The organism is Vreelandella sedimenti (assembly GCF_013416325.1).
GTDB lineage: Bacteria > Pseudomonadota > Gammaproteobacteria > Pseudomonadales > Halomonadaceae > Vreelandella > Vreelandella sedimenti.
In genome coordinates, this window is the sequence record NZ_JACCGK010000003.1 from 1 (window position 1) to 57091 (window position 57091).

The 57091-nt window shown below is 53.5% G+C and carries 54 protein-coding genes and 3 pseudogenes (1 of these 57 cut by a window edge); 21 read left to right on the top strand and 36 right to left on the bottom strand.

The features are described 5' to 3' along the window. The 9 genes from HZU72_RS03535 to HZU72_RS03575 all read right to left on the bottom strand — a co-directional run. A partial coding sequence (locus HZU72_RS03535) for an HAD hydrolase-like protein (protein WP_180090568.1) occupies positions 1-325 on the bottom strand: 325 nt, incomplete at its 3' end. A gap of 66 nt (positions 326-391) precedes the next feature. Continuing rightward, a complete protein-coding gene (locus tag HZU72_RS03540) occupies positions 392-1699 on the bottom strand; it encodes a TRAP transporter large permease (protein WP_180090569.1) in 1308 nt (435 codons plus the stop codon). Further along, the gene (locus tag HZU72_RS03545) at positions 1699-2316 is read right to left on the bottom strand and encodes a TRAP transporter small permease (RefSeq protein WP_180090570.1); all 618 of its coding nucleotides are present in this window, start codon (positions 2314-2316) and stop codon (positions 1699-1701) included. The genes HZU72_RS03540 and HZU72_RS03545 overlap by 1 nt, the downstream gene beginning before the upstream one ends. Positions 2317-2366: 50 nt before the next feature. Next, positions 2367-3374, bottom strand: a complete 1008-nt coding sequence (locus HZU72_RS03550) for a TRAP transporter substrate-binding protein (protein WP_180090571.1) — start codon at positions 3372-3374, stop codon at positions 2367-2369. A 62-nt stretch (positions 3375-3436) separates the two neighbouring features. Then, complete coding sequence (locus tag HZU72_RS03555; protein WP_180090572.1) at positions 3437-4528, bottom strand: LacI family DNA-binding transcriptional regulator; 1092 nt, start codon at positions 4526-4528, stop codon at positions 3437-3439. A 90-nt stretch (positions 4529-4618) separates the two neighbouring features. Further along, on the bottom strand, positions 4619-5608 hold the full coding sequence (locus HZU72_RS03560; RefSeq protein WP_180090573.1) for a 2-hydroxyacid dehydrogenase: 990 nt from the start codon (positions 5606-5608) through the stop codon (positions 4619-4621). A gap of 10 nt (positions 5609-5618) precedes the next feature. Continuing rightward, positions 5619-6593, bottom strand: a complete 975-nt coding sequence (locus HZU72_RS03565) for a sugar kinase (protein ID WP_180090574.1) — start codon at positions 6591-6593, stop codon at positions 5619-5621. Between the two features lie 28 nt (positions 6594-6621). Then, entirely contained in the window at positions 6622-7434 is an 813-nt protein-coding gene (locus tag HZU72_RS03570; protein ID WP_235975976.1) for a sugar phosphate isomerase/epimerase family protein, read from the bottom strand. A 21-nt stretch (positions 7435-7455) separates the two neighbouring features. After that, complete coding sequence (locus tag HZU72_RS03575; RefSeq protein ID WP_180090575.1) at positions 7456-8478, bottom strand: LacI family DNA-binding transcriptional regulator; 1023 nt, start codon at positions 8476-8478, stop codon at positions 7456-7458. A 273-nt stretch (positions 8479-8751) separates the two neighbouring features. On the opposite strand from HZU72_RS03575, the pseudogene HZU72_RS03580 reads away from it, so the two are divergent. After that, positions 8752-8922: pseudogene (locus HZU72_RS03580) on the top strand (transposase); the annotation flags it as partial. Between the two features lie 155 nt (positions 8923-9077). Here HZU72_RS03580 and HZU72_RS03585 read toward each other — a convergent pair. Beyond that, positions 9078-9524, bottom strand: a pseudogene (locus tag HZU72_RS03585) (transposase); the annotation flags it as partial. Between the two features lie 532 nt (positions 9525-10056). Here HZU72_RS03585 and HZU72_RS03590 point away from each other — a divergent pair. Beyond that, the gene (locus tag HZU72_RS03590) at positions 10057-10212 is read left to right on the top strand and encodes a hypothetical protein (RefSeq protein WP_180090577.1); all 156 of its coding nucleotides are present in this window, start codon (positions 10057-10059) and stop codon (positions 10210-10212) included. Positions 10213-10273: 61 nt separating this feature from the next. Beyond that, positions 10274-10633, top strand: a complete 360-nt coding sequence (locus HZU72_RS03595; RefSeq protein WP_180090578.1) for a hypothetical protein — start codon at positions 10274-10276, stop codon at positions 10631-10633. A gap of 346 nt (positions 10634-10979) precedes the next feature. On the opposite strand, the pseudogene HZU72_RS03600 reads toward HZU72_RS03595, so the two are convergent. The 5 genes and pseudogenes from HZU72_RS03600 to HZU72_RS03620 all read right to left on the bottom strand — a co-directional run. Next, positions 10980-11406 (bottom strand): annotated as a pseudogene (locus HZU72_RS03600) (transposase); the annotation flags it as partial. A 374-nt stretch (positions 11407-11780) separates the two neighbouring features. Next, complete coding sequence (locus tag HZU72_RS24190) at positions 11781-11912, bottom strand: helix-turn-helix domain-containing protein (RefSeq protein ID WP_371829532.1); 132 nt, start codon at positions 11910-11912, stop codon at positions 11781-11783. 422 nt (positions 11913-12334) lie between these two features. After that, positions 12335-13858 carry a DEAD/DEAH box helicase gene (locus HZU72_RS03610; protein WP_180090580.1) on the bottom strand — a complete coding sequence of 508 codons (1524 nt, stop codon included), beginning with the start codon at positions 13856-13858 and terminating at the stop codon, positions 12335-12337. Beyond that, entirely contained in the window at positions 13855-14409 is a 555-nt protein-coding gene (locus tag HZU72_RS03615; protein WP_180090581.1) for a hypothetical protein, read from the bottom strand. The genes HZU72_RS03610 and HZU72_RS03615 overlap by 4 nt, the downstream gene beginning before the upstream one ends. After that, a complete protein-coding gene (locus HZU72_RS03620) occupies positions 14409-14609 on the bottom strand; it encodes a hypothetical protein (protein WP_125749522.1) in 201 nt (66 codons plus the stop codon). Before HZU72_RS03620 ends, HZU72_RS03615 begins: the two co-directional genes overlap by 1 nt. A 1239-nt stretch (positions 14610-15848) precedes the next feature. Between HZU72_RS03620 and HZU72_RS03625 the strand changes: the two genes are divergently transcribed. The 12 genes from HZU72_RS03625 (at position 15849) to HZU72_RS03680 (ending at position 33427) form a co-directional block, all read left to right on the top strand. Continuing rightward, positions 15849-17363 (top strand): SrfA family protein, encoded by a 1515-nt coding sequence (locus tag HZU72_RS03625; RefSeq protein WP_180090582.1) that lies wholly within the window; start codon positions 15849-15851, stop codon positions 17361-17363. Between the two features lie 28 nt (positions 17364-17391). Next, positions 17392-20472 carry a virulence factor SrfB gene (locus HZU72_RS03630; protein ID WP_180090583.1) on the top strand — a complete coding sequence of 1027 codons (3081 nt, stop codon included), beginning with the start codon at positions 17392-17394 and terminating at the stop codon, positions 20470-20472. After that, positions 20469-23207 (top strand): putative virulence factor, encoded by a 2739-nt coding sequence (locus HZU72_RS03635; protein ID WP_180090584.1) that lies wholly within the window; start codon positions 20469-20471, stop codon positions 23205-23207. Before HZU72_RS03630 ends, HZU72_RS03635 begins: the two co-directional genes overlap by 4 nt. Further along, positions 23197-24324, top strand: a complete 1128-nt coding sequence (locus tag HZU72_RS03640; RefSeq protein ID WP_180090585.1) for a hypothetical protein — start codon at positions 23197-23199, stop codon at positions 24322-24324. The genes HZU72_RS03635 and HZU72_RS03640 overlap by 11 nt, the downstream gene beginning before the upstream one ends. Next, positions 24321-26321 (top strand): vWA domain-containing protein, encoded by a 2001-nt coding sequence (locus HZU72_RS03645; RefSeq protein ID WP_180090586.1) that lies wholly within the window; start codon positions 24321-24323, stop codon positions 26319-26321. The genes HZU72_RS03640 and HZU72_RS03645 overlap by 4 nt, the downstream gene beginning before the upstream one ends. Positions 26322-26355: 34 nt before the next feature. Then, positions 26356-27054: an ABC transporter ATP-binding protein gene (locus tag HZU72_RS03650; RefSeq protein ID WP_180090587.1), complete on the top strand. Its 699-nt coding sequence runs from the start codon at positions 26356-26358 to the stop codon at positions 27052-27054. Continuing rightward, positions 27038-28267, top strand: coding sequence for an ABC transporter permease (locus HZU72_RS03655; RefSeq protein WP_180090588.1), 1230 nt, complete (start codon positions 27038-27040; stop codon positions 28265-28267). Before HZU72_RS03650 ends, HZU72_RS03655 begins: the two co-directional genes overlap by 17 nt. Continuing rightward, entirely contained in the window at positions 28257-29828 is a 1572-nt protein-coding gene (locus HZU72_RS03660; RefSeq protein WP_328736002.1) for a formylglycine-generating enzyme family protein, read from the top strand. The genes HZU72_RS03655 and HZU72_RS03660 overlap by 11 nt, the downstream gene beginning before the upstream one ends. Before the next feature lie 21 nt (positions 29829-29849). After that, on the top strand, positions 29850-30614 hold the full coding sequence (locus HZU72_RS03665) for a coiled-coil domain-containing protein (RefSeq protein ID WP_208457948.1): 765 nt from the start codon (positions 29850-29852) through the stop codon (positions 30612-30614). A gap of 16 nt (positions 30615-30630) precedes the next feature. Beyond that, positions 30631-31125 carry a hypothetical protein gene (locus tag HZU72_RS03670; protein ID WP_180090589.1) on the top strand — a complete coding sequence of 165 codons (495 nt, stop codon included), beginning with the start codon at positions 30631-30633 and terminating at the stop codon, positions 31123-31125. Positions 31126-31140: 15 nt separating this feature from the next. After that, on the top strand, positions 31141-32430 hold the full coding sequence (locus tag HZU72_RS03675; RefSeq protein ID WP_180090590.1) for a vWA domain-containing protein: 1290 nt from the start codon (positions 31141-31143) through the stop codon (positions 32428-32430). 508 nt (positions 32431-32938) lie between these two features. Further along, the gene (locus HZU72_RS03680; RefSeq protein ID WP_180090591.1) at positions 32939-33427 is read left to right on the top strand and encodes a CreA family protein; all 489 of its coding nucleotides are present in this window, start codon (positions 32939-32941) and stop codon (positions 33425-33427) included. 15 nt (positions 33428-33442) lie between these two features. On the opposite strand, the gene HZU72_RS03685 is transcribed toward HZU72_RS03680, so the two are convergent. After that, positions 33443-34015 carry a CAP domain-containing protein gene (locus HZU72_RS03685; RefSeq protein ID WP_180090592.1) on the bottom strand — a complete coding sequence of 191 codons (573 nt, stop codon included), beginning with the start codon at positions 34013-34015 and terminating at the stop codon, positions 33443-33445. Continuing rightward, positions 33996-34484 (bottom strand): pyridoxamine 5'-phosphate oxidase family protein, encoded by a 489-nt coding sequence (locus HZU72_RS03690; RefSeq protein WP_180090593.1) that lies wholly within the window; start codon positions 34482-34484, stop codon positions 33996-33998. The genes HZU72_RS03685 and HZU72_RS03690 overlap by 20 nt, the downstream gene beginning before the upstream one ends. Before the next feature lie 235 nt (positions 34485-34719). Between HZU72_RS03690 and HZU72_RS03695 the strand changes: the two genes are divergently transcribed. Further along, entirely contained in the window at positions 34720-34974 is a 255-nt protein-coding gene (locus HZU72_RS03695) for a DUF333 domain-containing protein (RefSeq protein WP_180090594.1), read from the top strand. A 48-nt stretch (positions 34975-35022) separates the two neighbouring features. Here HZU72_RS03695 and HZU72_RS03700 read toward each other — a convergent pair whose 3' ends face one another. The 7 genes from HZU72_RS03700 to HZU72_RS24105 form a co-directional block, all read right to left on the bottom strand. After that, the gene (locus HZU72_RS03700; RefSeq protein WP_180090595.1) at positions 35023-35340 is read right to left on the bottom strand and encodes a hypothetical protein; all 318 of its coding nucleotides are present in this window, start codon (positions 35338-35340) and stop codon (positions 35023-35025) included. Positions 35341-35458: 118 nt separating this feature from the next. Next, a complete protein-coding gene (locus HZU72_RS03705; RefSeq protein WP_180090596.1) occupies positions 35459-35740 on the bottom strand; it encodes an amphi-Trp domain-containing protein in 282 nt (93 codons plus the stop codon). Further along, positions 35741-37072: a metallophosphoesterase gene (locus HZU72_RS03710; protein WP_235975977.1), complete on the bottom strand. Its 1332-nt coding sequence runs from the start codon at positions 37070-37072 to the stop codon at positions 35741-35743. It abuts the gene before it with no gap. A 27-nt stretch (positions 37073-37099) separates the two neighbouring features. Then, the gene (locus HZU72_RS03715; RefSeq protein WP_180090598.1) at positions 37100-37828 is read right to left on the bottom strand and encodes a histidine phosphatase family protein; all 729 of its coding nucleotides are present in this window, start codon (positions 37826-37828) and stop codon (positions 37100-37102) included. After that, entirely contained in the window at positions 37828-38937 is a 1110-nt protein-coding gene (locus HZU72_RS03720) for an HprK-related kinase B (RefSeq protein WP_180090599.1), read from the bottom strand. Before HZU72_RS03720 ends, HZU72_RS03715 begins: the two co-directional genes overlap by 1 nt. Beyond that, a complete protein-coding gene (locus HZU72_RS03725) occupies positions 38934-39860 on the bottom strand; it encodes a GAK system ATP-grasp enzyme (protein WP_180090600.1) in 927 nt (308 codons plus the stop codon). Before HZU72_RS03725 ends, HZU72_RS03720 begins: the two co-directional genes overlap by 4 nt. Continuing rightward, positions 39853-41379, bottom strand: a complete 1527-nt coding sequence (locus HZU72_RS24105; protein WP_180090601.1) for an aminoglycoside phosphotransferase family protein — start codon at positions 41377-41379, stop codon at positions 39853-39855. Before HZU72_RS24105 ends, HZU72_RS03725 begins: the two co-directional genes overlap by 8 nt. 192 nt (positions 41380-41571) lie before the next feature. On the opposite strand from HZU72_RS24105, the gene HZU72_RS03735 reads away from it, so the two are divergent. The 3 genes from HZU72_RS03735 (at position 41572) to HZU72_RS03745 (ending at position 44887) form a co-directional block, all read left to right on the top strand. Beyond that, complete coding sequence (locus HZU72_RS03735) at positions 41572-42783, top strand: GAK system CofD-like protein (RefSeq protein ID WP_235975978.1); 1212 nt, start codon at positions 41572-41574, stop codon at positions 42781-42783. A gap of 34 nt (positions 42784-42817) precedes the next feature. After that, on the top strand, positions 42818-43807 hold the full coding sequence (locus HZU72_RS03740; protein ID WP_180090602.1) for a GlxA family transcriptional regulator: 990 nt from the start codon (positions 42818-42820) through the stop codon (positions 43805-43807). A gap of 96 nt (positions 43808-43903) precedes the next feature. Further along, positions 43904-44887, top strand: coding sequence for an ABC transporter substrate-binding protein (locus HZU72_RS03745; RefSeq protein WP_208457949.1), 984 nt, complete (start codon positions 43904-43906; stop codon positions 44885-44887). A gap of 64 nt (positions 44888-44951) precedes the next feature. Here the strand turns inward: HZU72_RS03745 and HZU72_RS03750 are convergent, their stop codons facing one another. The 4 genes from HZU72_RS03750 to HZU72_RS03765 are packed head-to-tail and all read right to left on the bottom strand — an operon-like array spanning position 44952 to position 48110. Next, on the bottom strand, positions 44952-45770 hold the full coding sequence (locus tag HZU72_RS03750) for an alpha/beta hydrolase (protein WP_180090603.1): 819 nt from the start codon (positions 45768-45770) through the stop codon (positions 44952-44954). 14 nt (positions 45771-45784) lie between these two features. Continuing rightward, on the bottom strand, positions 45785-46240 hold the full coding sequence (locus HZU72_RS03755; RefSeq protein WP_180090604.1) for a thioesterase family protein: 456 nt from the start codon (positions 46238-46240) through the stop codon (positions 45785-45787). Beyond that, a complete protein-coding gene (locus tag HZU72_RS03760) occupies positions 46240-47193 on the bottom strand; it encodes an L-carnitine dehydrogenase (RefSeq protein WP_180090605.1) in 954 nt (317 codons plus the stop codon). The genes HZU72_RS03755 and HZU72_RS03760 overlap by 1 nt, the downstream gene beginning before the upstream one ends. Continuing rightward, positions 47190-48110: a beta-keto acid cleavage family enzyme gene (locus tag HZU72_RS03765; protein ID WP_180090606.1), complete on the bottom strand. Its 921-nt coding sequence runs from the start codon at positions 48108-48110 to the stop codon at positions 47190-47192. The genes HZU72_RS03760 and HZU72_RS03765 overlap by 4 nt, the downstream gene beginning before the upstream one ends. A 284-nt stretch (positions 48111-48394) precedes the next feature. Between HZU72_RS03765 and HZU72_RS03770 the strand changes: the two genes are divergently transcribed. After that, positions 48395-49672 (top strand): PQQ-dependent sugar dehydrogenase, encoded by a 1278-nt coding sequence (locus HZU72_RS03770; protein WP_180090607.1) that lies wholly within the window; start codon positions 48395-48397, stop codon positions 49670-49672. A 99-nt stretch (positions 49673-49771) separates the two neighbouring features. Next, positions 49772-50089 carry a c-type cytochrome gene (locus HZU72_RS03775; protein WP_180090608.1) on the top strand — a complete coding sequence of 106 codons (318 nt, stop codon included), beginning with the start codon at positions 49772-49774 and terminating at the stop codon, positions 50087-50089. A gap of 76 nt (positions 50090-50165) precedes the next feature. Here HZU72_RS03775 and hutC read toward each other — a convergent pair whose 3' ends face one another. The 8 genes from hutC to HZU72_RS03815 form a co-directional block, all read right to left on the bottom strand. After that, on the bottom strand, positions 50166-50921 hold the full coding sequence (hutC, locus tag HZU72_RS03780; protein WP_180090609.1) for a histidine utilization transcriptional repressor HutC: 756 nt from the start codon (positions 50919-50921) through the stop codon (positions 50166-50168). A gap of 35 nt (positions 50922-50956) precedes the next feature. Beyond that, positions 50957-51766 (bottom strand): phytanoyl-CoA dioxygenase family protein, encoded by an 810-nt coding sequence (locus tag HZU72_RS03785; protein ID WP_180090610.1) that lies wholly within the window; start codon positions 51764-51766, stop codon positions 50957-50959. A 38-nt stretch (positions 51767-51804) separates the two neighbouring features. Next, positions 51805-52959: a histidinol-phosphate transaminase gene (hisC, locus tag HZU72_RS03790; protein ID WP_180090611.1), complete on the bottom strand. Its 1155-nt coding sequence runs from the start codon at positions 52957-52959 to the stop codon at positions 51805-51807. Further along, positions 52959-53843, bottom strand: a complete 885-nt coding sequence (locus HZU72_RS03795) for an amino acid ABC transporter ATP-binding protein (RefSeq protein WP_208457950.1) — start codon at positions 53841-53843, stop codon at positions 52959-52961. The genes hisC and HZU72_RS03795 overlap by 1 nt, the downstream gene beginning before the upstream one ends. A 13-nt stretch (positions 53844-53856) precedes the next feature. After that, entirely contained in the window at positions 53857-54519 is a 663-nt protein-coding gene (locus HZU72_RS03800; RefSeq protein WP_180090612.1) for an amino acid ABC transporter permease, read from the bottom strand. Next, positions 54516-55175 carry an amino acid ABC transporter permease gene (locus HZU72_RS03805; protein ID WP_180090613.1) on the bottom strand — a complete coding sequence of 220 codons (660 nt, stop codon included), beginning with the start codon at positions 55173-55175 and terminating at the stop codon, positions 54516-54518. The genes HZU72_RS03800 and HZU72_RS03805 overlap by 4 nt, the downstream gene beginning before the upstream one ends. 78 nt (positions 55176-55253) lie before the next feature. Beyond that, complete coding sequence (locus HZU72_RS03810; RefSeq protein ID WP_180090614.1) at positions 55254-56087, bottom strand: transporter substrate-binding domain-containing protein; 834 nt, start codon at positions 56085-56087, stop codon at positions 55254-55256. Positions 56088-56338: 251 nt separating this feature from the next. Beyond that, a protein-coding gene (locus tag HZU72_RS03815; protein WP_180090615.1) for an FAD-binding oxidoreductase crosses the window boundary here: on the bottom strand, positions 56339-57091 show its 3' portion. Its footprint extends 636 nt past the window's final position; the window shows 753 of its 1389 coding nt (coding positions 637-1389); its start codon lies beyond the right edge, outside the window — the gene reads right to left on this strand; the stop codon is at positions 56339-56341.

A 57091-nucleotide genomic window follows, 5' to 3' on the forward strand; every position in this document is an offset into this window, starting at 1 on the left:
TGGCTGAGGTACTATGAGAAATCCAGGCTAGAGCCTCGGGTATTCCGTCGATGGGCAGCAGTTCGGCGCGCATACGTTGCTCCATCAGGCGGCGCATCTCACTCTCCATTGCCAGGAAGTGTTCTTCGTCTAGAGCGCCGTTGCGCTCGCCAAGGTTGTCAACGATAGTACGAAAGCGCACGCCTCTGAATTCTTCCATGTATTGACGGGCGGAGAAGGGCAGGCCGAAGGTCGGCAGAATATTGCCCATCACCTCGGCGAGAAGTATCTCGCTATCGACCAGAGTACCGTCGGAATCGAAGAGCAGGCAGAGAGGTAAGGACATAGAGGTCTCACGATGTTGAGCAATGAAGCGCCGGCTCACTTTAATAGCAACCGGCGTCGGGGTAGATCAGACGAAGTCCGGCACCAAGGCACGGGGGATCGCCAGAATTAGCTGAGGGTAGAAAATCAGCAACAGGATCACCGCAAGCATCACTGCCAGATAGATCAAGGTGGTACCAAGCGCTTTGAGCAGTGGAATGCCACCAATCTTTGCCGAAATCATCAAGCACAGCCCGTAAGGCGGTGTAATGAGCCCAAGGCCCAGTGCCATTACGCCAATTACCCCAAACTGCACTGGATGGATGCCCGCTTGCATAGCTAACGGCTGGAAGATTGGTGCCATGATCGCCATGGCCGGTAGCGAATCCATGAAGGTGCCGATGAGAAGCATTACGGCAGTCATTACCAGTAGCAGTATTATCGGATCTGAGATGTTGACCCCAGCCATCAGCTTGGGTGGAATCTGGTAGAAGCTGATTAGGTAACCAAAAATCGCCGCCCCCACCAAGCTGAACAGCGATAGCGAGCAGAGCCTAACGGTCGCCGTGGAGGAATCCAAGACATCGCTGAACGTCAGCTCGCGATAGACAAGAAAACCTAGTGCCAGGGCATAGAGCACGGCAATCATCGCCGCCTCGGTGGGGGTGACAATACCCAACGTAATGCCGCCAATGATTACCACTGGAATGCCTGCTGCCATCAGGCCGTCCTTACCCGAGTGCAGCAGCTGGCGGAAGGTGGCACGCGGTCGAATCGGTACGTTATAACGGCGCACGTAGCCTAAGTTTAGCAAGAGTTGAGCTACGCCGATCATGATCCCGGGTAATATGCCGCCGAGGAAGAGGCCAGCGATGGACGTGTTGGTCAGGGCACCCCAAACAATCATGTTGATTGAGGGAGGAATGATGATGCCCATCACTGACGAGGCTGCTGTGACGGCTACGGCGAAGTGCGTCGGATAGCCTTCGCGCTTCATGGCTGGGATTAGCACCGTGCCTATGCCAGCGCTGTCGGCAGTGGAGGAGCCGGAGACGCCCGCGAACAGCATGCTGACCATGACGTTAACGTGGGCCAAGGCGCCCTTAAAGTGACCCACTAATAGCATGCACAGCGTGATCAAACGATCCGTGATACGTGCTGCATTCATTAAGTTACCGGCCAGCAGGAAGAGCGGAACGGCTAGTAGCACGAATGAGTCCATGCCGCTGTACATGCGCTGGAAGAGCACCCAAGTGGTCAGCCGCGGGTCGAGGAAGATTAGGCTGAATGAGGTCAGGATTAGCGCCATGGCGATGGGCACGCCTACCACGATGAGCACGGAGAGCAAGCCGAACAACAGCCAGGGCAATAGGAACATCCAGTCGGCAGGCATCATTAGCGGGGCTCTCCTTGTTCAGTGTGTGTCTTACTTCTGGGGGCCGGCTCAAGGCTTTCCACGCTGTGATCAGACGCGCTGACCTCCAGCGTCTCGATCTCGCTCGGCGTATTGAGTGACGCTTCCATGGCATCCAAACCGTGGAGAAGTGTATGCAGTAGGCGCTGTACACTGAATAGCAGAATGAACACCCCACTGACCAAGAAGGTGGAGTAGACGTAGATCATTGATAGCCCGGAGGCGGTAGCGTTACGGCGCAGCCCGGAAAGGGCAAATTCGTAGCCGTGGAAGACGAAGATAATACCGATGGCCAAACACGCCAGGTCGCGAATCACCCGGGTAGCGAGATCGGCCCGTGAGCCGTGGGGGAAGGCTTCAAGTACAAAGTGGTCGGCGTGAAGCACTCCCACTGCGGCGCCCAGCATTACCATCCACTGGAAGGCGAAGCGGCTGAACTCCTCGGTCCAATAGAGGTTTGGCATGAACGCCAGATTTCGGCTGATCACCTGGTAGATGACCATTAATATGAAGCCGAACACTAGCGACAGCAGAATCCAGTGGAGCACACGCTCCAGAAACCGGTTGAGCTGTGCCAAGCCAGCGAGCAGTCGGAACATGGTGATTACCTATGGCAAGCGAGGCGCCAGCTAGGCCGGCGCCGGGTGGGTTATTCCGCGTTGATGATCATCTGGTGGTACTCGGTCAGTCCCATCTCGGCGATCACGCTCTCTAGCGGTCCTGCGACGGTTTCCATCATGGTCTCGCGATCCATTTCGTGCAGGGTGGCACCCTCTTCAACCAGCAGGTCGAGCGCTTCGGCATCTTGCTCTAGTTGCACGCTGCGAGCGTAGCTAGCGGATTCGGTGGCAGCCTCCATAACTTGCTCTTGCTGCGATTCGTCGAGGCGATCCCAGGTTGCCTGAGAGAGTGTCAGCAGTCGCACCGTAATATCGTGCTCGGAAAGGCCGATGTGTGGCGCAACTTCGTGAAAACGCATGCGGTGAATCCACTCTGCTTCATTGAGCAGTCCATCAATGGCACCCAGTTGCAGCCCGGTGTAGATCTCGCTCCACTGCATGACGGTGGGGTCTGTGCCAAGTGCCTCCCAAGCAGTGGTCAGTGGTTTGGTAGGGTTGGTGCGGATCTTTAAGCCTTCGAGATCATCAAGGCTCTCCAACGGCTCGGTACTAACAATCTGACGCTTGCCGCCACCGTAGAAAGCCAGTACGCGCACGTCGGTCTCCGCAGTGATCTGGTCGGCAATTGCGCGGCCCACTTCGCCGTCGAGCACCTGGCTCCAGTGATCCTCATCACGATACAAAAAAGGAATCGAGAAAACGTTGGCGGTGGGCGAAAATTCGGTGACCAGGCCGGGGTTGATGATCGACACGTCCAGTGCGCCGGCCATCTGCTGTTCAAACATTTCAGTCTCGTGGCCGAGCACTGAATTCCCCATGATCTGGACGCCCATCTCGCCATCGCTGGCCTCGGCAAGCAGCTCCTTGAATCGCTCGGCGCCCAATTGGTAAGCGGTGTCTTCGGTACCGCCGTGGCCGAAGCGAAGATCTAAGGCCTGGGCTGTGCCAGCGAACCCTAGAGCGGCCGTAGCCAGCAGGGTGGAGCCTAACAATCCACTAGTTGAGATGTTTTTTAGATCGATCCATTTTTTGGTCATGATTCTACCTTTTTGTTGTCGCCGCTTTGAGCGGCGTTGAGTTGCTGGCATGGGACAGAACGCTAGGCGTGAGTCCCAGCCGCATGGTTTGCCAAGGTTGCATCTAATGTAGGCCTAGCGGCCCCGCAGGAGTCGCGAATCTGCAGTCGGGGTGCTAATACTACTTGCTCCCGTGCGCCTTCCGGATTGGCGATGCGACGCAGCGCTAAGCGCGCAGCCTCCTCGCCGATTGCATAAGGATGGGTGGCGATGCTGGTCAGCGACGGGTCACTCAGGCTGGCCTCCTCGACATCGTCGGTGCCGATCACTGCGCAGTCGACGCCTGGCACAAGCCCTAGGCGCTTAAGGCCGAGCATGGCACCGAAGGCCACCATGTCGTTGTGGCAAATCACGGCTGTAGGCGTTGGCGATTCAGCCATTAGCTGCATAATCATTTCGACGCCATCGCGGCGAGTCACAGTGGAGCGCAGCAGGCGCTGGTAGGGGAGCTGATGGTGTTCCAGCGACTCCCGGTAGCCTTGCCACCGCTCGCAGGTTGCTGAGTGTTCGCTGTGGCCGCCAAGGAAGGCGATGCGATGATGGCCCAGCCTCACTAGGTGATCCATGGCTTGGCAGACCCCTTGGTAAAAGTTGGCGCCAGCATAGTCGAAGGGCGGTTCGGCCACGTGGCGCAGTACCTGCACGCAGGCCATACCCCAATTGTTGAGAGTGTCGATCAATCCTGGGTCGGTGCCCTCCGCTGGGCATAACAGGATGCCGTCGACACTGTGTTCGCGCATGCGCTCCAAAAAGCGTTGCTGACGCGCTGGCGAGTCCTCGCTGTTGGCCAGGAAGGAGACGTAGCCCTCGCGGTTCAGGGCGGCGTCGATGCCGGCCACCATGGCGCCGAAGAAGGGGTTGGCGATGTCGTAAACCACTACACCCAGGGTCGAGGTGCGGTTGCCGCGCAGGGCCGCCGCGCCGCGGTTATAGACGTAGCTCAATGCCTTGATCGAACGCTGTACCTTTAGCCGAGTTCGCTCGGCGACCAGCGGGCTCTCGCGCAGCACCAGTGATACCGTTGAGCGGGACACCCCGGCGTGGGCGGCGATGTCCTGCAGGGTCACGCTGGCGGTATCTCGCTGATCCTGTCGGGGCGAGGCATTCTGGCGCATGGCGTCTCCGTTATAGTTGTTTTTAGATTGATCTAAAACTAGCCGAGAAAAGGAGCTTCTACCAATCGTCTTTAGTCTAAGAATGTCCAATTAAGCACCGCGACGCGACTCCCAGACTTCTTCGTTGACCAGGCTAATAGGACGGTTGCCGGATAGTGCCAAGATGAGGTTGTCTACCGCCCGTTGAGCCATGGCGTTGCGGGTCTCGTGGGTCGCAGAGCCGATGTGCGGCAGGGCCACCACATTGCTCATGTGAGGTAGCGGTGAATCCTGCGACAGCGGTTCATGATTGTAGACGTCGAGGCCAGCGGCGCGGATGCGTCCTTCCTCCAGAGCTTCAATCAGCGCTGTCTCATCCACTACTGGACCACGGGCAATATTGATCAGAATCGCGGAGGATTTCATGCGCGTGAGCTCATCAGCGCCGATCAGATGGTGGGTGGTGTCGGAGAGTGGGATAGTAACGCAAACGAAATCGGACTCGGCGAGCAACTCGTCAAGTGTACGGCGTTCCGCGCCCAACTCTTCTTCCAGGACTGGCTTGGGCGAGGCCATGGCGTAGCGCACCTGCATACCGAAGCCCAACGCACCGCGCCGGGCCACAGCTGCGCCGATGCGCCCAAAGCCCACGAGGCCGAGAGTCTTACCATGTACGTCGCTGCCGAAGTGCTCAGGGCCAATGCTCTTCTGCCAGTCGCCGCGCCTGACAAAGTCGGCCAGTTCCACAACCCGGCGGGCGGTGGCCATGATCAATGCGAAGCCGGTATCGGCGGTGGTCTCGGTGAGCACGTCCGGGGTGTTGCAGAGCAGGATGCCGTGCTGGGTCAGGGCCTCAACCGGGTAATTATCAAAACCCACCGAGATGCTGGCGATGGCCTCTAGGTGGGGAGCTTCGTCCAGCAGCTCTGCGGGGATTGCCACGCTGGAGCCGATCAGGCCATGAGCTTTGGCCAGGGCGGCGCGAAAAGCGGGGTCGTTTGCCGAGGTAAGGCCGTGAAACTGCTGGATCTCGAATTCGTTGGCAAGCTGTGCCAGCTGGGCTTCGCTCAGACGGCCATAGGCCAGGATGCGCTTCTTCATGATGAACTCCTTATTTTAGTTGGGATGTCAGCTGATCCAGGCGGATCCGATCGGGTAGGCCTTCCATGTCTCCACGTACCTGTACCGCCAGAGCGCCGATCAGGTTGCCACGCTTCAGCGCCTCATGGGGAGAAAGACCGTCAAGCAAGGCGCTGATAACGCCCACGGCAAAGCCATCGCCGGCGCCCACGGTGTCGACAACTTCGGCGACCGGTACGCCTGGCATAGTGAAGTCAACCTGTTCACCGCCCCGGCTACCGCGATAATAGCTACCCTCAGGCCCTAGCTTAATGATGACAGCTTGAGCACCCCGTTCCAGGTAGTAGTCGGCTATCGCCTCAGGGCTGTTGCGTCCGGTCAGCAGGCGGCCCTCAGCCAGGCCGGGCAGCACCCAGTCGGTGCGCACGGCTAGGGCGTTGAGGGTGTCGCGCATCTCGGCCTCGCTGTTCCACAGGCTAGGGCGCAGGTTGGGATCGAAGGAGAGGCTGGCGCCAGCGTCTCGGGCCCGATCAAGCATGGTCTCGGCGAGCTCGCGGGCGCTCGATGAGAGCGCTGGGGGGATACCGGTAGCGTGCAGATGACGCAGTGCTGAGAAGTCAACGCTGTCGGCGTCCGCTGGTGCCAAGTGGCTGGCGGCACTGCCACGGCGATAGTATTCCACGTGGGGATCGGCGCCGCCCAGGGCAAGCTCCTTGAACACAAGGCCTGTGGGGTGTTCGGGGTCGGTGCGCAGATGGCGGCAGTCGAGCCCCTCGACCTCCAGGGCTTGGCGAATGAAAGTGCCAAAGCCATCGTCGCCAACCCGGCTCAACCAGCCCACATGAAAGCCTAGGCGGGCTAGGCCGATGGCCACGTTGGTGTCGGCGCCCGCAATGCGACGCTGAAAGTATTCGACGTCGGCCAGCTTACCGGACGCTTCAGCGACGAACATTGTCATTGCCTCGCCGAAAGCAAGAATTTCGGGAGCGGCAGAAGGGGAAGTCATGGCAGTCTCCTGTTTCATGGTTGGGATGTCAGAGGCGGCGCAGCCGCGCCAGTTGTTCTGTAGTGATGGCCGCTAAATCCTGGCCTTGTAAGGGGTATTCGATAGCGCGCGGGACTTGAGTCGGTAAGTGGGCTAGAAACGTATGCCAAGTGGCGAGTTCGCCATCGTTGGGCAAGCTAGCTCTACGGTGTCCTTGATCGCACACGACTCCCTTACAGTGTAGATAGCGCACGAAATGCCCCAGGCGCTGTGCCGCGGCCAACGGGTCATTGCCAGTCCAGTGCCAGTTGCCAATATCAAAGGTCATGCCTAGCGGGCAGCCCGCTGAAGCGGCGTCTTCCAAGCAGGCGGACAGGGGTTCCAACGTGCCGCCTTCGGGGGTCTGGTCGTTTTCTATTAGTAGCGGCGGGGCGGCCGCGAGGCGTTCTCGCAGCGCTGCCCAATCAACCTGACTCCCAACGGGGTAGTGGCCCATGGGGATTTTGACCGCGACCGCGCCAAGTGCGGTGGCCTCGATCAGTTGCTTATCCAGATACGTAGCGAACTGGTCGACCTCCCAGAGCCTTTCGGGTGCGGAGTAAACGATGGCAAGGCCTAGGTCAGCGCAGGCCTGACCTAGGTCAATGAAGTCCGCGAAGTCAGGCGGCAGCAGCTCACGGCGGATCTCTACGCCGTCGGCGCCAGCCGCGGCGAGCCACGACAGCACTGCGGTATGGCCGTGGGCAGCGATGGCTTCGTGGCCATATGCAGAGGTGGCGACGAGGATGGCGGGTGCATCTGAAGCGCCAGAAAGCAACATTGGGAACGGTACCATTCGAGAGCGAGAAAATTGAAGGGACATGAGGAGTCCTGAATGAGTGGGTTAGCGGCAGGTAGAGCCGCGTGGAATCAGATTGGCCTGAAAATGTACACGGCGCGCTGGCATGGTGTAGTTACCGATGTCGCGGCGACGCATTAGGCACTCGACTGCAGCACGACCGATCGCCTCGGTGGGCTGGGCCAGCGTGGTAATGCCAGGGCCGACGAGCTCGCACCAGTCGAGCTCGTCGATGCCCAGCAACCCCGTCTCGCCAAGTCGGGCGTCTAGAGCATGTAGTGCCCGGGTAGCGGCCAGGGTGGCGTTACCGTTGGCACAGAGCAACGCCTTGGGTAGCGTGCCGGGACGTGCCAAAAAGTTGCCGATAGCACGGTTCAGGGAATCAGTCTCGTCGAGTGGCTGGCAATGAACCTCACCGGCCATGGCGCGTGCAGCGACCCCTTGCTGGAAGCGAGTAAGGCGTGCCTGGCGTGGACTGGCCAGGCCCGGGGGTTCGCTCAGGTAGAGCAGTTCTCCATAACCTCTGCCCTGGAGGTGATCTAAAGCTAAGTCGAGCGCACGAGCATTGTCTAGGCCCACCACTTCAGCCTCTACCTGGCTCAACTCTCGCTCAAGGAGGACTAGCGGGGTGCCCTGTTCGACCAGCGCCTGCAGTTCGCGATCCAGGCTACCGACAGCGTTCATTACCAGACCCTCTACTCGGTAAGAGGTGAGCAGGGCGAGATGTTCGCGCTCCAGTGCCGAGTTATTGTCGGTGTTGCAGACCATTAGTGAGAGGCCGCGCTCGCGGCAGGCTTGTTCCACACCGTGCATCACTGCCACCGAGAACGGGTTCCGAATGTCTGCCACAAGCATGCCTATGATCCGCGAGCGACCACCCTTGAGGCCACTGGCCATCCGGTTGGGGTGGTAGTCTAGGCGCTGGGCCGCGGCGGCGATGCTCGTCTGCAGGTTCGGAGATAGCCGCTCACGCTCTCCACTGAAGAAGCGGGAAACACTGGTCTTGGAAGCCCCTGCCTCGCGTGCAACCTCAAGGATTGTCGAGTGTTGATGAGTAGGTGTTGTCATTTTATCTCTACTTATGGAACCGTTCCCATCGTAGGCCCCAGGTGTTGATAAGGCAAATGCACAGAGTATTTCGTCAAGTAGAAGCTTCGGGTAAGTTTATTATTGTGACCGACAATGTACGCCGCTCTATTTAAGTTAGGCGTTATAAAGCGGACGAGCGGACTCCTCTTGAGCGACTCCGGGGCAGCATCATTGAGCTAAGGAAGCTCTGAAAAAGTCACTGCTATCAGTGATAATACGTCTATCGTCAACTGCATAGGATTCAGTGCTGCCATGCTCCGCGTCCATTGCATGCAGTTGTTTTACAACCTGAGCGATCCGGCCATGGAAGACGCCCTCTACGAGATCGAGTCCATGGGCCAATTCGCCTGTTTGAAACTATACCGATTGCCGGACGAAACCACGATTCTCAAGTTTCGCCATTTTCTGGAACACCACGGCCTTGGCACGGTCCGGCATCCACAACGCTGGTCGGGCAACACCCGAAACTGGGAGGTGCTCGGTTCGGTGTCGCTCAACCCTGGAAAAATGCACGAAATCGAGCGTAATAAACAGGCTGCTTAGAGGCAGCCATTTGGACAACTGGGTTGAAAATCACCGCCTTGTCGCAAGCAGTGAATCAGTTCCTTGCGAAGGTGGCCAGCAGGCAAGGCATAAATGGCCGTGTAGATGGTCCCTCGGCAGACGTAGGCATCGCGCAAATCAGGTGGTTTCATCGTTTTGAACTTGCCGCTAATTTGTTCAGGAGACAAGCGTCGCCGCAACATATGCACGATGAGATCAAACCGCTCGGTGCCTAGCGAAAGCTTACGCGCAGGACGATAGACCACTCGACGCTTTTCTCGCTGACGTTGGGCGTGCCGAGCGCAGTAACCATTCTGGGCCATTTGATTACGGCGTATTTCACGAGAGATGGTTGAAGGAGCTCGCCCCAGGAGCTGGGCAATATGCCGAAGGCTCATCCCTTGGGCTTGACCCACTTGGATGCTGGCACGTTCTTCAATACTGAGTTCGAGGTAAGACGTGGGACAACACCTTAGCGAAATGCTCAGGTGTTGCACTCAGTTTCTGCAGCCAAGCTGCTTGTGCGTGTGATAAGCGACTTGTTCGTATCTTTGCGAAAGATTCGTTTTTCTCTTCGAGCCTTCTGACAGCAAGTTGTGCGCTGACGTTATGTTTTTAGCAGCTAGAGAAGTCCTCCTTGAGAAAATTAACGACTTTTATGGGTTAAAAACGACTTGTGTGATTCTGCGTTAGATTTTTTAATAACTGATTTTAAAGATATTACTCATTAATCAATGTTCACTATTAATATTTTCCAGCAGATGGAACAGTCGTCTCTGAGGATTTTAACGACTTTTTTGGAGGGTAAACGACTCGTGTGTATTTCTGTGAATGAGTCGTTGCAAGCCTTTGTGTAGCTTTGCGAAAGAGTCGTGAAACTAGACTTGGCAGGTATCCTCAGGATGGATGTGCCATTCCCCAATGTACTGAAGACAGCCGGAAGAACTTGAAAAGGCATCATCGATAGCAGCTTGATGATAACGTCCTCGCCGATCAACAAAGCACCGGCGTCTGATGTTGCTTGACGGTGAGGTGAACGATGCACTTGCCAAGGAGTTGCTTGAAGCATTGGAGGAGTGGTTACGTATCCTGCTTAAAGGTGAAACCACTTTCCGCCCTTTTGCTTTTTTTGAGGATGCCCAGGGTGACATAACGTTGCGCAATCGATAACCTAGCAGCCAGTGGGTCAATAGACGGTCATCTGGCCAGCAAGCCTTGCAAAGGAATACGTATGAGCGATTTCAGAAAATTTCAGCCGATAGAGGCCACGCTGATGAAGATTTATATTGCACTGGTTGACTCGCGGCCAGTGAAATTCAGCGTATTGGCGGCATTCTCAGCGATTATATTGTTCTATTTTGACGTGTTTGGTAATAACTACCTAATACCCAATACAACAGATACGTTTTACCGAGTGAACATGATCGGCGTGCACATCGTTATCCTTCACTTCATCACTTTATATGCTGTTCGATTTATCCAAGAGTCCCTCACCAATATCCTCGATACATGTACAGGAAAACTCGCATACGCGAATTATAAGACGATAGTCGAGCGTCATGGGAAGGAAGCACTTAGATACACCCAGTAGATTCACGAAACAAGGCCCTTGAGGGTAGGGCCTTAACACCATCGTGTAGTACTAGTCGAAGTATTCATCTGGATCAGGGCATGTAATAAAGTACGAACGCATAATATTGATGGATGCACTGAAGATGCCCATTGCTAAGGTGAATCCTGCGTATACCCAATAGGGATGGAAATCTTTCAACAAAATAGCGGTTGGAACAAATATAATACAAGCTATAGCAAAAATAGTGAGTAATCGTCCAAACATCCAAAATACCTTTCGTGTGCCATAGTGAGTCGTAAAGCTAATTATAGTTCAAGTGAAGACCATGTGCTACTGATGCATCAGCCCAACATCTGCTAAGTGGTTATGCAAAAGTTATTGAGTAATCAGTACCGTAACCATTGCATACTTTTTTGACCGCTTCACAACGCTTATCGAACGAACTGTAGGCTGTTAACGGTAGCCACCGGTATTTGATTTCGCGCCAAAAGATTTCGACCAGGTTCAGCTCCGGCGAATACGGCGACGAATAGACTAGGTGAATGCGATGTGCCATCCAATCAATAAGTTTGCGCTGGAATGCCTTGGGGCGGTGCATTCTGGCATTATCCAGTATCACGATGGCGAATGCGTCAGGGGCTTTATGTGCCGCAAAATGATAAAAGGCTTCTATAACGGTCTCGGTGGTCATGTGGTGAAAAAAACTCACCTTCCCTGGTCAGAAAGCCCAGTACATTCAGCCGTTTGCTGTGTGAGTAGGCCGTGACTTCCCAGGGCTTGGCTATCGGGCTCCATGCATAAGGAAGTGACGATGATTGCGAGAAACCGGCTTCATCAAAGAAATAGAGATCGCACTCACCACCATCTTCCTACTCCTTCAACACATTGACCATCTCTTGCGTATGGCGGAAAACTGTCTCGTCACGCGTGCCCTAAATAAGCGGCGTAGCCGCTTACCGCTATAACCTTTTTCTAACGCGGGCCGCAACGTGTCCTGGCTGACGACGTTACTTGTCTACTCCTGAAACTTGGCATGGAGGGCAGACAATTGATGGGGATACTCTTCAACCAGTTGTTCTAACACAGCAAGTTCGCTTTCGCTAAGAAGGTGAGGGCGTCCTTCGCGAGGCTTGTTTTGAAGATCTTCAATACCGTCTGCTTCCCTCTAGGATAACCAAGTTGATACCGTATCGCGCCTAACCCCAATAATATCGCGAATCTGGTTAATTGTATGGCCCTTGGGGTTGAGCAGAATGGCGTGAGCCCGACGACTATGATCAAGATATTCGCCCGCCATCTATGACCATGGCTCGCCGCTGGCTGCTTCAACCGCTTGCTGAAGTTTCGAGAGTGCGGTGGGATCCATTAATTCTTGGAGCGCCAGGAAATCAAAATGCTGTGCAATACGTGCGATATGCGGAATAGCTTTATTATTCAACCCATATTTCGAATATTCAAACTCACAATATGGATATCGGCCGCGGCAACGGTCGGTAAAAGTAGTGAAAAAATGACGGTCCAGATCCGTTTAGTCAATGTCATGCAGACTTCCTGCTGGGTATAATGCCCTCTACAGTAACCCATAGAAGGCGTTAATTATTATTAGTAGCCGTTATCGAGACGCATTTGCTTGGTTACAACATACTCACCAATCAGATTTCCACCATTGTCTCTATAAGCAGCCCTTACGCTAAACAGCTCAGCGTGACGGTACCACCGTCAAAGCTTCAATGTCGCCAGGCGCTCAATAAATTGCTGTGAAAAGGCCATGTCGTGCTCCCACTGGGACTGAGCGGTAGCGGCTGCTGCATAGGTAGACATAGCTGGTCCAAACGTAATCCCTGCTGCATCATCGGGCGCCATTGTGGTGTCCTCTTCAGGCAGTATGACGTTATCAAAGGGTGGCACGGGAGTGATGTTACCGTACCCCGCGGCAAGCGGCGCCTGGTCAGGTGGGATCACCGTGACAACAGAGTTTTCATCAGGAAGATCGTCAGCAATACGATGCGCATAGCGACGTAATAGCCTTTCATTGAGCACAAATAGGTAGCAGTCAGCGTCATGCAGCCCCATACGCCGAATAATCCGCCCCAATACTTGCCGAAAATGCTGCTCAGTACGAATATGGCTCAGGTAACAGCACACGCGAAGACGCGGGATATCAACGCCTTCGCTGATCATCCCCACGGACACAATCCATGACTGCATCGAACCACGAAACGCCTGCAACTTGACATGCCCATTGGGTGTTTTACTTGTCACCAAACAGACGTCTTCGCCCATGGCTTCCAGCTGCTCGGCGATGTCTTCGGCGTGAGTTATATCAGAGGCGACCACCAGACCACCCGCCGCTGACTGTGCCTGACGTAATCTCCTCAGCTGGGCGACCCCTTTCTTTAACAGCGCATCCATTGGCGTGTCATGGCGTAATAGGTCGGCATAGCTGACGCGGGGATCGCGAAGTAAGCGCGGAATGCTTGAAAACTGCTTTTGCTCGGGTGGTTTTTTGCCCTTGAGGTGGCTGATCGTCAGCTGAATATGCGGGTTATCAATCAACTTGATAGTGGGCTTGCGACATACTCCATCGCGTACCGCTTCTTGCAGCGTATAGACAAAATCCGGAACCAACCGCTGTTTGAGCAATGTTGCCTGACCTTCTTGGGTATCGCCGCCGTTGTCTGCTGATGGCACATCGAGATAACGCAAGAGCGGCAGACAACTGCCATCGGTACGCCATGGCGTGCCGGATAGTGCCAGCGTGTATGTAATGTTGCGCTCCAGCAGCAGCAGCGCCTGCCCCCACTCATTTGCACCTTGCTGCGCACCGGGCACCCGGCCAGCGTGATGGCTTTCATCCCAGATTAAGAATACCCGGTAGTATTGTCCCAGTTGTTGGAATGCACGCAGGCGCGTGCGCAGCGATTGATAGGTGTAACACCCGCCCCGTGCGCCTAGATTGCCGCTCATAGCAAGCCCCGTGACGTCTGCGAGTGTTTCTTCAGCGCGGTTCACCACTTCGCAGCTCGGCCCCAGATAGATTACGAAATCGACATCACCACACTGGAGTAAATGGTTGGCTAACACTGCTGCCATCAACATTTTCCCCGCACCAGGCGTGGCTTGGCAGAGAAAGTGAGATTGTTCGGGGGATAGCTGAGCAATAGCATGTGAAAGGCAGCGCTGCTGCCAATCACGTAACGGCGGATGCTGAGTAGTATGGGTAGACGTGTCGCGGAGTTTCATGCTTCACCTCCCGCCTGAGCGAGCTTCCGCTGCACGTCGGCGTAAGCCTTTAGCTTTTCACCCAGCGCTTTTGCCTGTGCTTTTTCATGCTCGAAAAGCGGCTCAATTTCATCACGTGCGTCAGGGTACTTTTCTGCGATTTCCTGGAACGCCTGGAGCCGGTAATCACTCGTTTCTATCTGTGCACGCAGCTGCTGGCTATCACGGCTGAGCTTGACCGCTAGCGGTTCGACGTCGCTGGAAGCTTGTAGGGTATCTTGGTAAATGTTGTCAGCATTGAGGTCAGACGTCGCTATTAGCCGGAACACATAACGATTTTTAAATCCTTTTTGAAGCCCTACCCATTCCACAATGCCTTGTTTCACACGCTTATTGATTTGATCACGCACATAGAGACGCAGCGTTTTTTGATCAAAATCCGCTAATGCTTTTAGCTCAGCAAGTTGATCGCGCAATTCACAAACCGTAAACAAGGCATGTTCCTTGGCTTTCTGCTCTAACAACCCTTGTAGGTACGGAGAAGCAATCGGGTGGATGATGCGACGACTCATTAGCGCACCTCCTGCACAGTTGCAAAACGTGCTGATGATGCGGCTTTGGCGTCTAGTGCCTGAGCTTTTTGCATATGATACTGATAACGCTGATAGCGAACGCGAAGACTGCTATCGGAGAAGAGGGCAGCACGTGCCATAGCACGGTGGGCAGCTGCGCGGCCATTAAGGCTGCAAATAGGGAAGATCTTTAAACGCATCAAACAGCTCCTTGGATTTATCAGAGCCGTCTCCGCTGTCGCCAAACAGGAGGGAGGCGGCCGTACGCAGGTTGGCGAACCGGTATCCAAGGAAAAACCGGCAGACCCTAAGGTCTCCCACGCACGACCACCATAATCACAGCAAGCAAAAAAACGCCTACTATGTTCAGTGGCGCTTATGCGCCTTGGATAATTTCAGGTCGCCAAACCTGGTTAAAGATATTGCTTTAACATTGTTAGATTACCCCGCGCACTAAATACTGTAAACCCTTACAGATCACTTGGCAGTAGTCGCTTATATGTGCCACAAACAGAATTACCAGTGATTAATGTTTTCAGTATGCGCTATTCGCAGGTTGAAGGTGGGGGTGCTGGTATACGTAGTGGTATATTGTATTTTTCTTCTTTATATTTATCTTTTTAAAATCATGTTGTTATATGTTTTTTTATGCTCCTGCCAGGATTACATAGCGAGAAAAATTGCTGGAATACTTGAAAGTCGAGCTCCTTGGCTCGCCAATGTATCGAGTGTCATCTTGCAGCAGGTCTTGCTGAATTAAATAATCCCTTTCGACATTCTCTTCAGCTCGAAGCTCAAAGCTAGGAATCGGCGTTAAGTGCTAGGATGATAAACAGCCCGTCCGATTAACAGCTGTGGGCATGCAATCGAAATCTACCGCTGTCACAGCGGCGTTGGCGTTGGCGCTGGCAGGCCGGTGGTGAGCGCCCTTAATGTGGTCTGAGGTGGCTTGCCTGCAGGTCAATATGATTTCCTGGGAGCACACCAGTGGGCGTGTTACTGCCTGAGTAAGGTAGTCTTTATGCGCTCAATTGGTTTTGAGTGTCTATACTAAAGTTAGAAAGAAATCTACGGCTGCTGTTGAAAATTAATTTAATGATGCGTCTAGAGTTTTAGGTTGTAGTTTTTTAAGTCTTATAATGAAAAAAAGTATTTATTTGCTAATCTGAATTAGGTAAAATAATTCAGCAGGGAATTATAAGGTGTTGCGTAGGTGGTTGTTTTTACGTGGTTTTCAGTGCTTTATAAAAACCTTGTGCGTTAGCAGGGTGATTTCAAAGTTCTGGAAAATAAAGGCGAAAAGTTGTTAAAGTTTGGCAAATAGCGTTGTCTGGCATCATTTCGACGTGCAGTTTTTCTATATGCTCTAATAATATTTCTATCTTAAAAAACAGCAGCAACTTACTAGTGCTGAATGATAAAAAAACAAGGGAACAGGCATGCAGGGTGCATTGCTACGCAGCGGTAAAAGTGAGCGGTTTTCGGCGTTGGGGGAGACCGGACAGCCTGTCTTTCGTTCGGCTCTTCAGCTCAGAGAGTCCATTCGTCGTGAGGCACGCAAGCGCAAGTCACAAGAACCCGACTTCCCGCATATGGAGCTGCATCTGGCAATTCCACAAAGCGATCAGCAGGGCGAACGCCTGGACTGGTATAGCGGAATGGAGGGCGATGTTATTCCCTGGAGTGCTGCTAGCGAAGAGGAACGAGCACCCGCCCGTCAAGAGCTGCGTCACTTTGAAACCTTTCTTGAAAGTTTTAGCGATTCTTCGTTGGCCAAAGCAGAAGGAACTCATAATGACCGGGGCGTGCTGGCCAAATTGCTAAAGCAAGTCATTCGAATTCCCGATCAAGATTATGTTTATCTCGTCAATGGAACGCCTGTGCTTACCTTTTGGGGATTTGAGCATCCTGATGCCAAGCGTACTACCGACCCCTTACATTTTCTTTATCCGCAAGATACTGCCCCGGCACCAGCGCCAGGCCCCAACCCAGAAGTGCCGTTGGCAGGTACTCCTTCAACTGAGCCAGTCATCGAACAGAAATCCGTGTTGGAAGAGCGACGCCCTTGGTGGCGACGCTGGTGGCCGTTAGCTCTGCTGTTGTTATTGTTGTTGCTCTTGTTAACATTTTTCGGTCTGCGTAGTTGCACGCCACAAGCCAACCTGCCTGAAGTTGGGACTGGAAATTTGCAAGCGCCTGATTTTCAGACGTCTGATGTGAGCCTGAACAATCTGAACATGCCTACGTTACCGACTCTGAATTTTCCTGCTATTTCCTTACCTGATCTGTCCAATCCACATTGGTGGGGCGGTGCCAGTAATGGCGGAGCTGGAAGCAGCGGGATGGCACTTGATGGAAGCGGTGCAGGAGTTCCAGAAGCTGATTTACCTGAGATACAAGCTCCAGACCTTGGTATGGAGGCGAGTGTGCCCGAAGTGACTGCCTTGCCTGAAATGGGGGGTGCGGCAAGTGAACTGCCTGTCGAGGAGAACTTAACTGCGTCGCCGGTTGCACCGCCTGAACTGGGGCAGGGGACGCCGCCAGCGAACTCCGAGGCATCGCCTTCAACAACGTTCGAACCGCTTACTATTCCTCCTCAGGCTGAGGATGGTCCCGCCGATTTCATGAACGGTAATTGGCGTGCAGCGGGTGTAATGGATAGCGAGACGGGACGCCCGTTACGCGTTTCCTATGCATTTGAAAAAGGACAAGGGCAGGTACAGTTGCGCCATGCCGGCGATCAGGGTGGGGTTACCTGCACCGGCCCGATAGAGGCGGCAATGCAAGAGGGCGCGCTTTCGATACAAAGCCAGGGGCAGGCCAGTTGTGAAGATGGCAGCTTTTACGATATGCCCGAAGTGCTGTGTGAGCAGGGTGCCACCGACATGGCCGACTGCGCTGTCAGTTACGCCAACGAGACCTTTCCCATGCAAATGTGGAAAGACAACGAATAATTACGGAATGTGGGAGAAGAGTTGCGACATGTTGCCTGAAGTCACTCAGTTCCAAGACGTTGTCCCGTTGGTCAACGATACCGGTGTCCAGTTTCTAGATTTTGCCTTGACGCTCGACCCTCGTAAGGAAACCGGCGGTGAGTTTGCCAAGTTAGCAGATGATCTTCTAGTGCGCCTGCTGACCAATGAAGAAGATGGCACCACTTTTTATGAACCCGAGCCCAACAAGGTCGAGCGGGTGAGTAAGCCATATCTTGATATGGACATGGAGTCGAGTTTGTCGCTCTTGGATCGTCAGTGGGTACCAATACCGTTTTTTCGGCACATGCCGCCGCATCGTTTTGATGAAGGCCCCAGTAACTGGTCTCGCATGCGCTTGGTGAAACTGGATACGCCGGATGTCGATGGTCACAGCCATCGCCTGACCTTGGCGTTTGATACTCGCAGCATGGCCAAGCGCGAAGGCACGGCTTACCTGGCGCCTAATGAAGAAGATGTCCGTTCAGGTGAGACGTTCAAACTTGCCTTGACTCCCCATGAAATGGGTTGGTTCATGGATCTAGCATGGGTAAAGGAATGGCTTAACGATCTATACCGGGAAGGCCACCCGGAAATGGATCAGAATGAGTTGGATGACGACATCAAGGCGTTACATCCTCAGGCACATTATTTGAACCTGCTAAGCCTGCTGTGGAAGCCGATTCCTGCTGAGCGAACTCAGCGAAAGCCCAAGATACGAGTGCCTGAGGTTCGCTTGGCGGGTAAGGATGCCAGTCAAAAAACCCCGATTTCCGTCGATCTTGTTCTGGATGTAGGTAACTCACGTACCTGCGGTATTTTGATCGAGCATCATGCGCAATCAGGCTCCGGCCTCAAGCAGAATTATGTGCTGGAGTTGCGTGACTTGGTCGATCCAGAATTCGTTTATACCGAGCCCTTCGAAAGCCGCATTGAGTTTTCGCAGACTTTCTTTGGTAAGGATCATCTCTCGGTCAAGAGCGGTCGTCATGATGCTTTTCGCTGGCCCACGATCGCTCGCGTGGGAGGGGAAGCGGGCCGTCTAGCCAGTCGTCGTCGTGGAACCGAAGGGTCTACCGGTCTCTCCAGTCCGAAGCGCTATTTGTGGGATGGCAGCCGTTATACGCATGGTTGGCGTTTCAATAGCGCCTACGTCAAGGCAGACAAGGAGCCCTTTGCCACAGCCGCCCCTTTCTCCAACCTGATTAATGAGCGTGGCAAGGCGATCTACGCGGTCATGCGTGATGGTGAAGACGACGATCTCCCTGTCTTCAAGCCTCACTATTCGCGTAGTTCCTTGATGACATTCATGCTCTCGGAAGTATTGGCTCAGGCGTTGATGCAGATCAATAGCCCGGCTCAACGTTCCCGCCAGGGAAATATAGATATACCTCGCCGGCTACGCTCAATCATTCTGACGGTGCCTCCGGCCATGCCGCTGGCAGAGCGGAGTATTTTGGATCAGCGAATGCGTGAAGCGGCTGGGCTGATTTGGCAGGGTATGGGCTGGTACCAAGGCGAAGATGACCCCTATCATCCGGAAGAAGCCGCCACGCCGACCCCCCCTTTACCAGAGATCCGTGTCGAGTGGGACGAAGCCACTTGCGGCCAATTGGTGTATCTGTACACCGAGATCAATGAGAATTTTGCCGGTCATCCTGAAGAGTTTTTTGACACATTGGCGCGTCCTGAAAAGTTACAGCGTGACCGTATTACACTTGCCAGTATCGATATAGGCGGGGGGACGACTGACTTGGTGATTACCGATTACCGCGTCGAAAGTGGAGAGGGAAGCGGTAACAGTAGCAATGTACATATCGTTCCTGAGCAGCGCTTCCGTGATGGATTTCGTATTGCTGGAGATGACATCCTGCTTGATGTCATCCAGACCTTCGTGCTGAAAAGTTTCGAAGAATCCTTACAGCAAGCTGGCGTCTCGTCACCGGATGCCATGATGTCACGCCTGTTGGGTGGAGAGAGCCTGAGCGCCCAGGATCAGGTATTGCGTCAGCAGCTCAATTTGCAGGTTTTCACCCCTCTGGGGCTGAAGTTGCTGAGTTACTACGAGGGATTTGATCCTCAGGAAAAGGAAAGCGAGGGGAACCCTCATATTATCACCGCCACGTATCGCGAGCTGCTGGGAGATCACGCAGCCAGCGAAGCAGTTAGAGAATATGTGCATGGTGCCGTGCGTCGTGACTTGAAAACCAATGGCACTACTTCGTTTGAGCTAATGGATATACCGATCACCTTCAACCTGCCTCAGGTACATCGGGCTTTCTTGGGGGATGGTATCAACATTGGCAAGACCCTCGGCGCCCTATGCGAGGTGATCTACCAGTACGGCTGCGACATGTTGCTGCTGACCGGACGTCCTTCTCGGCTGCCGGGTATTCAGGCTTTTTTGCGCAAGATGTTGCCGTTGCCTCCAGGACGCATTTTGCCGATGCAGAACTACCGCACTGGTAATTGGTATCCCTTCCATAGCAATGGCGAGATCGACGATCCCAAAAGCACCGCGGCAGTTGGTGCCATGTTGTGCCTGCTATGCGATCAGTTGGATTTGCCCAGTTTCTATTTCCGTACGCAGGCACTCAAACCTTACTCATTGATTCGTCATCTGGGCTCGATTGACAACAATAACGTTATGAAAAGCGATGACGTGGTCTATCGCGATATTAAGGCCAATGAAAATGGCACGGCGATTGAGCTGCCGGAAGAGGATGAACCCAAGGTGCAGGTACGTGGGGGCATTGTGCGCATTGGATATCGTCAGTTGGATGCCGAGCGTTGGGTGGCCTCGCCACTCTATACGCTGGAACTGACCGAGTCGGGCAAGGGGAAATATAAGCAGGCGGTGGTAAGTGAGGGAAACGGCAGTCAGCCGGTGGTCGAGGTGGAGCTTAAAGTTGTTGAAAACAACACCAAGGGCGGCTTGATTAGTGATGAGCTGAAGGTCAGTCGAGTCACTGATAACACCAACAAATCATTTGGCAAAGCCGACGTTAACCTTCAGCTCAATACCATGATCGATGCCGGACTGGGCGATTCCAATTACTGGCTGGACAGTGGGAGTGTGAAGCGCAAATGAGCAACCTGACTGATAAACAACACCAATTGGGCCAAGGCTGGGACGCTGTGCACGCTGGGGCTGGTCAGGCCATCGAGTGGATCGAAGACGTTCGCAACAATGCCCCGCGCCTGGATAGTGAAGCCGATAATCTGATCCTGGAATTGCACAAAGCGCGCAATCTTGCATCAAGCTTAGGGCGGGCTGCGGGTACCCCAATGACCATTGGTTTTTTTGGGTTGTCTCAAGCGGGGAAATCGTACTTGATCTCGGCATTGGCCGCAGGCCATAACGGCAAGCTGGAAACCGATTATGGTGGCAAGCGTCTCGACTTCATCGAGCACGTGAATCCAGTTGGTGGGGGTAAGGAAGCTACGGGGCTAGTGACACGGTTTAGTCGCACGGCTAATAGCGGGCCGACTGATACACCTGTTGAACTGCGCCTATTCAGTGAAGTTGAGATCGCCAAGATACTGGCCAATGCCTGGTTCAATGACTTTGACCATGAGCAGTTGCACTATGAGTTGGATGAAGCGCGCATTGAGCGCATTCTCAAGCCGTTTGAGGGTGTCGAGGTCACCGCAGAAACACAGCCCGGGCTGAGCGGTGATGACGTGGTATCCCTATGGGACTACCTCACTGGCAGCTTCAAAAAGTCAATTAGTAAGCTTGAAGCGCGCTACTGGCCCCGGGTTCTCAAACTGGCACCGCGTCTCTCCTGCGAACAGCGCGCTGATTTGTTTTCTCTGTTGTGGGGCGAGCAAGAAGAGCTCACTCGCCTTTATGTACAGCTAGCAGCCACCTTACGCCGTCTAGGTAATGCCTCTACTGTGTATGCGCCGCTTACTTGTCTAGTCACGCCTGAAGGCGACGGGTATAGCCAGCGTGACAGTATTATGAATGTGGATATTCTTGAGCGTCTGGGTAGCGCCGATGATCACAGTCTGGACGTGAGACCTTTAGAGCAAGAAACGCTTGGCCATTACGTCGCGGTTTCGGTGGCTCAGTTGGCAGCGTTGACTGCCGAGCTCACGTTTCCTCTCATTGAGCCGACGCAGGATCCTCAGGTCGAAAAAGTCGATCTGCTTGATTTCCCCGGTTATCGCGGACGCCTAAGCCTAAAAAGTGTCAACGAAGCCGCCAGCCAAGCGAGTAGCCAAGGGGGCAACCCAGTTTCTCAGTTGATATTGCGCGGCAAGGTGGCGTACCTGTTTGAACGTTATACGGACAGCCAGGAAATGAACGCCTTGGTGGTGTGTACAAGTTCGGATAAACAGAGTGACGTGACCTCGGTCGGCCCAGTACTGACACGCTGGATTGAAAAGACTCAAGGATTGACCAGTCAAGATCGTGCAGACAAGGCGCCAGGATTGATCTGGACGCTTACCATGTTTGATAAGCGCATCAGTGGGGCGCTGAACTTGACGGAAAGTCAGTTGCGCGAAGGCTGGGAAGGGTTGATTAAAATGACCTTATTGGAGCGCTTTGGCCAGTACGACTGGATGAATGAATGGGCTCCAGGACAGCCATTCAACAATACTTTCCTAGTTCGGAAGCCACGCCTGCCTGTTTCTTTTCTCAACAGTCGTGATAACGAAGAACTCGGTATCAATGACGACTACGAAGCGCCGCTTGAACGTATGGCATCCACTTTTGGCGAGAATGCCAGTGTGCAAAAGCATGTGCAGGCTCCTGGCGAGGCCTGGGAGGCGATGCTGGCACTTAACGATGGCGGCATCAAGCGTATCAGCCAGTATCTCGGCCGTATCGCTACCCTGGAGTTCAAGCTGGCCAGCATTGAAAAGCAGCTGAATGAAACACTGAGTTCTTTGGTAGAAAAACGCTTGGCCCCCCTTCACCAGACGGATGGCAGCGGCGAAGTGGCTAAAAAACGGGAGGTCGCCAAGCTGTTATGGCAAAGCCTACAACAACGCCTGGCAACCCTGGGTGAGCTGCAGCACCAACTTGAGCTTCCTCAGCAAACGGTACGCGATCTTTACTTGAGCGATAGCGAAGAGGATGGAGTAACAGCTACTGAAGACGACGTGGATAACGAGCCGAAGGTAGCCGATAGTCTTTATTGCAACAGTGGTTTTAACCTGAGTGATGATCCCTTCGCAGGTAGCATGCCGTTTGGTGAAGATGCATCCGCCGTACCTGCAGTGAAAAACGAGCCGGTGCTACAAGGGGCGGATCACCGTTTTGCTCGCAAGGTCTTTCAAGCATGGGTCGCCCATTTGCGAGAAATCCCCGGACGCCAGTCTCTGCTGCAACTGCTGGGGCTGGAAAAGGTAGTCGTTGAATCCTTGACCGATGAATTGATCACGGCAGCCAATCGCATGGCACTGCAACAACGCCTGGATCAAGCACTTCTGAGACGCGCCCAAAGTAGCGCCAAACGTGACCAGTTGGTGGAGCGTCAAGTATTGGCCGCCCAGTTGGTGCTGCGCGATTTTATTGCTTGGCTGGGCTACCAAGAAATGCCAATTGATGAGCGGCCGAATAGTCTTGCAGGCAAGAAGGACAAACTGTTCTTGCCGAGCGCACCGATTTTATCGGGTGAGCTGCCCCATCTAGCGCCTCAGCCCGTCAATCAAGCTGTCCTTTATCTGGCCGATTGGCTTTCAGGAATTTGCATCGTGACGCAGGAAAATGCAGGACATACCGTCGGACGGGAAATTACCATGGAGCAGAACGAGCGCTTGGGCGCAGTGTTGTCATCCTTTCGCCAACTGGAGGTGACCTATGCGGGTTGAACTGCGTCCATTGGAGTCCGGTACGCCGGGTGAAGGCCGTTTGCTGCTCAAGGGGTGGAAAGGGGAAACGGCTTCTCTGCAACTGTCGATTCAAGAAAGCCAGGATCAACAGTTTTTGCACCCGGGAAAAACGTGGAGTACTAAGGCTCACACCTTTGAATTGGCTAGCCTGGAGGAGGCCGGTGACCAGCGTCTCCAAGTGCTCCTCGACAGTACTATCATAGATCCTCTGTTGGAGCTTCCCGGCTCTACACAATATTTGCTGACCTTGCAGGATGCCCAGGGCATAAAAGACCAAGGTGTGATAAAGCTTTCACGCGATTTGATGCCCTCTAGTGCTTCGGGTTCCACGCCTTCTACGGGGGGGAGCAGCGTCCTGCATTCACCATCGGTTGCGGAAAAGGCACCCGAACCGACGCCAGAGCCGGAAATAAAGGTGGATGCTGAGCCGGAGCCTGCTCAGGTGCCGGAAGTGGAAGTGCCACCCGTGCCTGCCAGTAAGGCAAGTAAGCGCGGCCCATTGCTATTTATATTACTGGGGCTTTTGCTCCTGGCAGCAGTGGCTTTAGGTGCTTGGTATTGGTTCAGTAATAACGCTGATAATTCAGGGGCCGATCCGGTTGAACAAGAAAACGTCGAGGAAGAAGAGACTAACGGAGCAGAGGAAAGCACTCTAACGGAAGAAAATATCGAGGTCGGCAACGAGGACGCTGACGTACCCTCTGAGGAAAACACAGAAGACGTCATTACAGCCACTCCCCCTGGCCCAGCCCCGGCATGTTCGATTGAAGCTCTTGAAGAGCAGGACGAACTGGCGTTCGTGCAGGGATGTTCCCAAGCTGAGCTGACTCCTGAAGCACTGCTTTCTGTGATCGAAGCTGCTCGTGATGCAGAGCATTGTGGGATAGCACGACGGCTTTATGCCAACCGTGCTATCGCAGGCGATGCCAATATTGCTCTGGCCTATGCCCGTGAATACGACCCAGCTTATCACCAGACAAGTACCTGCTTTACGGAAGCTGATGCCGAAACTGCTAGCTATTGGTACCAGATTGTATTGGACATCGAACCCGACAATAGCGAAGCGCAGGCACGTTTTGAGGAGCTGGGCGAATGATACGCAACGCACTCGCGACCTTAATGTTCTCAACTGTCGCTTTATCGGTAACTGGGCTTTGTGCCACGGCTACGCTAGCTGATCCACGTCCTCTACTGCAGGAAGGCAAGCAAACCTTACATCAACGTGTCCTGACCACGCCTGGGTGCGAGTTAACTGATACAGCGGGAATTAGTGGCGAATTGCAACCTGCTTTCACCCGTTTCTATGTGTATGAGCGCAGCGAGGTGGATGGGCGCGAATGGTTGAAGGTTGGGCCGGATAGTTACGGCACTATCAGCGGCTGGCTGCCAGCAGACTGTAGCGTGGCTTGGAAGATGCAACTTACGCTGGCATTCACTAATCCAGCTAACCGTCAGCGACTGCTGTTCTTCCGTGAAAGAGACGCGCTTCAAGATATTCTCGATGAGTTTGAGCCTTCCAGTCGCGTTGTTCCTTTGCATGCCGCCCTAGATCGTGAGGAAGAGATCCCCGATATATTGGCGCGGGAGCCTGAGTACTTTGTCGACCTTCAGGAACAATTCTATTTGTTACCGATACTCGAAGGCGAAGAAGTTTTTACCGAAGCCGGATTTCGCGCACGACTGTTGAACGTGGCGTCGGTAAGCAAGGCCGGTGAGCCTGACCCTGCCGACACTGAAATTGACCCTGAAGATGACATACCAGCCAGTCAATTGCGTGAGTTCAATGCAGGTGTCGTCTTCGTGATCGACTCGACGATTTCCATGGGCCCATATATCGAACGTACCCGCGAGGCGGTGAGTAAGATACTCGATCGAATTGAGTCGGAAAACCTGGAGGAGCAGGTCAAGTTCGGCCTGGTCTCTTATCGTGATAGCGTGGAAAGCGTACCTGAGCTCGAATACATCAGCCGTATGTATGCCAACCCGATGGAAGTGCAAGGCAGGCAGGACTTGATGGCGCGCATGGACGAACTTCATGAAGCCACGGTGTCCACACCTGGGTTTGAAGAAGATGCTTACGCTGGGGTAATGCAGGCAATTGATGAAGTGGAGTGGAGCCAATATGGTGCCCGCTATATCGTTCTGATTACCGATGCCAGCGCCATTGATGGTGACAATGAACGCTCCTCTACAGGGTTGAGTGCCGATCAGGTGCGTCTGGAAGCGGCTAATCCGGGGGTGGCGATCTATACGCTGCATCTGAAAACCGAGAGTGGCGAGCGCTTTGGCGACCACACCAGAGCCGCGGCGCAATATGCCAATCTTTCCACTTATGCGGGAACCAATACCTCGCTGTATTACCCGGTGGAAGCGGGGGATGTAGAGGCATTTGGTGCCAAGGTGGATGCCTTGGCTGAGGCGATCACTTCTCAGGTGCGTGCTGCTTATATCGGCGATGAGGCTATTGGCAGTGCTTTGAATGCACATCAGTCTGATTCTAGCGAGGTTGATCCGGATCAACAGCAATTACTGGAAGATGCGGATCTTATTGGCCACGCCATGCAGCTTGCCTATCTGGGGCAGCAGGCTGGCAGCAAGGCACCGCCGGTTTTTCAAGCCTGGATCAGTGATCGCGACTTGGTACAGCAGAACCGTCCAAGTACGGACGTTCGAGTGTTGCTGACCAAATCTCAGTTGAGTGACCTGAGTGATGTGGTGGCGCAGATTCTGGATGCTGGTAATCAAGGCCTGATTTCACCCACTGACATGTTTGAACGCTTGCGCTCGGTAGCGGCTGCAATGGGCACCGACCCCAATCAGCTACAGCAAAATGAATCCACTCAGATAGCCGAGCTGGGGCTGATGGGGGAGTATTTGGAAGATTTACCTTATCAGAGTGAGGTGCTCAACCTGGATGAAGCCACCTGGAAGAGCTGGGACGGTCTTTCTCAAGAGAGGTTCATCCGCAATCTGAGCATTAAGTTGCGCCACTATCAACGCTATAACGAGGATGTTGACCGCTGGGTCTCTCTTGCCGAAGGCAGTGATCCACGGGATGACGTCTATCCGGTTCCTCTTGAAATGATGCCGTAAAGCACCGGCTTCTCAGACAATTGAGGAAGATAGGATGTTGGCGATAAAGGGCATGATGGCTCAGCGTGGTCATGGCGACCATGCGCATCGAATTCGACTACCCGAGCTATCTCTGGCGCCGGGCCAGTGCTTGGCTATTACCGGTCCTAGCGGGTGTGGCAAGAGCACTTTGTTAGAAACGGTGGGGCTGTTGTTAGCACCAAGTGAGCTTGAATGCTTCATGCTGGGAAAACCGCAAAAAGATGTGGCAACACTTTGGCGTACCCGCGAGCAAGGCGAGCTGGCCAAGCTGCGCGCGCGCGACCTTGGTTTTGTACTTCAAAGTGGGGGGCTCCTGCCATTTTTAAGTGTGGCTGACAATATCGCCTTGCCGCGCCGTATACAAAGTCTGCCCATTAAGAGTGACCGTATCACTCAAGCAGTCGATCGTTTAGGGCTGATACCGCTGATGGAAAAGCGGCCAGCAATGCTGTCTATTGGTGAGCGTCAGCGGGTAGCCTTCGTGCGCGCCCTGGCTCATGAGCCACAACTGCTGTTGGCTGATGAACCCACAGCAGCGCTTGATCCGCATAGTGCGCATGGGCTCTTCGCACTATTTATGGAAGTAGTGAAAGAGCTACAAATCGCCGCTTTGGTGGTCTCTCACGACTGGGCTCTTGTAGAGACATTTGGAGTGCCGCGTTTTGATGCCGTCACGGTAAAAGGGGAGACCGTCTTTGAACCTCGCCCTTAAGCGTTTGCGCCTGCTGGCATTGTTAGCGCTGCAGGATATCTGGCATGACCGCAAGGTATCAATGTGTATTGCAGCAGCACTAGTTGCCGTGATCGCGCCACTGCTATTGCTGTTCGGTCTCAAGTATGGGGTGGTCAGTCAATTACAGTCCGAACTACTTGATGATCCGCGGAACTTGGAAATCGGTATGGTTTCCAGTGGAAGGTATGACGCTGCCTGGCTCGATAGTTTGCGTAGCCGCCCCGATGTAGGGTTTGCGATTGGAATGACACGTTCACTCAATACCCAGGCAGATTTGGTCGCCGACCCTCAACATTTCCTGGATAACGCTGAAATCATCCCAACGGCAGAAGGAGACCCTCTGCTGTCGTCATTAACGCTTTCAGAGCCGCTTCAAGGGCCGGAAGTGGTGCTTAGTGAGTCGGCTGCACGGCGCTTGAATGTTGATGTGAATGACCCACTGAGCCTGTTCGTCAGCCGTCGACTCGATGGCAGAGCGGAGCGTGGCAGGCAATTTATTGTCGTGGCAGGTATTTTGCCACCTGACGTCTTTCCACGTCCGGCTGCCTTTGTTCCTTTGCCGCTCTTGATCGCGCTTGAGGAGTTTCGCGATGGCTATCACATCGATGCTCTTGGCGTGGGCACTGGCGAGCCACGAGGCGAAAGGGAAACACAGTTTTCACGTGCCCGTATGTATGCCGCCGATATTGATCAAGTGGCGGAGTTGGAGCAGTGGCTCAATGCCCAGCATATAGATACAGTTAGCCGCCTCGCGGAGATTGAGAATGTCAGGGCAATCAGTCACGTGCTGGGGCTAGTGTTTGGCGTGATTGCTATTACCGCGCTGGTGGGCTGCCTAGCCTCAATGTTGGGCGCTTTTCTGGCCAATATCGACCGGAAGCGCAAGGATCTGGCGGTGTTGCGTCTGCTGGGGTTCGATCGTCCGGCAATTGCGGGGTATATCGTGTTACAGGCTGGGACATTGACACTAGCTGCCTATGCAGTAGGGCTAGTCCTCTATGGACTGGGAAGCCAGGTGTTCAACCAAGCGTTGGCGACTAGCTCGACAACTGGAAGTGTTGTCTGTCGAATCACCTTCATGCACGGCGTAATAGCACTTTTATTGGCTTTGCTGGTTGCGCTCATGGTGGCGGTGATCGGTGTGCTGCGCGCCTTTAGTATCGAACCTGCGGAGAGTCTGCGTGAATTATAAATCTTCTAGACGTTTTGCTGGGCTCTATGGCAATGCCTGTTGGGTTGCTGTCTTGCTGTTGCAGGCGGGAAGCGCTTCGGCCGAATGGGATGAGCGGCTCTATAATCCCATGCCTCTGGATGACGACATCATACTGCCGATGCCTTGCGATGGTGCCATGGCGTTTCGCAAAATCCATATTCCCTCTGCTGGGCCGCTTGACGATTATCCCATCAATATTGGCCAGGATGGTACCGGGTGGGGCTATGTAGAACAGCGTCGCCCCTCTTATGTTTCAGGCAACTTCAGTGAGGTCGAAGGAGGCTCGCGCTACTACTTGCTGGCCAAGTATGAAACAACTCAGTTGCAGTATGAGGCCTTGATGGCTGAAGAGTGCCCGTCACCTTCTACTCGCTTGCGCTTACCGGCGGTATCGGTAAGTTGGTTCGATGCAACAGCGGCGGCTGATCGTTACAACTTGTGGCTGCGCCAAAATACTGAAGATATTTTACCCCAAGAGGACGGTGTGCTGGGTTTTGTACGCTTACCGACAGAAATAGAGTGGGAGTATGCCGCACGAGGTGGCTTGGAAGTTGGCACCGCCGAATTTCGCGACAGCCGCTACCCCATGCCAGAGGGCTTGAATGGTCATGAGTGGTTCGCTGGCCCTCAGTCAGCTAATGGTCAATTACAACTGGCGGGTTTATTACAACCCAACCCGTTGGGGCTGCATGACGTCCTTGGCAACGTGGCAGAAATGATGTTTGAACCTTTTCGTCTCAATAAACTGGATCGCCAGCATGGTCAAGCGGGTGGTTTTGTGGTGCGAGGGGGTAATTATTTAACGCCCCAAAGTGATATCCGCACTTCTCTTCGCGGCGAAGAGCCTTATTACCGAGAAGCTGGTCAATCCCAGAGTGGTCAAGTGGGCTTTCGCTTATCACTCGTTGCTCCCACATTGACCTCTCGAGAACGCATAGCCGCTATTGATGAGAGTTGGCAGCATTTGGGAAAGGACTTAGCTGATGGAGACGCAACGCAAGATACACCGGGAACCGTTGAGCAGTTGAGCAGCTTAGCTGCTGAACAAGAAGACATTGCATTGCAAGAGCAGTTACAGGACTTAGAGAACCAGTTAAGAGCAAGTAATCAGCGCCAAGAGGAAGCGCGAAACTTAGCGGTTCGCGCCAGTCTCAATTTAGGGAGCTTCCTTTGTACTAAGTTAGAGGATGACGGCGTTTTTCTCGATTTTCTGCACAATAATTATCAGATGAATTGTGGGGTAGACAGTACTGACACTAGTTGTGATATGCGTCAACAACGTCTGGAAGAGCAAGATGCGAGACTGGAAGCACTAAGCCGTTATTACGCCAGTAGTCTAGTCGAATCTGCCACCTTATATGGTGAAAATCTACTGGGAGAGCAAGTGGGAGTGTTCGAAGAGATCATTACTCACAATAAACAGCTTACTCAACTAAAGCCATATCTACATACTCACTGGGAAAACCAACGCGAATATCTGCAACAACAACACATTTCCACCAATGATTGGCTGGAAAACTGTAAAGCCATGGCAAATTAAAAAAACGCAAGGGAACATATTATGAAAATCAAGAAAATTTCAAAGAAAACAATCAATTCTGGCTGGAAAAAAGCACTGATGGTATCCGCTGTTGCTGGCAGTATGCTGGTACTAAGTGGTTGCGTCACAACGGGAAGTTCGCTGTTATCCGGTAATTCATCCGGATCATCAGCGGATCCGCGTCTAACCCAGGGCAATGACGCTCAGTTCTTCAGTCGTTCAGGTTATCAAGCTTGTGCTGCAGGTGCTGCTGCAGGCCTATTAGGTTGTGCACTTACTAACCCTGGGAACAAGACACAGTGCATGATCGTGGCAGGTATTGGAGCATGTGGCGTCGCCATGGGAGCTAATTACTACCTAGATCAACGACGCAGCGAATATGCAAATACAAGTGAGCGTTTGGAGGCAATGAGCGCTGATATTCAAGAAGATACACGTAAGGTTATTGCACGAACTGAAACCGCGCGTGAAGTGATGCGAGAGGATGAGGCTCGCCTTCAGCGTATTCAGCGTGAAATTGAGACGCAACAACTTGATCAAGCGGCGGCTGAACGTGACTTAGCTGCGATCGACGGTAACATCGGAATTTTGCGTCGCGAGTTGGTTAATATGCGCAATAAAGCAGAAGAATATCAAGAAGTCGCAGATGCAGAGCGTGTAGAGGCAAGCCCAGAGGAAATAGCCCGTATCGAGCAGGATATCGACTTGATGAACCAGCAAGTGCTGGCGTTGCAGCAAGAAGTGGATGATCTCTACAACATGCGTTCCGCTATTACTTTAGGTTAAGAAATCAGGTGCTACCATGATGAATAAAACCGTGTTGATCGCCAGCAGCATGATTCTGCTGGCGGGTTGCGCTACCTCCCCAGAACAGTGCGATCCCTACAATCGCGATGCGAGTCTTGTGGCCAAATTTTCCTGCGACACTTCAGGTGCCTATCGTGCACAAGTCGAGCAGCGGGAGCAGCAGGTACGACTTGATCAAGAAGAGAATGCTCTGTTTCGTCAGGTATATGCTGATATTAAGGCCCAGCAGAATGCAACCCGACAAGATATGAATGTTCAGCTAGAAAAGCAGCAAGCATTGAACGAATCTCTGCAAACGCTTCTAACACGCCTTAATGCACGTACTGGAGAGGAGTTAGGCCTACAGCACCGTCTAAATGATCTTGAACAGCAGCTACAAGCAAACCAAGAACCTGCCAATGGTGAAGCTGAGATTGAGGCTCGTAGAGCCCGGCTGACCGAGCTTGAACAACAAGTTAATCGCCTACATCAAAGTCTCGGCTATGAATAAGGCGAAAGACTAATCATGCAACGTATCCTGCGCGACTCCCAGGAGAGGCTGGGTGGTACCTTCGAGAGCTATCAGTCCAAGGTCGCTCTTATCCATCGCCACTTTCCTCCTAGCATTGGCAATATGTTTGCTATGCCGCGTAACGGTCAGGGCGATACGCTGGAGTGGTGGACGGAACTGCCAGGTCAGCCGATACGTTTTGATGCCTTAGATGAAGAGCAGCAGGCTGCTTTGCTGGAGCGTTATCAACAGCGTCAGCAAAGTCTGGGGCACCTAGCCGATGAGCTTATTCGGCGAGGGGACTCCGATGGTGGCAAGAGTTTGAAAACCTTGGTTGGCCCAGCTGACGAGCAACATCTCTACAGTCTTAATGGAGAGCCCGTCGTGATTCGCTGGGGAGCTGAAAAGGTGAAAGCCACTGCTTCAGATTTTATACCTCAGTCTGTGCCAATTGCTTCAACAGTTGCGCCTGTAACGTCTTCCTCTCGTAGATCTTTCAGGTCACTAATGTGGTTGTTGCCGGTGCTTCTCCTTTTTTTCCTGGGATGGCTACTGTATCTATTTTGGCCACTGGATCGCTTTTGGTCAGACGGCTTAACTAATGCTTCCGAGAAAGAGGTCGTCCCTTATGCTTGCCGTGAAGAGGGGAGTTTACCACCAGAGTTTGTAATGATATTTGATACATCAGGGTCAATGAATATCAATATTGCTGCAACTCAAGAAGATGAAGACTGGTATTTCAGTATGACCGAATTGCATATGATGTTGTTGCGGAATATGGGCAATGAGCGTCTCAGAACTCTGGAAACAGGTACTTCACGACTGGAAGTTGCTAAGGATGCTATTTCTGGAATTATTAATCAGCTTCACTCTGATATTGACACTGGGCTAATTACTTATGCCGGGTGTGGAGCCCCTGTCAAACAGGGAGTATTTAGTGGATCCCAGCGTGAACAATTGATAGATGGAATAAAGGCACTAAATGCCTACGATGGTACACCCCTTGCGGCCAGTTTAGTATCTGCGGCAGAAATGGTAGATGGACGTGAACGTGATGCAGTCATCATTGCCTTTGTTGATGGAACCGACGGTTGCGAACAAGATCAGTGCCAAGTGGTAGCAAACATCATAAAAAAACAGCCACGTATTACAATTAACGTTGTTGACGTAACTACAGGTGGTCTTTCCAATTGTTTAGCAGAGCAAACTGGTGGCCAAGTTTTCAGTTCAAAGAATGCTGATGAGATTGCTCGAATGATGGAGCAAGCTAGCTCACAGATGCTAAATGCTAGCCATTGCGAATAGTCATGATTTACCCGCTTCAGGAGTTGGTGTTTCTGCTGGAGTGACTGTTTTGGTATATTTTTATTTCGCCATAATTGGAATTTTATTGTTAAAATAAGATTTGATTATAGTGCTATAAATTGCATTAAATATGGGGTGATTAGTCAATAATGAGTGATGAATTTTCTGCCCTTTTAGTATTTAAAATATTTTTTTTGTTCGATAGTTAAACTCAATCTGCATGACTTTTGACAGATGAGTAAGCAGTTAAAAAAGGGCTGTTGTTTACCATCTGTGCCATAATATTTTGCTCAGGTGGTCCCCATCCCGAACGTACGGCCTCGTCCCTGATATAGCCGAGAGTGAGAGCAGGTAGCTTTGTTCACTGTCCGGTCACCCTCATGCATCCTAATACGACACATGCCAGCTGCTTCAGCACCTGCAGCTTAATATCCACGACCTTCCTCCTGGATTAACGTATTCTCTACGCTTTGTCCCTCTCGGCTGACTATTGCCAAGGAAATGCCCCATGTTTTTCCCAAAACGCGTTGCTCTCACGTCGTTCATTGCAATGTTTGCGCTACAGCCGCCTATGCTATTTGCTCAGGATGCTCATATTGGCAGCGTGCGTACCGAGTTCAAGCTGCTGGGCCCGAACAACACTATTGAAGTGGAGCGCTTCGATGACCCGAAGGTTCAGGGTATCTCCTGTTACCTCTCCTACTCACAGATTGGCGGGATCTCTGGGGCGGTGGGGCTTGCTGAGGAGGCCAGTGAGGCGAGCGTGGCGTGTCGGCAGACAGGAGAGGTTGTCTTCGATCCTGCTGAAGTAGAGGAGCAAGAGGTGATTTTTAGTCAACGCCGCTCGGCGCTTTTCAAAAATATGCGCGTCGTTCGCATGCATGACGCGGAAACCCAGACCTTTGTGTACCTGACGTATAGCACCAAGCTGGTCGATGGCTCGCCTAAAAACGCGATTACTGCTGTCCACTACGGTGAGCTAGGAGTCGGGCAATAACTGACTCGTGTGCGCTTAGCGCGGGTTGCCTAGCGTTTGTGTCCAGTAGGTTGAGTAGCGCGACTCCGAACCCTCGGCTTTTGCCATGCCCATCTCGGTAAAGGCATCATTCATGATGTTGCGGCAGTGGCCGGGGCTGTCTAGCCAGCCTTCCACCACGGCGGAAGCAGAGGTGAGGCCAGCGGCGATATTTTCGCCCACGGCTTGCCACACATAATCCTGATTACCCACACGCTGCTCAATGCCAGCGCCCTCCGGGCCGGTATGGCTAAAATAGTCATTCTCGGCCATGTCTTCAGAGTGGCTCTTGGCCGCTGCTTCCAGCTTGCAGCTCCATGCTAACGACTCTACGGCCTCATACTGCTGGTTACCGCATTGTCGCGCTTGGCTACGCGCCTTGTTGATTTGAGATAGCATTGCCTGCTGCTGATCGTTCAGTTCGCATTCACCCTGACGGGTAGCATCATCACTCTGGGACTGATCATTGGCCCATGAGGTGGATGAACCCATGAGCATGATAACGATCAGGCCGTAAAGCGCCCCAGCAGCGGGGCGCTTGGGAAGGAAGTTACCCACCGAACTTTTCATTCTCACCAAGGTTTGGCGTGGCGTCCTTTTTGAGGTTGGCTTTGGCAATTTCGTAAAGCTGGAATGTCTTGCTCTCTTTGGCTTTCCAGTGCTCACCCATCTGCACTTTGATCTCTAGCAGGGCGACGTCTGGGTCATCTTTACCTTCCGGGAACCAAGCAGCGATGAAGGGGCTCCAGTATTTTTCGATCAGTTCACGATTATCTGTCAGGTTGGCTTTACCCGATAGCGAAACGTAGACGCCAACTTCCTGGTCGGAAAAGCTAAGGCATACATCGTGGTCGCTTTTGGTTTCAAATACTTTTTCGGCACTGCGGCGGGTGAAGAACCACAGAGTGCCGTCGTACTCATCTTGCACAAGGTGCATGGGCCGGGCGCGTGGGGTGTCGTTATCCAACGTCACGAGCATGCCGACTTTGATATCTTTGATCATCTTCCAGATCTTCTGCTTATGTTCCGGGCTGGACATAGCGTCACTCTCCTTATGAATACGATCCTGGCCTTATGAATTAGATCCTGAAATAGTCATAGACAATGCTTGTACATCGAAGATGACTAGCTACAGCCTAGCTACCATTTTCCATATCAGCAAACGCTCTTCGAATAATCATATCTCTTGCCCACTAACATCCTGCTTGATGTATCTGCGGTTACTCACCAGAATCAAAGTGATGCTGAACTGTATGCTTAGGCGGGAGGTTTCAATGCTAACAGGATCTACATACCGCTATTGCCCAATTGTAGCGTTACTGATGCTCGGCGGTTGTGCCACGGGCGGGGGAGACCCCCATTCTCAAAATCAGATGACCCAATACGCGGCTGAATACTGTAGAAGCCTCGGCGGGCAGAATGAAATTAGCGAAAGCAGCCTAGGCACTGGCCGCTACTGCCGATTGCCTGATGGCCGGGTTGAAAATGAGTGGCAGCTTTATCGTACTGAGCGCCTTGATAATGACTAGTCGCCACCTTTTATCGCACATGGGTCAGCCATTGGGTGTGCAAAAGGCCTAGCTGTTTTTGGCTGTATGCCTTTTTTTAAAGCCAATCATAAGCGCTAGCAGCCCGCACGCCAGTGCTGGCAGCAGAACATCAAGCGCTGAGTCTAACGTCCACCCACGCCAGACGCCCTCAAACATACCTACCGGTAGCGTTTCGCCCCAGGCCCAACCTCGTTGGATGCCTAGCCTGTATTCGTGCTGAGCAATCTCGCGGCCAAGCAGTATCGCCACCGGGATAACACCCGCCACGCGAGCAGAAACAAATGGTAATAGTGAGAGCTGCATGATCAAAGCGATAACGACGTGCTCTAAATGTGTGACGTCCATTTCCACGCTCCCATAGTCTTTCGCCCATAGCTTTTCTTTCGTGAGCCTAAAGGGCTCTGGCACGAACATGGGCATCATACACCCACATTCATGTGGGTAGGGCTCGAGGCCTCAGCCCCTAACGTTTACCCGCTTTTGTTTTAATTTTGGGAGGTGTACCGGAAAGCTCTTTCTCTTTGGTGCGCCATTTAATCTTTACTTCCACCTCCTGTTTATCGCCTTCATCACTGGCGCGCAGGGAGACTTGCAGTAACTGCTGGGGGGAAAGTACCAGCTCACCTTCACTTTCCTGGAAGGCTAATTCGCCTTTATTGATCGCATTTGCCAGGGTAACCAGTAACTCTTGGGTTGACTGACGATCCAGCAGGGAATCGTGACTGAATTTCGTTTTTGACTTCATTTAGCGGGCTCCCACCCATTTTCCTTTGCGGCCGGGCTTGAATACTTTTGCCTGAGGGTAATCGCAGCTAAGGCCGATCACTCCACGGTTTTTGTCGATTAACGTTACCCCTACACCGTAGCCATCTAGCCCCTCATTTTTACGCGAGTGAGTGTCCAGGGTGATATCGGCTTCGATATGGATAAGCCCGTTTTTGAGCGTGACCCGCTGGCCAAAGTGTTGGTTGATATGGCCGTGAACCAGCACCTGAATGCCTGCTCGCCGGGCAACGTAGGCGCCGCGCGGCGTAAGGGGAAGATCGGCTTTACGGTATTTGGTTCTAAAGGTATTGGCCAAAGAGCCATAATAAAAACTGAACAGGTTTTGGTGCATTAGGTTTTTTTTGAAAGCCCGGTTGGCATGTTTTACGCCGTACTTGGCCAGCAGTTCAGCCATATGATCATCGAGGCCGGCATGCAGAAACAGGAAGGAACCGCGCTTTTTAACCAGCTGCATGCGGCGGAAAAACCAGCTAAATTCCCCCGATTTGTTAAGAAATAGCGAACGACACTTCATTGCGGCGGCGTAGACTTGGGTGAGCGACAGGCCGTTTTTTGCACAGTGCGCCTCGAAGCTCTGCGCCTTGGTGGTCATCTTACTGATTTCACGCTCTATACCCTCGGGGGTGAGAAACCCTGCGGCATAGAAGGGGAAATTCTCGAACCAGTCGTTGCCTGGAAACAGCGCGTGTCGGCACGCCTGCTCGGACGGTAATCCTTTGTCCCACTGGGTATCGGCCAGGTATTGATCGAATACCTCTTTAAACAGCGGTATCACCTTCTTACCCATACGCACAAAGAGATGTTGGCTACCGGCGTCAGTGTCGCGTTCCAGCGATAGCAGCCCCATCAGCAAGCGGAGGTCATGGTTACCGGCCAACAGAGTGATATCTGCTTTGAGGCGGTATAAGTGGGCCAGGCTGCGCAGCATCATCAGATTGCTGGGGCCTTTGTCCAGGCAGTCTCCGCCCACCACGATTTCGGCTTTTTTGCCGAATTTCGTCAGTGCATATTCACATAGATGGGAGCTTTCGCGTTCGATGACGCCTGCAGCAATTAGTGAGGCTTCAAATGCCTCGGCGTCCGCATGGGGGTCTGAGATGAATGCCACTGGCTTTTTGGGCCAGGCGAAGCCCTTTTTTCGCGAGCGCTTAATAAAGGTGCTTAGCGCCTCATCGTGATTGACCGAGGTCGCGTCATCGGGCCAGGGCGCCCACTCTGTCGGAAGGCGCGTCAAGATGGCGTTGTGATACGGTTGTTTGCTTACCTTTGGAATAACATTGAACGCGGTCATAGAAGCCATCTTATTCATCGCTATCGTCTAATCGAGTGGGTCTGCTGGCTGGCGCTGTTTCCAGTTTCCGTACAGTCGGTGCCAGCCTTGGTTATGCCGCTCGAAAACGACCGGATGACCATGAAACATACTTAACCGTTTAATATCGCTGAAGGGTATGACATTTAAATGATAGCTTGCGTGCCGAATGGAGGCGCCGTGGCCCACCACCAGCTGTAGTTGTTTAAATTGTTTAAGTTGCTTGAGTTGATTCTGTTGCTTCGTTGTCTCGATTCGCGGCTGTGGCTCTAAAAGTGCTTGTAAATGGGCAGCGACCCTTGCACCTGCCTCCAACAGGGATTCCGCGCCGTCGAAGGGCAGTCTGAAATCGCTGGCTGATTTCCACCCCTTAGGTAAGGGCTCAAGGCGAGGGTCGAGGGTGACGATGCGTTCTATTTCCTGAATGCTAAGATTGGCCAGCGCCCCAACGCTGCGTTCACAAAGGGCCGAAAAGCTGCGCGAACGGGGCGGCTCCGCAAACAGCGGCGTTAGCTCTTCGCGGAAGATTTCGGCTGTTTGCCAGGCTCTTAGCAGCGTCGAGCAGTGTATCTCCGCATTGAGCTGATAGCCTGAAGTGGTTAGCCACGCGCCGAATCGCCGCGCCTGCTCCCGAACGTCCTCTGCACCCTTTTCCGTGAGCGGGTAGGGTTGCAGGGCGCTGGGTGTATCCGCCAGTTGTGAATATTCACCGTGCCGAATCAGCGCCAGTGCCACCATCAGAGAAGGCCTTTGGCTTGGAGTAGCGCAATAGCACGCTCAAAATTGATGGCACCGGTGAGGCGCAGCACTTCAACGCGTTCTAGATGTTCGGCATAGACCTTGACAGATTGGGCTTGCTCGGTGGGAAAGTGGCCATCCGCATGCTGAAAAAATGGCCCTGGGCTTTTGCGTAAGCCCTCTAGCGCCTCAGGTGTTTGGTCGATATCCACGCTACTTAGGGCTGTCGGGGCGGTAGCGTCTAATGCCCAGTCAAGCAGTATCAGGTGTTTGAGCGTGCCGGATAGGGCAGTTTTACCCTCGCCATAGGTGTTAGGAATCAACACGTCGTACTTCTGCTCAATATCCCATAGCTGGCTTTTGGGCATGCCGGTAAATCGGGCGTGCTCGTCAGTGGGTAGTATGTCGCTCAAGCGGGGGGAGTTGATCAGCGTGCCCGGGTTAACGCGGGGGTGCTTGGCGACACCAAGAACGTTTACCTGGTGGTTGTCAGGCTTAAACAGAATCCGGTCATTGGAGAGAAAGCGCGCCTTTGCGGTTTCCAGCGCTTTCAGCATTAGCGTCGATTTACCGCCACCGGAGCTGGCGGCAATGGCCGTGACGTTGCCATCGATATCAAAGGCGGAGGCGTGGCCGAGCAGGTAACCATGGCGCTGATGGTGATTGAGGAACTGGTTGTTAATAAAGTTGATGACTTGCGATGAGTGCTTGCTTAACTCGCCAATCGCGACCGGTGCCGTTAACGATTGCAACAGCACCATCCCCGTGCGTACTTTATGAATCCAGCGCCCTTGAGGCGTATCCACGTAGGCCTCTTTCAGCCCTAGAGCACTGGTTTTGGCCCGTTTTACCGCTGTCCACTCGCGGCCGCTGGTATCCGCTTGCTGATCCAACAGCCATACCGGTTGCTCTGGCTGGTCAATGGTATGGACTTCTTTCGGGAGCAAACCAGACGCCGTTAAACCAGCATAGTAAACCTCAAGGTGGTCAAGAATGGCTGGATGGTCGGCCAGCACACGAATTGTTAAACCATTGAACGTCAGTGGTAACGCATAGGTGCAGGCGGCCTTTGCCTGGTTGATCTGTTGATTATCAAAAAGGTTGATCATTCACCTGCCTCTGCTGTCTCTGTCTCTGCTGTCTCGGCCTCAAGCTGACTAAGCACATAACCACACAGCTTCTCAGCAGCATCGATACCACATCCTTTTTTCGCGCCGCTAAATCCGCCAAAGGCCGAGACCTCAAAGACCACGGGCCCTTCATCGGTCAATGCGATGTCCACAGTGGTAAAGCTTAGATCGAAGCATGACTGGGCTTTTAGGCCAAGCTCAATCAGCTCAGGGCTTGCATCAAAGGTTCGATATTTGCCCCCGCTGTGTATCGTTGTATTCCACGACTTGTCATCGCCGACACGGGCATAGGTGCACAGGTACTTGCCGCCTAGAAATACCATGCCTAGATCCTGACCACCCAGGTTGACGAACTTCTGAAGGTAAAAAAGGCCATGCTTAGTCTTAAATTTATTCAGTAGTTGGGTATTGGCTTTAACACCATCTGCGGCTTTTAACACCACCATGCCGCGGGCTTTGGTTGAGTAGAGCGGTTTTAGGATTGCCTTTCCGAACGTCTGGATAGCCTCCAGCGCTGCATCAGTGCTCTCGGTGACTCGCGTCGCGGGCAGCGGGATACCGCCGGATGCCAGGGCGGCGGTGCCCTCAAGACGATTAATCAAACGGCTTACTTGGTTTGGACTGCTAAAACAGCGCACCCCATCCGCCTCAAGGCTGCTAAGCATGCGAAGTCGGTCGTCTGCGGCGGGGGAGTAGGTTTCGCTTATTTTTTTGATGATCACCCCGTCAAGCGCGTTGAGCAGGGTGCCCCGATAACGTAACTCGCCGGTTTCAAGCTCCAGCGCTACGTCGGCCATATCGACGACGCAGCGGTAGCCGGTGCGTTGTTCCAAATGATTCGCCAATACCTCGGTTGACCATTTGCCAGGTATCCCGATGACCGCAATCCGCTTATTAATCACTAAAAATATCCTCTAGGGGAAGCCTGTACTTCTCTATTTTCTCAGGGGTTAGAAGCGTTATGGCCTCTAGCAGGTAGCTCGCTCTAAGGGCGAGTCGGTTGGCAAAAAGCTTGTCGTAAATAAAGCGCGTAGAGGTGGCAAAGGAGCGACCTAGCGCGATGGCTAGCCGCGCATCAAAGCTTACATCGTTATTCTCTTTGGCGAACCGGCGCGCAAACTGATAGAGCTGTCTGATCAATCCCATTAGTTCGGCTCTAGGGGCCGCATCCATAATGGGCAGCCGATAAATTGACGCCATCAGAACGGATAAATCCTGAACATAATCAGAATAGGAGGCGCGGTGCAGGTCGATAAAGTAGATGCGATTTTTGAGTTCATCATAGATGAGGTTGTCGACGTTAAAGTCGCCGTGGATCAGCACGGAAAATGGCGCCCTAAGCTGATGCTCTAGGGGTTCTACGCGATCGATCAACTCATCAAAACTGGGGCGGAGAAGTTCGCAAATGGTTTGGTGTGTATGAAACAGTGTCGGGTGCGTGTGGCGGGTTTCGGGCATGCGTTTACGCAACTGCTGCATATACTCGGGTTGAGCCGGCTCGTTAGTAAGTGATGTCTTCCAGATCTTTCTCAACGTCCGTTGGAGTGTGTGGGCAAGTTGCTTGGCGGATTTCCATTGGCCGTTTAACAGCAGTGACTCAAGCGTTCGGCCGGGGAGGTGTTCGATCACCATTGAACCCAGTTCATCCCCCTGCTCGACATGGTGCGAGAGCACCGTTGGAGCCACCTTAGGATAGACCCGTTTCCATTGATCTACCCCGTAAAGCTCTTCAATGACTTTCTGGCTTTCACCCTCTTTGTAGACTGCCATCATCTTGCCAGAGGCGGCGTGCTCGGCTCTCAGTGTGGCAATGGTGCTGCCGCTGCGGGTAAGCGCCAGCCGTTCAACGGTAAAGTCGTCATTCTGGGCGGTCATCGCGTGGGCGGCATTTTTCAGTTGCTTGTAGTTTTGCAAGCGTACGGCAGGACCGAAGTTGGCAGCGAGTAGGGCGTCGGCAAGCTCCGCAAGCAGATGGATCATGCGGTGAAGCTGAAAATCCACCACGGAGCTGTTACGCATGCCTGAAGCGTCCTGCTCAAAAGCAGTGGTTAAGCGGGCGGTTATTTTGGGAATTCGGCGTCCAATTTTCAGGCCTTGGCGAGTGTTTGCATCATCGGTATTAATGATCACCAGCTTCAATGATTTACCCACCAATCGAATGAGCTTGGCGTACTCTTTTCGCGATTTATCGGGAAGCTGCTTCAGGGCCTTGATGGCGGTGAATTCAAGACAGGATTGGCCTAACTGGTCAAGCAGTCGGGCTAAGCGCTCAAGGGATTTGGATTGTTGAAAACCCTGCCCATCGACTTTGCGTCGCTGCACATCCATAGCGACGGCAAGCTCAACTTTCTCCACCAGCGTGCTTCTATAGCCTTTGCGATTGATCAGACGTCGAGAAACGGATTCACTTGGCTGAGTCACATAACCTTCAACTAACTCGAAGTGATTTTCAACTTCGAATCGTAGAAAATAGAAATGCTCCAAAATCGACGTATTGATACGCTGCCTCACCAAGATAACGTGCGCTTAGGTGGTTACTGCTTCTGAGAGTCAACAGTATAAATAACAGTGCCATCTTTTACGTTACATGTTTCTTACAGTTCAAAGAGTTGTATGAAAAAAAGACGTTTTATCGGTACCCGAATGTGCCTGCCCCGTGAGATTGGCAAGGGGTGGGATCTGCGTCTGGCCAGATACCGAAAAGCCCCCGAGCTAGGGCCGAAAATACTCTTCTTTAGTGGCGGTACGGCACTGAGACATTTTTCTGAGGTGTTGACGGACTATACCCATAATTCCATTCATCTGGTTACCCCTTTTGATTCAGGAGGTAGCTCGGCAGAGTTACGCCGGGCCTTCGCGATGCCTGCGGTGGGCGACCTAAGGGCACGTCTGCTTGCTCTGGCTGATGATTCAGTCACCGGGCACCCTGAGGTGGCTGCGCTTTTTTCACATCGACTAGGGGAAAAAGCAGCACTTAAGCAAAGCCTACAGGCCCTTGTCAGTGCTAAGCACCCGCTGCTCAAGGCAATTGCTGAGCCCATGCGGTCGCTGATCCAGAGCTATATCGCCGTATTCCACAACCATATGCCCAAGGATTTTAACCTCGCTGGTGCCAGTGTCGGGAACCTTATCTTGACCGGCGGCTATTTGATTCATGATCGCTCTCTGGATCCGATCGCCTTTCTCTTTGGCCAACTGATCAAGACCCGCGGCACCGTTCGGACTACGACGGATGCCAACCTTCAACTGGAGGTATTGTTAGAGAGCGGTCGAACGATTATTGGCCAACACTGCTTTACCGGCAAAGAGACGGCTCAAATCGATTCGCCTATCAAAGCTATAAAATTATCAGGCGAGGCGGACGATATCGACACCTTGGATGCCTCCAAAGTGTGTAAAGAGACCCGTAAGCTCATTGATTCGGCAGAGCTGTTGGTTTTCCCGCCGGGCAGTTTTTATAGCAGTGTCATTGCCAACCTATTGCCCAAGGGGGTTGATAAGGCATTGGCTAAAAACCCGTCACCCAAGGTGTATGTGCCAAGCCTGGGAACTGATCTTGAAACGCTTGGCATGACGTTGGTGGATCAGGTGCAAGTGCTCAATGAGCATTTGTCTGGCACACTCGAACCCTTATCGTCTAAGCGGTCTTCAATCGATTTTTTACTGTTTGATTCACAGCTCCTGAGTGTTTCGGCTGATCAGATTGAGACGCTACGCGATGAAATGGGTATTCAAATTATTGATCTAGATCTTGCGCCGGAGAATGCTGATACCCAACGTTATGATGACGTTAAGCTGGCTGAAGCGCTGCTTGGGTTGACCTGACACCGACATACTCTAAATGACCTTGGGCATTGCTATGCGTCTTAGTTACCAGGGCCCGCTGCCTGAAATGGTGGGGTTTTTGCTATTGCCGCAGTACTCGATGATGGCCTTCTTTGCGGCGGTGGAGCCGCTGCGAATTGCCAACCGCATTGCCCATCGGCCGCTGTTCGACTGGATGTTGATTAGCGCTGATGGCGGGCCGGTGACGGCGTCGAACGGTATGACCTTGATGGTGGATCACGCAACGGCGGATGTTCACCATTTGCCCTCGCTGGCGGTATGCAGCGGTTTTACTCCCGAGGCGCACCTTACCCGGCCATTAATGGCCTGGCTTCATCAGTTGGATCAGGCAGGCTGCTGTTTGGGTGGCATCGATACGGGGGCCTTTTTGCTCGCCGCCACCGGGTTGTTAAAGCACGAGCGGGTGGCTCTGCACTGGGAGAGTCTGCCCGCTTTTCGTGAACGCTTTCCGGGTATTGATACTACCGATGAGCTTTACGAGTTGGGCGAGCGGCGCTTCTCCTGTGCGGGCGGGGCAGCGGCGATGGATATGGCGCTGGAAGTGATTGCCAGACGGCATGGCGCAAAGTTGGCCATCGATGTCTCCGAGCAACTGATCCATGACCGAATTCGCACCCGCAGTGATCAGCAGCGCATGGCGTTGGTGAAGCGCTTAGGTACGCATAACCGGCGCGTTGTGGAGGCGGTTGCCCTCATGGAGCAGAACCTGGAAGAGCCGCTCCCCCTTGACGAGATAGCCAGCCAAGTAGAGGTGTCGGTACGTCAGTTGCAGCGTCTGTTTGAGCAGGAGCTTAACATGACCCCGCGTCAATGGTATTTGCAACTGCGCGTTAAGCGCGCCCAGCGACTGCTTGCCGAGACCGACTTAGCGGTATTAGAGGTGGGCGTGGCCTGTGGGTTTAGTTCGTCGTCGAGCTTTGCGCGTACGTTTCGTGCGCATTACGGCTACTCGCCTCGGCAGGTGCGTTCTGCCATAGCGGAGAAGACCTTTAAAGCGCAATAAGTGTCGCTTAATGCCTGATAAGCGTCGCTTAGTGTCTAGTGATAGGGGAGTAGCCGCGCATACTAACTAAACCCAACTAATAAAGAGGTTTGCCAAATGTCGGTCACAGCTATTTCTATCACTGCCAGCTCTGCCACCATCAACTCTACCACTACTAAGACGCTGTCGTTGACAGCGGGCTTTGTGCTCGCTGCGTTTGCTGCTACACCCGCCATGGCAGAGCTTGATGAACTGCGCTTTGGGGTGCCGCCGTGGCCTGGGGTGACGGTAAAGTCTGAAGTGGCGGCCCAGCTACTGGAGACCATGGGGTACGAGACCCGACAGCAAGATTTAGCCGTGAGCGTTATCCTCGAAGGCTTAACGCGGAACGACTTGGAAATTTATCTAGGCGGCTGGTACCCCGTACAGACCGATATGGTCGAGCCCTTGGTGGCTGACGGCAAAGTCGAAAAAGTGGTTTCCAATATCCGCGGCGCCAATTCCGGGCTAGTGGTTCCCCAGTATGTTTACGATGCAGGCGTCACCACGGTGGCTGAGCTGGCAGAACACCATGACCGTTTCGATGGTGAAATTCAGGGCATTGAAGCGGGCACCGGCATTAACGATGCGATTCTCAATGCCATCGATAATGATATTGCAGGTTTGGGGGATTGGCAGCTCCGCGAAAGCTCGACTTCGGCCATGCTGGCCCAGGCTGAACAAAAAATGGCCGATGAGGAGTGGGTGACCTTTGTCGGCTGGGAGCCTCACTGGATGAACGTGAGCTTCGATCTGGCCTATTTAGCCGATAGCGATGACGCGGGCGTGGCCTCCATTGAAAGCACGGTGTGGACCATTACCCCTGCCAGCCTGGCGGAAGAAGCACCCGAGGTTCACCGCTTTCTGTCGCAGTACGTGATCGATATCGAAGATCAAAACGATTGGGTGCACGAGTACAGCTACGAAGAGCGCCCGGCGGATGAAGTGGCTAATGAGTGGATCGGCAATAACTTAGATACCGTTGCCGAGTGGCTGGAGGGAGTTGAAACCCGCGATGGCGAACCCGCCATTGAGCAAGTGCGGGCCCAATACGGTTCTTAATAGTACGGCTTTTAATCGCACGACTCGTAAAGACTAAGCAGCGATAATGCCAAACAGCGCCTTATTAATTAAGGCGCTGTTTTAGTTTTTGGCAAAAGTCCTGCCAAGCGGTACTCATATCGGGTAGCCGCGCGTGGGCGTGAAGGGCAGCGTGTACCATGTGTGGTGCGCAGCGATAACCTACCGAGGCGCCTTCCTCGCGCCACTTTGCTATTGTGACTTCGATGGGTAGTGTCAGTGGGTCTCTCTCTACGGTCAGCATTTCAATGCTTGTGGCAGGCGGGCGGCGATCCCGCTGAGTAGCAATGATTTCAGGACACTGTTGACGAATGCTGAGCACCTCGTCGCGTGAAAGTAGCGGCGCATCTTCTCCCAAGCATTCAAGGGAAAGCGCGCCAACGGTTGGGTAGATCAATCCTAGCGGTGGCGCTTCATTGCGCTGATGGGCAAGGTCGATAGCCAATCGCCCGCCTGCGCTGTCACCCACCAGCGCGACAGGTTGAATCGCTTCTAGCACCGTACGGCAGTCTGCCAACATGGCGGGGTAATCTACCTCTGGTGCCAGCCGATAGTTAACGCTTACCACTTCACGCTCAAGCATCTGGGCCAAGCTGGCGGCGGGGCCATGGTGGCTCTCTGTTGAGCCGATGGTAAAACCGCCGCCATGGATAAACAGCACGCAGCCTGGCATTCGCCGTTGGGGAATAAAGCGGCGCACGCTAACGCCTCCCAAAACGCTATTGTCGATCTGCATACCGGCAGGGTCGGGTGGGGCGAAGGTGTAACAAAGCTTATCGTAGGCGCGCCGTGTTTGAGGTAGGGGTAGCTCCTCCATCACGGCCAGCCCTGCGCTAAAGCGCTGAATAAAGGCGTCTACGTTCATCTTTGCTGTAACCCTTAGCGTCGAATACCGATGGTGCGGCCAGCAAGCTCCGGCCAGGCATCGTTATTTGCCTGTGACAGTGCAGCCACATGATTCGCAACCGCTTCTGGAAACGGGCTTGGTCGTCCTGAGGCTTGCTTCATGCCCATCAGCATCTGTTCGCTGGTTGCCAGCAGGTTGCCTTCGTCATCGAACATGGCGAAAAACACGTGCAGGCGTTTTGCATCGCTATCGAGCAGCGTTAGATCAATATTCAGCGGCTGGCCTTGGTGCGCCTCGCGGCGATAGCAGAGGTGAGTTTCCAGCGTATAGATCGTGTAGCCATAGTGTTCACGGCCTGCTTCATCCAACCCAATGGTGTCGATAAGCGCCTCGCTGGCCTGGGAGAAGACGCGGGCGTACTCCGCGTCGTTCATATGCCCGTTGTAGTCGACCCACTCAGGGGCGACGTGGGTTTCATGGATGATCATTAAATGCGCTCCTGTAGGCCTTCGGCTTCCGGCCAGTATTTTTGCACTACTTCCAGCAGCTCGACTAAAAAGTCATCCCGGCGCCGGTCCAGCGTGGCCACTGAACGGCCCGCGGCCTGGTGCTCACAGCCTTCGACCACTTTATCAATCAGTTCATCGGTGAGTTCTGGGGCTTCCAGCTTGGTCCAGGGCAGTTTAAGCGCTGGGCCAAATTGCTCCAGCATATGGCGCATGCCTGGTTCGCCGCCCGCTAGGTGAAAGGTTAAGAACGTGCCCATTAACGGCCAGCGGAGTCCACAGCCGTAAACCACGGCGGCATCGATCTCTTCGGTGGTCGCCACGCCATCGTTAACCAGATGCAGGGCTTCCCGCCACAACGCTTCCATTAAGCGGTCGGCGATGTGACCCTCAATTTCACGGCGAACCACCAGTGGGCGCATGGCGAGCGCCTGATACAGCTCTTGGGCGCTGGCGATCTGTGCGGGCTGGGTGGCCTCACCGCCAACAAGCTCTACCAATGGCAGTAAATACACCGGGTTGAAGGGGTGAGCGACGATCACGCGCCCAGGCGCTTGTTGGCACTGCTGCTGCAGGTCGGTGGGCTTAAAGCCGGAGGTAGACGAGCCAATAATGACGCCCGGTGAGGCAGCAGCGTCAATAGCGGCTAAAATCTCTTGCTTTAGTGGTAGGCGCTCGGGCACGTTTTCCTGAATCAGGTCAGCGCCATCCACAGCTTTTTCAATCGTATCCGCAAAGGTTAGCCGCTCAGGGTTAGCATCGGGCGCTAAACCGAGCTGGGTTAACGAGGGCCAGGCATTGTCGATAAACGATTGGGTACGCGCCGGTGCCTTGGGATCTGGGTCGAAGGCAACGACGTCCCATCCTTGGGCGAGGGCGCGGGCAATCCAACCGTTGCCAATCACGCCGGTACCAATCACGGCTAAGCGGCTCATACAGCACCTCCTGCTGTGTTACCCATGATACGTCCGGTCATCGGATCGCGTAGTTTGAGATGAGCGCGGGTTTCTGCAGGTGTCATTACTCGGGCGCCGAGGTTTTCAATAATGGTCGACGCTTTCTCGACCAGTTGGCCGTTGTTAGCCAGCACGCCTTTCTCTAAAAACAGGTTATCTTCCAACCCAACCCGAGCGTGACCACCCAGCAGCACCGCCTGGGCGACCATAGGCATTTGATGGCGGCCAATGCCAAAAGCGGCCCAGTTAGCGTTGGCAGGTAATTTGTTACGCATGGCCAGCATCGTTTCTGTGTCTGCTTCGGCACCCCAGGGAATACCCAGACAGAGCTGATAGAGCGGGTCGCCATCGATCAAGCCCTCTTGCTGAAGCTGGCGGGCAAACCAGACGTGGCCCAGATCAAAGCACTCCAGCTCAGGCTTAACGCCTGCGGCCTGAACCAGGCGGGCGTGTTCGCGCAGCCAGTCTGCGGGGTTTACGTAGACCATATCGCCAAAATTGAGGCTGCCGCAGTCCAGTGTGCACAGCTCGGGAAGCAGTTCGCCGACCGGGGCGTGACGCTCGGCGGGTGTTTGGATATCGGTGCCTGGGCCGCCGCGCGTTGGGTCGGTGACATCGGGTATCCAGTCGCCGCCGCCGCCAGCGGTGATGTTCATCACAATATCCACATCGGCCTCACGTACACGCTCCATCACTTCGCGGAACTGTTCAGTAGAGTGGCTGATGCCGCCGGTCTCTGGGTCGCGAACATGGATATGCGCGATGCTTGCCCCGGCATGCGCCGCTTCAATACAGGAAGCTGCAATGGCCTTGGGTGTAACAGGCACATTGGGGTTTTTTGCGGTGGTATCTCCCGCGCCTGTCACGGCACAGGTGAGAATGACATTGCGGTTCATGGCGTGCTCTTTAGTCAGCAGTTTATTCGCTTACTAGTGTGTCGCCCTGTGCAGACATTAGTTGTCATAAAGCGACATTCGCTATACACAATGTGCGGTTTTTGATCTCCACTAATTAATCTACTCCTCCTCACTCTCAACGATGGGGATCACTCACTTAAAAAGTGCTGATTAGAAACTTGGGTAGCGGGAAATATTGACCGCCATGGTTGCCGATCTAAACTAAATAAGCCCGTGGCAAAGCTGATAACAAGTACAAACAACGTTATGAAGGAGTGCCTTCAATGACCCATAAACCCGTTCTGCGGCCGCTATCTGCGTTCATCGCTTCTGCGGTGATCATCGGCTTACCCGCCGTTGCGACTGCCAATGAGCCTGAACTCAGCCAGACTGAGGTGTTAACCGGTCTTGAAAACCCGTGGGATATGGCTTTTCTGCCTGATGGGACGATGTTTTACACCGAACGCTGTCGAGGGTTGTCGGTACGGCTACCCGATGGTGAGGTAGAGCACCTGCTAGGCATGGAAGGCACGGACGAGTATGCCACCACCGCCGATGATCTTGTTTGCGAGGGACAGGCGGGGATGAACGGTGTGGCGATCGACCCCGATTTTGACGAAAACCGGACAGTCTACGTTTACTCTGCTTCTAACATGTCTGAGCCACGCACCAATCGTGTGCTGCGTCTGACGGTAAACAGTGAGTTTAATGAGGTATCGGATCGTACCGATATTGTCGAGGATATTCCGTACAAGCCTGCCGCCACCGACCATCCGTTCGGTGATGCTGGCGCCCATAATGGAGGACGTATCCGCTTCAGCCCTGAGGACGGTTACCTCTACGTGACCACCGGCGATAACCATAACAGCGAGATCCCCCAGTCTCCGAAACTTCTAGGGGGCAAAGTTCTGCGCATTGACCGGGATGGCGAGGCTGCCGAGGGTAACGAACCGCCTGAGGGCTTTGATCCGCGGATTTATACCTATGGTCACCGCAACGTACAGGGCATTACCTTCCACCCGAACACCGGCCAGCCCATAGTGACGGAACACGGCCCCTGGCATTCGGATGAAATCAATGCGCTGGTCAATGGTGGTAACAGTGGCTGGGATCCGAAACCCAACATGGCTGGTCGCGGCGACTGCCCGGACGATTACTGCGGTTATGAGCCTAATCAGACCGAGGGGATGGACCCTAAAGAGCGTGCGGCCTATATGCCGGTGACCGACACCGAAACCTACCCCGACGCCATGAAACCGGCCTGGGGCAATGATGGCCTTTCTCAAGGCATGGCGCCTGCCGAATTTCTGGTTGGTGAGCAGTGGGGCGATTGGGATGGTCGTCTGATTGTGGGGTTTATGGGCATCGGTTTCGGAGGCACCTCGGTAGGTCAGCGCATTAACCTGATTGATATTGCGGAGGATGGTCTTTCGGTCAATGACGTTGCCGAAATGCCGGTGCCTATGGGGGCAGCTCGTTTTCGGTCGCTAGTGCTGGGCCCGGATGGTGATCTTTATACGGCGGTTGATGAAGGCAGTATTTACCGCATCACACCGGAGTGAGCTATTGGCAGCCGCGCTGGCGTATGCCTGTGCGGCTGCGAGCTCTTCAAGCCGCCTTAAGTTTTTTGATCAAGATCACTCCAATGGGAAAAGGTCACTATGAAGGTATCACTGTTTTGCGCTATTGCGACGACGCTGCTAATGGGGTCGGCTCCTCTGCAGGCGGCAGATAAGTCGGCTGGAGAAACACTCTATGCGGACGCATGCGCTCAGTGTCACGGCCCAAATGCACAAGGGATGGCTAGCTTTCCATCGCTTAGTGGTCGGGACGCGGAGTATATTACTTCTCGCCTTGAAACGTATCGGGCTGGTGAAAAGGTGGGGTCAAACTCTTTTCTGATGATCCCCAACGCCACCGATTTGTCGGATGATGATATTGCTAACCTTGCCGCCTTTATCACTGAGAGTGGCGAGTGACTCTCTGCTTTGTACATTAGCTTCTAGGTTTGACCTGTGTATTTCATGGGGTTATTCCTCATCATAAGGAACAGTGTCAGCCTGCGTGGGAACTGGCATCGACAGGGTACCGACTACCCAGCCGATAGCGCGTGGAGGGATGCAAAAACTTAACGTAGGTGACCACCCGTGAAGAACTCCATGTGCGGCGCATTAACGCTAGGCATGGCTCGTCGGTATCGATCTCAAGCGCTTTAGCGTCTTCATCCGAGGGCAGTAGCGCGTCTACGATATGTTCTATTTCGTCTACGGGAATAGTGTTGAGTAAGTAGCGCGAAGGTTGGAGCGTGTCATCAAACTGCTGGAGAATAAAATCAGGAGCCATGGCTGGTGAAACGTAGCGATCCTCAAGCTGGACGGCGAGATCTTCCTCATAGTGAACACAGCGTAGGTGATAAACCGAGCTACCGGTCGTAAGCTCTAAGGCTGAGGCAATGGTGAACGGTGCTGCGACTCGTCCCAGTTCGAGTACTTCACAATGATAGCGATGGCCGCGGGAAATGATCTCGTCGGCGATATTGGCTATTTGCAATAAATTGGAGTGAGGCTTGCGCTCCGCAATAAACGTACCTACACCGCTGGTTCGTTCTAAGTAGCCCTCGTTCGTCAGCTCCCGCAAAGCCCGGTTTATCGTCATTCGCGACATCCCGAGTTCGTTAACCAACTGGTTTTCAGATGGAATCATATCACCAGGCTTCCAGAAACCTGAAGCCGTGCGCTCTAATACAAACTGTTTAGCCTGTAAATAGAGTGCTTTTGGGGCAGTCGTGCTATCAGTATCGGTTTTTTTCATTCGCTATTCCGGTGATGATAAAATAGGCCTAGCTTCTAGGGGAGCCGGTAGACAATTGGGAACTCAGACCCTGTTAATGCATCGCCGTTCTGCAAGGTGAGATGGGCAAAAGGCGGAGACCCTTTGCCGCCCCGATCAACAAAGCGGGCATTGTCACCCAACCAGCGAGCGGAGAACACCCTGCGACGCTGGAGAGAAGTGTTGGCAGAGGCACCGTGAACCGTACGAAAATCAAAAGCAACTGCATCTCCAGGCGATAAAGCCCACTGCAGGATGCGGTACTGGGAATGGTCGGCATCAATGTCCGGCAGCTCTTCACGAGTATCTCCTTGATAAAGATCGCTGCCGTCAAAGCGTTTGGGACGGTGAAGCTTATTCCAGCGGTGTGACCCTGCAATACATTTTAGAGATGTCTCACATGCTACGGCATCCAAGGGGATCCAAAAGCTAATGCACTGTGTGCTCTCAACACAATAATAGGGTTGATCCTGATGCCATGGGGTCACTTGCGAGGAGCCGGGCTCTTTGACGAGCACGTGATCGTGGAAAAACTGCGCCTGTCTTGAACCCATTAATTTGCAGGCCAGTTCAGCAACAGAAGACTCGGTAACAAAACGCGAAAATGGTTCGATGCGCTGCCAGTTGCATAAATCCTGAAAGAAGGGGGCCGAACCATCATTGGGCTGATAGGAACGCTCCAGAGGGCTTGGCGATTCAATCAGCGTATCGACCCCTTCGCGCAGTGGTTCAACCCACGCGCTGAACAGGCCGCGAAGCACCACGGCTCCTTCTCGCTGGAAGGTTTCAACGAGTGAGTCATCTAGATTGGTGCTGGAAATGTCCATTGGATTAACCTCTGTGTTCAAGCATTGAGCTATCTAGGTCAGGGAGTATTAAGGCCGTGAGCGAAGGCGGCTGGTGCGGGTTGAAGAGAAGCTGACAGCGCGGCAAGAAATTGATCGTTCTGATCTCGGCTGCCAATCGAGACCCGCACCCAGTGGGTGTATCCCGTTTCGAGCCATGGTTTAACGATCACTCCATGGGTCAGTAGCACTTCATGCAAGGCGTCTGATACCTGATCTGTTCTGAAAAATAGGAAGTTAGCCCGAGAAGGCACTACCGTTAGATGCATGTCTTTAAGCACCTTGGTAACACGCTCGCGTTCGCGAATGGTCGCTTCAAGCCCTATATTTAGGTGGGTCTCATCCTGCAGTGCGGCTAGCGCAGCCACTTGAGCGAGACGGTTGACGTTAAATGGCGTGCGTAGGCGATCAATCAGGTCGGCAAGCGCTGGACTACTCACAATGCCATAGCCCAGGCGTAATCCTGCCAGGGCGTAGGCTTTTGAGAAGGTGCGCAAAACGATCCATGGTGTCTGCTGTTGGGATAGTCGAGCCAGTACATCTGGGTAGTCGGGGCTCGCCTGGGCGTACTCGTAATAGGCCTCGTCGAAGACGAGTAGGGTGGCGGGTGTTAACGCATTAAGCAGCCGATCTAACTGATTGGCTGATAGCGTGCTGCCAACCGGATTGGAAGGTGAAGAGAACATCAGCATACGTGGTGGCTCAATGAGTGCTTCAAGCAGCCCATCAATATCGAAACGTCCGCCATCCAACATGGGGACAGCGTGAATATGCGCCCCAAGCGAGTGCGGATATAGCGTGTGCAGGCCGAAGGCTGGGGTGATAGTGACCAAGGTGTCACCGTGATCAAGAAACACCCGGCACAAAATCGCAATCAGATCTTCCGAGCCATTTCCAAATACCAGCCGCTCGGGTTCAATCTCAAAGCGTGCCACGAGCGCATCTCGTAACAGGCCACAGGAGGCGTCAGGGTAAAGGCCGCTATCGGTGATAGCACTAGAGATGGCGGTGGCTACCTGGGGGGAGGGGCCATACGGGTTTTCATTGCTACCGAGTTTGGCAATTTTTGACACGCCAAAGCGCTTGCCTACCTGCTCGCTGGAAAGCCCAGCATTGTAGCCTTCGAGTTCGCGAACTTCTCGGCGCGCGAGAGGAGTGGGGTCGAGAGGCAGCATTAGTTCTCTTGCTCCGTTGTGGTATGCCAGAAGGCGTTGCGGTCGAGATAGTTCTGCAAAAATTGGCGCAGGCGGGGATGCTGGGTGTCGCGGAATACTTCGCTGGGCGTACCACGGGTAACGATACTGCCTTGATCAAGAAAGACGACGGTGTCAGCAACTTGGGCGGCAAAGCCCATCTCGTGAGTCACTACCACCATGGTCATGCCTTCAAGAGCGAGCTGTTTCATCACTGCCAACACCTCGCCAACCAGTTCAGGGTCGAGTGCCGAGGTAGGCTCATCGAAGAGCATAATCTTGGGCTCCATCGCCAGTGCTCGGGCAATGGCCACGCGCTGCTGTTGGCCACCGGAAAGACGCGCTGGGTACTCTTTTGCTTTCTCAGCCAAGCCAACTTTGTCGAGCACCTCCATGGCGCGCTTTTCAGCCTCGTTGCGTTTTATTCCACGTACTCTAACCAAGGCCTCGGTAACATTGCCCAGCGCTGTCATATGCGGCCATAGGTTGAACTGCTGAAAAACGATACCAAGATTGCGCCGGGCCTGATTGAGTCGGGTGCGTCCGGCGTGCTTGCGGCGACCCCGGTCATCAATTTCCCAGCCGAGTAAGCGCCCTTCAATATGAATTTCCCCTTCGTCATACTCCTCAAGGAAAGCCATGCTGCGCAACAGCGTGCTCTTACCCGAGCCCGATGGGCCGATCAAACAGACGACCTCCGAGTGATGCACGCTTAAATTAATATCAGCGAGTACTTGATGATTGCCAAAGCGCTTGCCAACGGCGGAAAGGTGAATGATGGGTGACGCCTTATCCGGCCCTTTTGGCGTGGCTTCAAGGTTAGAAGCAGCAGGGGGAGACGTAGAAGGGGATAGGGAAAGCGGCATAGCTAGCTCCTGTTCAACGCTGCAAGTAGGTGCCGACGCGGCGCTCAAGCCACCTGCCCGCCCGTGAGGTGATCTCAATGAGTAGCAGGTAGGCGATGCAGAGAACCAATAGCGTTTCAATAAAGGTAAACGTGCGGGTACCAATGCCCGTAAGCACGGCGGTTAACTCAGGCACTGTGATAATCGAGAGAACGGCGGTCTCTTTGCATAGGATTGTCAGCATATTGATGATCGATGGCAGGATTAGTACCAGCATTTGCGGCAGCTGTACTCGCCACATAAGTTGTAGTCGACCTAGTCCCAGGCACTCGCCTGCTTCCAGTTGCCCGCGGGGAACCGCGGCGAAGCCGCTACGAAAAATCTCAGCGAAATAGACGCTGCTATAGCCCGCGATACACACCACCCCAGCGGTGATGGCACCGAGACGAAGGCCGAACGATGGGCCACCGTAGTAGACCAGAAACAGAATCACCAAAAAGGGAGTACCGCGTACTAGCTCGATGAATACTCTGAGCAAGCGTTGCAATGGTCGACCACCAAATAGCATCAGCGCTGCGATAAGTAACCCTGCAATAAGGCCCAGCACGCTACCTGCCAGCCAGGTGTAAATGGTGACTAAAAATGCGTTCCAGATCGCGTCGGCATTGGCAGTAATAATGGATAGATCGAAAGTCACGCCAGACTCCTCTCTAGGTGACGCTCAAGTCGGCGTCCGAACATGGTCAACGGTATGTTGATCAGGCAGTAGATCCCGGCCAGCACCAGGTAGTGCTGGAAGAACAAGTAGTCTGAAGAGGCTAGGTTCTGGGCCACTCGGGTAAGATCCGCTAACCCGACGACTGATACCAACGCCGAAGATTTAATCAGCAACACCAGCTCGTTAACCAGTGAGGGCAGGGTGCTTTGAACCGCTTGGGGCAGTTCAACGCGCAGTAAAATAGCGGGGCGGCTCATGCCTAATAAGTGGGCTGCTTCACGCTGACCAGAGGGGATCGCCAACAGCCCTCCGCGTAAAATCTCTGCGATATAGGCGCCTGAGCAGAGTGAGAGCGCCATAATGGCGGCTACCATAGGAGGCAGATTGGGTAGCCCGAACATCGGTGCCAAGTAGTAGATAACCAGTAGCTGCACGAGCAGCGGCACCCCTCGAAAGATAAAGATATAGCTGCCGCCGAGGCGACGTAGCAAAGGCATTTTGGCTAATTGCATGCTGGCAATAAGAGTGCCGATAACAAAGCCAATGGCATTGCCTAGCAGTGACGTCTGAAGCGTGATAAGGAGTGCCTTACCCAGCAGCGGCAGGCTAAAGAGAAAAGTCGGCCAGTCGAACATTGGCAAGATCCCCGGAGGTGAGGGAGTGCGTGCTGGGCGGCATGCGCAGCGGTTGCCCCAGCACGCGTTGAAGGCAGATTAGATCTCGGGTTCAAAATCTTCGCTGGGAATGTCCATTGGTGCGCCGAACCACTTAGTTTGCAGCTCCGAGAGGCTGCCATCTTCGTGCATGGATAGAAGTACCTCGTTGATAGCTTCAACCAATGAAGCGGACTCCTCATCATTGCGTGCCATATAGCCAAAGAAGGCGGGTTGACCAAAAGGTGGTTGGACAACCTCGAACATGGGGCGCTGCGTCGCGGTATAAGCAATATTGGGTAGCGAGTTCGCCACTGCGTCGATACGCCCAGCGGCAAGGTCGGCGTAGGTTTGGCTATAATCAACATACTCGGTAATGGTGGGCGGCTCTGGCAGTTCAGCAGCAAACGCCTTCAGCTGTTCCAATTGGGCTGTTCCGCGCCCACCGCCGGCCGCTTTGCCAGAAATATCTTCAGGCGTTTGAATAGAGTCATCGTCAGCACGTTTCAGAATAGCGACAGTGGCATCGGCGATTGGCAAGGTGAAGTTGTAGCGTAGTTTGCGCTCTTGGGTAATCATCGCGGGGCCAGCAACGAAATCGTAATTTCCAGCCTCAAGACCGGGAAGTACGCTGGGCCAGGGTAGGTCGATCCAATTAATAGAGACCCCGAGTTCACTACCGACACGCTCCATAAGCTCGAGGTTGAGGCCGCTCTGTTGACCAGCATCTAAATATGCGAAGGGGGCGAAGTGAAACTCTGTGCCGACGTTGAGTACGCCCCGCTCCTTGACATCGTCAAGCAGGTCTGCAGAAGCAGAGGTGGCTGCTAAACAGAGGCCAAGGGCTAGCGTTAGCTTAGAGAGTGACAGCTTGAGTAGATTGGGCTTTTTCATTGAGTAATGACTCCATGGGACTCGGAACGGTGTGACTGACAGCACATGTCAGCGCTTCAACGATGCAAACTTCCCCTATGTAAAAGCAAACTACATGCCAAAAAGTACTTACCTGTATATACATAATGGTTTTGCAGATTTTGACCTCAAATCGTCAATCACACTTTGCACAATTTGGGTGCGTACTGACTTCAACGGAGGGATTAACAGAACCATTGTTTAACTGAAATGTTGTTTAACTGAGCTACTACTTAATTAAGTAACTTGCCAGGATTGAGAATGCCGTTAGGGTCGAGGGTATGTTTGAGGGCGCGCATAACGTCCATCACTTCGGGGTGGACACTGTGGTGTAAGAAATCGCGCTTGAGTAGGCCGATACCATGTTCGGCAGAAATTGAGCCGTGGTATTCGCCGACCAATCGATAGATCTCAGCTTCGATAGCATGGCGAGTCTCTGGTGTATCCTCGGCTAGCGTGCGGCCATTTACGGTTAGGTGTAGATTGCTGTCGCCGATATGGCCGAAGTTGACGATGCTGATGCCCGGCCAGCGCTGCTGCAGCATCGCGCCAGCGGCTTCGACGAAGGCGCCGATCGTGGGAATCGGCAGGCTGAGATCGAAGTTGATCGGCGCTAGCTTGAGTGGAAATTCTCCGGTCGCCTCGCGAATCGCCCATAGTGCCTGGGCTTGTGGGATGCTGCTTGCCAATACGGCATCTGCCACCTCGCCTGTTTCAATGGCGGCTGCTAGTGCCGTCTCCAGATGATTTGCATCGCCTTCGGCCTCGCACAACACGTAAAGAGCGTGGCTTGTGGGCAACGGTGGCTGACTATCTCGCCAATCGCAGCTCATGGTGTAAAAGTCTTGCCACATCACCTCAAATGCTTCTAGCGCCAACCCTGCGCCGCGTAGGCGGTGGAGCAACGCTACTGCTGCCTTATAGTTGGGCAGTCCACACAGCATTGTATGGGGTTCGCCTTGGGGCGGTGCCATACACAGCACGGC

Excerpts from the sequence above, each read along its gene's own strand:
- HZU72_RS03540 (WP_180090569.1), bottom strand. The coding sequence starts at position 1,699 with ATGATGCCTGCCGACTGGATGTTCCTATTGCCCTGGCTGTTGTTCGGC.
- HZU72_RS03545 (WP_180090570.1), bottom strand. The coding sequence starts at position 2,316 with ATGTTCCGACTGCTCGCTGGCTTGGCACAGCTCAACCGGTTTCTGGAG.
- HZU72_RS03550 (WP_180090571.1), bottom strand. The coding sequence starts at position 3,374 with ATGACCAAAAAATGGATCGATCTAAAAAACATCTCAACTAGTGGATTG.
- HZU72_RS03555 (WP_180090572.1), bottom strand. The coding sequence starts at position 4,528 with ATGCGCCAGAATGCCTCGCCCCGACAGGATCAGCGAGATACCGCCAGC.
- HZU72_RS03560 (WP_180090573.1), bottom strand. The coding sequence starts at position 5,608 with ATGAAGAAGCGCATCCTGGCCTATGGCCGTCTGAGCGAAGCCCAGCTG.
- HZU72_RS03565 (WP_180090574.1), bottom strand. The coding sequence starts at position 6,593 with ATGACTTCCCCTTCTGCCGCTCCCGAAATTCTTGCTTTCGGCGAGGCA.
- HZU72_RS03570 (WP_235975976.1), bottom strand. The coding sequence starts at position 7,434 with ATGTCCCTTCAATTTTCTCGCTCTCGAATGGTACCGTTCCCAATGTTG.
- HZU72_RS03575 (WP_180090575.1), bottom strand. The coding sequence starts at position 8,478 with ATGACAACACCTACTCATCAACACTCGACAATCCTTGAGGTTGCACGC.
- HZU72_RS03590 (WP_180090577.1), top strand. The coding sequence starts at position 10,057 with ATGTTGCTTGACGGTGAGGTGAACGATGCACTTGCCAAGGAGTTGCTT.
- HZU72_RS03595 (WP_180090578.1), top strand. The coding sequence starts at position 10,274 with ATGAGCGATTTCAGAAAATTTCAGCCGATAGAGGCCACGCTGATGAAG.
- HZU72_RS24190 (WP_371829532.1), bottom strand. The coding sequence starts at position 11,912 with ATGGCGGGCGAATATCTTGATCATAGTCGTCGGGCTCACGCCATTCTG.
- HZU72_RS03610 (WP_180090580.1), bottom strand. The coding sequence starts at position 13,858 with ATGAAACTCCGCGACACGTCTACCCATACTACTCAGCATCCGCCGTTA.
- HZU72_RS03615 (WP_180090581.1), bottom strand. The coding sequence starts at position 14,409 with ATGAGTCGTCGCATCATCCACCCGATTGCTTCTCCGTACCTACAAGGG.
- HZU72_RS03620 (WP_125749522.1), bottom strand. The coding sequence starts at position 14,609 with ATGCGTTTAAAGATCTTCCCTATTTGCAGCCTTAATGGCCGCGCAGCT.
- HZU72_RS03625 (WP_180090582.1), top strand. The coding sequence starts at position 15,849 with ATGCAGGGTGCATTGCTACGCAGCGGTAAAAGTGAGCGGTTTTCGGCG.
- HZU72_RS03630 (WP_180090583.1), top strand. The coding sequence starts at position 17,392 with ATGTTGCCTGAAGTCACTCAGTTCCAAGACGTTGTCCCGTTGGTCAAC.
- HZU72_RS03635 (WP_180090584.1), top strand. The coding sequence starts at position 20,469 with ATGAGCAACCTGACTGATAAACAACACCAATTGGGCCAAGGCTGGGAC.
- HZU72_RS03640 (WP_180090585.1), top strand. The coding sequence starts at position 23,197 with ATGCGGGTTGAACTGCGTCCATTGGAGTCCGGTACGCCGGGTGAAGGC.
- HZU72_RS03645 (WP_180090586.1), top strand. The coding sequence starts at position 24,321 with ATGATACGCAACGCACTCGCGACCTTAATGTTCTCAACTGTCGCTTTA.
- HZU72_RS03650 (WP_180090587.1), top strand. The coding sequence starts at position 26,356 with ATGTTGGCGATAAAGGGCATGATGGCTCAGCGTGGTCATGGCGACCAT.
- HZU72_RS03665 (WP_208457948.1), top strand. The coding sequence starts at position 29,850 with ATGAAAATCAAGAAAATTTCAAAGAAAACAATCAATTCTGGCTGGAAA.
- HZU72_RS03670 (WP_180090589.1), top strand. The coding sequence starts at position 30,631 with ATGATGAATAAAACCGTGTTGATCGCCAGCAGCATGATTCTGCTGGCG.
- HZU72_RS03675 (WP_180090590.1), top strand. The coding sequence starts at position 31,141 with ATGCAACGTATCCTGCGCGACTCCCAGGAGAGGCTGGGTGGTACCTTC.
- HZU72_RS03680 (WP_180090591.1), top strand. The coding sequence starts at position 32,939 with ATGTTTTTCCCAAAACGCGTTGCTCTCACGTCGTTCATTGCAATGTTT.
- HZU72_RS03685 (WP_180090592.1), bottom strand. The coding sequence starts at position 34,015 with ATGAAAAGTTCGGTGGGTAACTTCCTTCCCAAGCGCCCCGCTGCTGGG.
- HZU72_RS03690 (WP_180090593.1), bottom strand. The coding sequence starts at position 34,484 with ATGTCCAGCCCGGAACATAAGCAGAAGATCTGGAAGATGATCAAAGAT.
- HZU72_RS03695 (WP_180090594.1), top strand. The coding sequence starts at position 34,720 with ATGCTAACAGGATCTACATACCGCTATTGCCCAATTGTAGCGTTACTG.
- HZU72_RS03700 (WP_180090595.1), bottom strand. The coding sequence starts at position 35,340 with ATGGACGTCACACATTTAGAGCACGTCGTTATCGCTTTGATCATGCAG.
- HZU72_RS03705 (WP_180090596.1), bottom strand. The coding sequence starts at position 35,740 with ATGAAGTCAAAAACGAAATTCAGTCACGATTCCCTGCTGGATCGTCAG.
- HZU72_RS03710 (WP_235975977.1), bottom strand. The coding sequence starts at position 37,072 with ATGACCGCGTTCAATGTTATTCCAAAGGTAAGCAAACAACCGTATCAC.
- HZU72_RS03715 (WP_180090598.1), bottom strand. The coding sequence starts at position 37,828 with ATGGTGGCACTGGCGCTGATTCGGCACGGTGAATATTCACAACTGGCG.
- HZU72_RS03720 (WP_180090599.1), bottom strand. The coding sequence starts at position 38,937 with ATGATCAACCTTTTTGATAATCAACAGATCAACCAGGCAAAGGCCGCC.
- HZU72_RS03735 (WP_235975978.1), top strand. The coding sequence starts at position 41,572 with ATGAAAAAAAGACGTTTTATCGGTACCCGAATGTGCCTGCCCCGTGAG.
- HZU72_RS03740 (WP_180090602.1), top strand. The coding sequence starts at position 42,818 with ATGCGTCTTAGTTACCAGGGCCCGCTGCCTGAAATGGTGGGGTTTTTG.
- HZU72_RS03745 (WP_208457949.1), top strand. The coding sequence starts at position 43,904 with ATGTCGGTCACAGCTATTTCTATCACTGCCAGCTCTGCCACCATCAAC.
- HZU72_RS03750 (WP_180090603.1), bottom strand. The coding sequence starts at position 45,770 with ATGAACGTAGACGCCTTTATTCAGCGCTTTAGCGCAGGGCTGGCCGTG.
- HZU72_RS03755 (WP_180090604.1), bottom strand. The coding sequence starts at position 46,240 with ATGATCATCCATGAAACCCACGTCGCCCCTGAGTGGGTCGACTACAAC.
- HZU72_RS03760 (WP_180090605.1), bottom strand. The coding sequence starts at position 47,193 with ATGAGCCGCTTAGCCGTGATTGGTACCGGCGTGATTGGCAACGGTTGG.
- HZU72_RS03765 (WP_180090606.1), bottom strand. The coding sequence starts at position 48,110 with ATGAACCGCAATGTCATTCTCACCTGTGCCGTGACAGGCGCGGGAGAT.
- HZU72_RS03770 (WP_180090607.1), top strand. The coding sequence starts at position 48,395 with ATGACCCATAAACCCGTTCTGCGGCCGCTATCTGCGTTCATCGCTTCT.
- HZU72_RS03775 (WP_180090608.1), top strand. The coding sequence starts at position 49,772 with ATGAAGGTATCACTGTTTTGCGCTATTGCGACGACGCTGCTAATGGGG.
- hutC (WP_180090609.1), bottom strand. The coding sequence starts at position 50,921 with ATGAAAAAAACCGATACTGATAGCACGACTGCCCCAAAAGCACTCTAT.
- HZU72_RS03785 (WP_180090610.1), bottom strand. The coding sequence starts at position 51,766 with ATGGACATTTCCAGCACCAATCTAGATGACTCACTCGTTGAAACCTTC.
- hisC (WP_180090611.1), bottom strand. The coding sequence starts at position 52,959 with ATGCTGCCTCTCGACCCCACTCCTCTCGCGCGCCGAGAAGTTCGCGAA.
- HZU72_RS03795 (WP_208457950.1), bottom strand. The coding sequence starts at position 53,843 with ATGCCGCTTTCCCTATCCCCTTCTACGTCTCCCCCTGCTGCTTCTAAC.
- HZU72_RS03805 (WP_180090613.1), bottom strand. The coding sequence starts at position 55,175 with ATGTTCGACTGGCCGACTTTTCTCTTTAGCCTGCCGCTGCTGGGTAAG.
- HZU72_RS03810 (WP_180090614.1), bottom strand. The coding sequence starts at position 56,087 with ATGAAAAAGCCCAATCTACTCAAGCTGTCACTCTCTAAGCTAACGCTA.